At 63.0% G+C, this 57,671-nt stretch carries 43 protein-coding genes (2 of these 43 only partly in view); 16 read left to right on the forward strand and 27 right to left on the reverse strand.

Translation table 11 applies throughout. The annotated features are described in order from the left end of the window. Together ACRTG1_RS17765 and ACRTG1_RS17770 are read left to right on the forward strand one after the other, a co-directional pair. Positions 1-689 carry the 3' portion of a PA0069 family radical SAM protein gene (locus ACRTG1_RS17765; protein WP_432516751.1) on the forward strand. 466 nt of this gene lie to the left of the window's left edge, so the window shows 689 of its 1,155 coding nt (coding positions 467-1,155); the start codon falls outside the window, past its left edge; the stop codon is at positions 687-689. A 189-nt stretch (positions 690-878) separates the two neighbouring features. Then, positions 879-1,622: a ribonuclease HII gene (locus ACRTG1_RS17770; RefSeq protein WP_432516752.1), complete on the forward strand. Its 744-nt coding sequence runs from the start codon at positions 879-881 to the stop codon at positions 1,620-1,622. Here ACRTG1_RS17770 and ACRTG1_RS17775 read toward each other — a convergent pair. Next, positions 1,548-2,117, reverse strand: coding sequence for an NnrU family protein (locus ACRTG1_RS17775; RefSeq protein WP_432516753.1), 570 nt, complete (start codon positions 2,115-2,117; stop codon positions 1,548-1,550). The two genes, ACRTG1_RS17770 and ACRTG1_RS17775, sit on opposite strands and share 75 nt — an antisense overlap. A gap of 70 nt (positions 2,118-2,187) precedes the next feature. Here ACRTG1_RS17775 and ACRTG1_RS17780 point away from each other — a divergent pair, with 70 nt between their 5' ends. Beyond that, positions 2,188-2,928 carry a TetR/AcrR family transcriptional regulator gene (locus tag ACRTG1_RS17780; protein WP_113154484.1) on the forward strand — a complete coding sequence of 247 codons (741 nt, stop codon included), beginning with the start codon at positions 2,188-2,190 and terminating at the stop codon, positions 2,926-2,928. A 164-nt stretch (positions 2,929-3,092) separates the two neighbouring features. Here ACRTG1_RS17780 and ACRTG1_RS17785 read toward each other — a convergent pair whose 3' ends face one another. The 8 genes from ACRTG1_RS17785 to ACRTG1_RS17820 all read right to left on the reverse strand — a co-directional run bounded on the left by ACRTG1_RS17785 (position 3,093) and on the right by ACRTG1_RS17820 (position 9,446). Then, entirely contained in the window at positions 3,093-3,572 is a 480-nt protein-coding gene (locus ACRTG1_RS17785) for a F0F1 ATP synthase subunit B (protein WP_113154483.1), read from the reverse strand. A gap of 9 nt (positions 3,573-3,581) precedes the next feature. Continuing rightward, positions 3,582-4,163 (reverse strand): F0F1 ATP synthase subunit B, encoded by a 582-nt coding sequence (locus ACRTG1_RS17790; RefSeq protein ID WP_113154482.1) that lies wholly within the window; start codon positions 4,161-4,163, stop codon positions 3,582-3,584. A 65-nt stretch (positions 4,164-4,228) separates the two neighbouring features. After that, positions 4,229-4,453, reverse strand: a complete 225-nt coding sequence (locus ACRTG1_RS17795; RefSeq protein ID WP_009451405.1) for a F0F1 ATP synthase subunit C — start codon at positions 4,451-4,453, stop codon at positions 4,229-4,231. A 128-nt stretch (positions 4,454-4,581) separates the two neighbouring features. Beyond that, positions 4,582-5,331 carry a F0F1 ATP synthase subunit A gene (locus tag ACRTG1_RS17800; RefSeq protein ID WP_113154481.1) on the reverse strand — a complete coding sequence of 250 codons (750 nt, stop codon included), beginning with the start codon at positions 5,329-5,331 and terminating at the stop codon, positions 4,582-4,584. 39 nt (positions 5,332-5,370) lie between these two features. Next, positions 5,371-5,724: an AtpZ/AtpI family protein gene (locus tag ACRTG1_RS17805; RefSeq protein ID WP_113154480.1), complete on the reverse strand. Its 354-nt coding sequence runs from the start codon at positions 5,722-5,724 to the stop codon at positions 5,371-5,373. Between the two features lie 246 nt (positions 5,725-5,970). Beyond that, positions 5,971-7,155: a cell wall hydrolase gene (locus ACRTG1_RS17810; protein WP_113154479.1), complete on the reverse strand. Its 1,185-nt coding sequence runs from the start codon at positions 7,153-7,155 to the stop codon at positions 5,971-5,973. Between the two features lie 175 nt (positions 7,156-7,330). Then, complete coding sequence (der, locus tag ACRTG1_RS17815; protein ID WP_113154478.1) at positions 7,331-8,761, reverse strand: ribosome biogenesis GTPase Der; 1,431 nt, start codon at positions 8,759-8,761, stop codon at positions 7,331-7,333. 19 nt (positions 8,762-8,780) lie between these two features. Further along, positions 8,781-9,446, reverse strand: a complete 666-nt coding sequence (locus ACRTG1_RS17820; RefSeq protein ID WP_206545816.1) for a tetratricopeptide repeat protein — start codon at positions 9,444-9,446, stop codon at positions 8,781-8,783. Between the two features lie 217 nt (positions 9,447-9,663). Between ACRTG1_RS17820 and ACRTG1_RS17825 the strand changes: the two genes are divergently transcribed. Next, positions 9,664-10,671 (forward strand): polysaccharide deacetylase, encoded by a 1,008-nt coding sequence (locus ACRTG1_RS17825; RefSeq protein WP_432516754.1) that lies wholly within the window; start codon positions 9,664-9,666, stop codon positions 10,669-10,671. 66 nt (positions 10,672-10,737) lie between these two features. On the opposite strand, the gene ACRTG1_RS17830 is transcribed toward ACRTG1_RS17825, so the two are convergent. The 3 genes from ACRTG1_RS17830 to ACRTG1_RS17840 all read right to left on the reverse strand — a co-directional run bounded on the left by ACRTG1_RS17830 (position 10,738) and on the right by ACRTG1_RS17840 (position 13,357). Beyond that, entirely contained in the window at positions 10,738-11,097 is a 360-nt protein-coding gene (locus ACRTG1_RS17830; RefSeq protein ID WP_206547224.1) for a helix-turn-helix domain-containing protein, read from the reverse strand. Next, entirely contained in the window at positions 11,094-11,474 is a 381-nt protein-coding gene (locus ACRTG1_RS17835) for a type II toxin-antitoxin system RelE/ParE family toxin (RefSeq protein WP_206547223.1), read from the reverse strand. Before ACRTG1_RS17835 ends, ACRTG1_RS17830 begins: the two co-directional genes overlap by 4 nt. Positions 11,475-11,767: 293 nt before the next feature. Next, positions 11,768-13,357 (reverse strand): BCCT family transporter, encoded by a 1,590-nt coding sequence (locus ACRTG1_RS17840; protein WP_206554072.1) that lies wholly within the window; start codon positions 13,355-13,357, stop codon positions 11,768-11,770. Positions 13,358-13,782: 425 nt separating this feature from the next. On the opposite strand from ACRTG1_RS17840, the gene ACRTG1_RS17845 reads away from it, so the two are divergent. The 3 genes from ACRTG1_RS17845 (at position 13,783) to ACRTG1_RS17855 (ending at position 17,355) form a co-directional block, all read left to right on the forward strand. Further along, positions 13,783-14,052 carry a YMGG-like glycine zipper-containing protein gene (locus ACRTG1_RS17845; RefSeq protein ID WP_113154475.1) on the forward strand — a complete coding sequence of 90 codons (270 nt, stop codon included), beginning with the start codon at positions 13,783-13,785 and terminating at the stop codon, positions 14,050-14,052. Between the two features lie 207 nt (positions 14,053-14,259). Then, positions 14,260-15,225 carry a sugar-binding transcriptional regulator gene (locus tag ACRTG1_RS17850; protein WP_113154474.1) on the forward strand — a complete coding sequence of 322 codons (966 nt, stop codon included), beginning with the start codon at positions 14,260-14,262 and terminating at the stop codon, positions 15,223-15,225. A 75-nt stretch (positions 15,226-15,300) separates the two neighbouring features. Then, a complete protein-coding gene (locus ACRTG1_RS17855) occupies positions 15,301-17,355 on the forward strand; it encodes a bifunctional aldolase/short-chain dehydrogenase (RefSeq protein WP_432516755.1) in 2,055 nt (684 codons plus the stop codon). 1,913 nt (positions 17,356-19,268) lie between these two features. Here ACRTG1_RS17855 and ACRTG1_RS17860 read toward each other — a convergent pair. The 3 genes from ACRTG1_RS17860 to ACRTG1_RS17870 are packed head-to-tail and all read right to left on the reverse strand — an operon-like array spanning position 19,269 to position 22,953. Beyond that, entirely contained in the window at positions 19,269-20,324 is a 1,056-nt protein-coding gene (locus tag ACRTG1_RS17860; RefSeq protein WP_113154472.1) for a substrate-binding domain-containing protein, read from the reverse strand. 40 nt (positions 20,325-20,364) lie between these two features. Then, on the reverse strand, positions 20,365-21,432 hold the full coding sequence (locus tag ACRTG1_RS17865; protein ID WP_222473835.1) for an ABC transporter permease: 1,068 nt from the start codon (positions 21,430-21,432) through the stop codon (positions 20,365-20,367). A 3-nt stretch (positions 21,433-21,435) separates the two neighbouring features. Continuing rightward, entirely contained in the window at positions 21,436-22,953 is a 1,518-nt protein-coding gene (locus tag ACRTG1_RS17870; protein WP_432516756.1) for a sugar ABC transporter ATP-binding protein, read from the reverse strand. A 212-nt stretch (positions 22,954-23,165) separates the two neighbouring features. Here ACRTG1_RS17870 and mtnK point away from each other — a divergent pair, with 212 nt between their 5' ends. Together mtnK and mtnA are read left to right on the forward strand one after the other, a co-directional pair. Continuing rightward, positions 23,166-24,431 carry an S-methyl-5-thioribose kinase gene (gene mtnK / locus ACRTG1_RS17875; RefSeq protein ID WP_432516757.1) on the forward strand — a complete coding sequence of 422 codons (1,266 nt, stop codon included), beginning with the start codon at positions 23,166-23,168 and terminating at the stop codon, positions 24,429-24,431. Further along, on the forward strand, positions 24,428-25,537 hold the full coding sequence (mtnA, locus tag ACRTG1_RS17880) for an S-methyl-5-thioribose-1-phosphate isomerase (protein ID WP_283799228.1): 1,110 nt from the start codon (positions 24,428-24,430) through the stop codon (positions 25,535-25,537). The genes mtnK and mtnA overlap by 4 nt, the downstream gene beginning before the upstream one ends. Before the next feature lie 134 nt (positions 25,538-25,671). Here mtnA and ACRTG1_RS17885 read toward each other — a convergent pair whose 3' ends face one another. The 4 genes from ACRTG1_RS17885 to ACRTG1_RS17900 form a co-directional block, all read right to left on the reverse strand. After that, positions 25,672-26,430, reverse strand: coding sequence for a response regulator transcription factor (locus ACRTG1_RS17885; RefSeq protein WP_206546021.1), 759 nt, complete (start codon positions 26,428-26,430; stop codon positions 25,672-25,674). A gap of 442 nt (positions 26,431-26,872) precedes the next feature. Next, the gene (locus tag ACRTG1_RS17890) at positions 26,873-27,550 is read right to left on the reverse strand and encodes a Crp/Fnr family transcriptional regulator (RefSeq protein ID WP_224924748.1); all 678 of its coding nucleotides are present in this window, start codon (positions 27,548-27,550) and stop codon (positions 26,873-26,875) included. Positions 27,551-27,927: 377 nt separating this feature from the next. Continuing rightward, positions 27,928-29,142: a polysaccharide pyruvyl transferase family protein gene (locus ACRTG1_RS17895; protein WP_432516758.1), complete on the reverse strand. Its 1,215-nt coding sequence runs from the start codon at positions 29,140-29,142 to the stop codon at positions 27,928-27,930. Continuing rightward, on the reverse strand, positions 29,139-30,548 hold the full coding sequence (locus tag ACRTG1_RS17900; RefSeq protein ID WP_432516759.1) for a hypothetical protein: 1,410 nt from the start codon (positions 30,546-30,548) through the stop codon (positions 29,139-29,141). The genes ACRTG1_RS17895 and ACRTG1_RS17900 overlap by 4 nt, the downstream gene beginning before the upstream one ends. Before the next feature lie 274 nt (positions 30,549-30,822). On the opposite strand from ACRTG1_RS17900, the gene ACRTG1_RS17905 reads away from it, so the two are divergent. From ACRTG1_RS17905 to ACRTG1_RS17925, 5 genes are all read left to right on the forward strand, one after another. Further along, a complete protein-coding gene (locus ACRTG1_RS17905; protein WP_206546019.1) occupies positions 30,823-31,578 on the forward strand; it encodes a glycoside hydrolase family 16 protein in 756 nt (251 codons plus the stop codon). A gap of 305 nt (positions 31,579-31,883) precedes the next feature. Continuing rightward, complete coding sequence (locus ACRTG1_RS17910) at positions 31,884-33,857, forward strand: non-ribosomal peptide synthetase (RefSeq protein WP_432516760.1); 1,974 nt, start codon at positions 31,884-31,886, stop codon at positions 33,855-33,857. Then, on the forward strand, positions 33,854-41,914 hold the full coding sequence (locus ACRTG1_RS17915) for an amino acid adenylation domain-containing protein (RefSeq protein WP_432516761.1): 8,061 nt from the start codon (positions 33,854-33,856) through the stop codon (positions 41,912-41,914). Before ACRTG1_RS17910 ends, ACRTG1_RS17915 begins: the two co-directional genes overlap by 4 nt. Then, the gene (locus ACRTG1_RS17920) at positions 41,914-44,736 is read left to right on the forward strand and encodes a condensation domain-containing protein (RefSeq protein ID WP_432516762.1); all 2,823 of its coding nucleotides are present in this window, start codon (positions 41,914-41,916) and stop codon (positions 44,734-44,736) included. The genes ACRTG1_RS17915 and ACRTG1_RS17920 overlap by 1 nt, the downstream gene beginning before the upstream one ends. Then, positions 44,708-46,345: a glucosamine inositolphosphorylceramide transferase family protein gene (locus tag ACRTG1_RS17925; RefSeq protein WP_432516763.1), complete on the forward strand. Its 1,638-nt coding sequence runs from the start codon at positions 44,708-44,710 to the stop codon at positions 46,343-46,345. Before ACRTG1_RS17920 ends, ACRTG1_RS17925 begins: the two co-directional genes overlap by 29 nt. Here ACRTG1_RS17925 and ACRTG1_RS17930 read toward each other — a convergent pair. Further along, positions 46,315-47,121 carry a 4'-phosphopantetheinyl transferase family protein gene (locus ACRTG1_RS17930; protein ID WP_206545804.1) on the reverse strand — a complete coding sequence of 269 codons (807 nt, stop codon included), beginning with the start codon at positions 47,119-47,121 and terminating at the stop codon, positions 46,315-46,317. The two genes, ACRTG1_RS17925 and ACRTG1_RS17930, sit on opposite strands and share 31 nt — an antisense overlap. Further along, on the reverse strand, positions 47,111-48,289 hold the full coding sequence (locus tag ACRTG1_RS17935; protein ID WP_432516764.1) for a DegT/DnrJ/EryC1/StrS family aminotransferase: 1,179 nt from the start codon (positions 48,287-48,289) through the stop codon (positions 47,111-47,113). Before ACRTG1_RS17935 ends, ACRTG1_RS17930 begins: the two co-directional genes overlap by 11 nt. Before the next feature lie 342 nt (positions 48,290-48,631). On the opposite strand from ACRTG1_RS17935, the gene ACRTG1_RS17940 reads away from it, so the two are divergent. Next, positions 48,632-50,263: a GMC oxidoreductase gene (locus ACRTG1_RS17940; RefSeq protein WP_432516765.1), complete on the forward strand. Its 1,632-nt coding sequence runs from the start codon at positions 48,632-48,634 to the stop codon at positions 50,261-50,263. A gap of 21 nt (positions 50,264-50,284) precedes the next feature. On the opposite strand, the gene ACRTG1_RS17945 is transcribed toward ACRTG1_RS17940, so the two are convergent. After that, complete coding sequence (locus ACRTG1_RS17945; RefSeq protein WP_206547210.1) at positions 50,285-51,778, reverse strand: oligosaccharide flippase family protein; 1,494 nt, start codon at positions 51,776-51,778, stop codon at positions 50,285-50,287. 111 nt (positions 51,779-51,889) lie between these two features. On the opposite strand from ACRTG1_RS17945, the gene ACRTG1_RS17950 reads away from it, so the two are divergent. Beyond that, a complete protein-coding gene (locus ACRTG1_RS17950) occupies positions 51,890-52,156 on the forward strand; it encodes a hypothetical protein (RefSeq protein WP_206545800.1) in 267 nt (88 codons plus the stop codon). An 82-nt stretch (positions 52,157-52,238) separates the two neighbouring features. Here ACRTG1_RS17950 and ACRTG1_RS17955 read toward each other — a convergent pair whose 3' ends face one another. The 5 genes from ACRTG1_RS17955 to ACRTG1_RS17975 form a co-directional block, all read right to left on the reverse strand. Continuing rightward, positions 52,239-52,961 carry a sugar transferase gene (locus tag ACRTG1_RS17955; protein WP_432516766.1) on the reverse strand — a complete coding sequence of 241 codons (723 nt, stop codon included), beginning with the start codon at positions 52,959-52,961 and terminating at the stop codon, positions 52,239-52,241. A 154-nt stretch (positions 52,962-53,115) separates the two neighbouring features. Next, positions 53,116-54,426 carry a glycosyltransferase family 4 protein gene (locus ACRTG1_RS17960; RefSeq protein WP_432516767.1) on the reverse strand — a complete coding sequence of 437 codons (1,311 nt, stop codon included), beginning with the start codon at positions 54,424-54,426 and terminating at the stop codon, positions 53,116-53,118. Between the two features lie 9 nt (positions 54,427-54,435). Next, a complete protein-coding gene (locus tag ACRTG1_RS17965) occupies positions 54,436-55,350 on the reverse strand; it encodes a glycosyltransferase family 2 protein (protein WP_432516768.1) in 915 nt (304 codons plus the stop codon). After that, a complete protein-coding gene (locus ACRTG1_RS17970; protein ID WP_432516769.1) occupies positions 55,340-57,604 on the reverse strand; it encodes a GumC family protein in 2,265 nt (754 codons plus the stop codon). Before ACRTG1_RS17970 ends, ACRTG1_RS17965 begins: the two co-directional genes overlap by 11 nt. A 46-nt stretch (positions 57,605-57,650) precedes the next feature. Next, positions 57,651-57,671, reverse strand: partial view of a polysaccharide biosynthesis/export family protein gene (locus tag ACRTG1_RS17975; protein ID WP_432516770.1) — the 3' end only. It continues 1,320 nt past the right edge of the window; 21 of the gene's 1,341 nt are visible here — the last part of the coding sequence; its start codon lies off the right edge, out of view; the stop codon is at positions 57,651-57,653.

Consider the following 57,671-nt stretch of genomic DNA (forward strand, 5'->3'; position numbering starts at 1 on the left):
CCATCGGCACCAACACCGACCCCTACCAGCCCATCGAGAAGAAATACCGCATCATGCGCGAGATTCTCGAAGTGCTGGAGGCGCACAAACATCCGGTCGGCATCGTCACCAAGTCTGCGCTCGTCATGCGCGACATGGACATCCTCTCCCGCATGGCCGGGCAGGGGCTGGCCAAGGTCGCACTCTCCGTCACCACGCTCGACCGCAAGCTGGCGCGCACCATGGAGCCGCGCGCCGCCACCCCGTCGCGCCGGCTGGAAACGGTGCGCGCGCTGACGGAGGCAGGCATCCCCACCTCCGTGATGATGGGCCCCGTCATTCCCGGCCTCACCGATTGCGAGATCGAGCGCATTCTGGAATCGGCAGCGACCGCCGGCGCGCGTGAGGCGGGTTACATCATCCTGCGCCTGCCGCTGGAGGTGAGCCCCATCTTCAAGGAATGGCTGCTGCGCCATGCGCCTGATCGTTATCGCCATGTCGTTTCGCTGATCCGCTCCATGCGTGGCGGAAAGGATTACGACGCCCAGTGGGGCAAGCGGATGAAAGGTGCCGGCCCCTATGCCTGGCAGATCGGTCGCCGGTTCGAGATCGCCGCCAAACGGCTTGGCCTCAATCAGGAGAAGCGCCGGCTGAGGAGCGACCTCTTCACCCCGCCCACACCGGGAGGCGAGCAGCTCATGCTTCTCTAGGTTCCCTTGCGTCCATTGCAGCGCCACCGGACCCGCCTCCCCACATGAACACCGCCGCGCTCCGGCGCGGCGCAGAGATCCCGTCAGGCTTTGCATCCCCGTGGGCCGACGGAAGCTTCCCGGCTTTTCCGCCCCTTGCGCCGGGAAGACCTTGCGGAGAATCGGAACCGATGCGAGCATCGCCGCACCATGGCTCGTACGCGTTCCGATTCTCCCACTCTCTTCGACCTCCCCGTTCGTCCCGATTTCCAGATGGAAGCGGCACTCATGCGCGAAGGCATGGCGCCTGTCGCCGGTCTGGATGAGGCCGGCCGCGGCCCGCTTGCCGGTCCCGTGGTGGCCGCCGCCGTCATTCTGGATGGCAACCGGCTGCCCGAAGGGCTGGACGATTCCAAGCGTCTCTCCGCCGAGGCGCGCGACCGTCTCTATGAGAACATTCTGGACATGGCGGTCAGCGTGTCCGTCGCCTCTCTTTGCGCGACCAGCATCGACGAAACCAACATTCTGCGCGCGAGCCTTGAGGCCATGCGCCGTGCGACTGCCGGTCTCTGCGTAACGCCGCTCTTTGCCCTTGCAGACGGGCGCGATGTACCGCCTGGCCTCTGCTGCCCGGCACGCGCCGTCGTCAAGGGCGATCAGCGCAGCCAGTCCATCGCCGCAGCCTCCATCATCGCCAAGGTCACACGCGACCGCATGATGGGCCGGGCAAGCGAAATCGCCCCGCCATATGGTTTCGAGGCCCATATGGGTTATGGCACCAAACGGCACCGCACGGCGATCACCGAGCACGGTGCAGTGCTTCGCCTGCACCGCATGACCTTTGCGCCGCTGCGCGATCTAAACGCGCCCTCACCGTCCTTAGAGAGGCGAGACGCCTATCAGCCACTCATGGAGCCCGGCGACAAAAATTCCGTAGATCGCGAGCCCGCCTAAAACCGCCACTGCATCCCCGGCCCACCCGGCGGGAACCTTCGCAGACGAACTGGCGGGACGCGCAAGCGCCGAACGCCAGTCTATGACCGCCCACACCAGAAAACCGCCGAACAGGATCACATCGGCCAGCGTGCCGTTCGCCATCAGATGCGCCAGCGCCCAGAGGATGGTCGCCACCAGCATGGGATGCCCCACTGCCGCCCTGATGCGGCTCGGCACAAAGGCGGCAATCAGCAGCGGAAAGACCGGCAGAAGCACGAGCAGCGCCACATGCCGCAGCGCAAGCGGCGGCGCATAAACCAAACCCGGGTCCATGCGCGCCAGCCCATACCCCCAGACGATGAGCGCAAAGCCTGCGAGCGATACTGCCGTATAGGGCAACAGCCAGGCGTTTTTGCCCCGCTCCGCCATCACCCGGGCGCGCATCTCCGGCGCAACGATCCGCAGCGAATGCACTGCGAGGAAAAGCACCAGTCCAGCCACCAGCACGGTCATGCGTATCTCCGTTTGCGCATCTCAGTTCAGTTAGATACTATAACCAAAATTATTATCTGTAACGGACAATATGAAACCTGCCGACGATATCCCCACGCTGACCCGCAAGGAGATGCAGCGCGCCGCCACATTCCGCGAGATTCACGACATCGCCCGCGCCCTGCTGGTCGAGCAGGGCAGCGCTGCCGTCACCATCAACGCGATCGCCCGCCGCATGGGCATGAGCGGCCCTGCCCTCTACCGCTACCACCCGAGCCAGGCGGCCCTCATCGAGGCGCTCCGCAGGGAGTTCTTCAACGAGCTGGTGGCGCATATGCGTCAGGCCGCATCACTGCCACATGCCGACACGCCTGCGCGCCGTCTCGGGGCCACATGCCGCGCCCTGCGGCGCTGGGCGCTTGATCATTCGGCCGAGTTCGGTTGGCTGTTTGCAAGCCCGGTGGAGACGAAGGGCGATGCCGCCGCGCCCCTCTACGATGACGCGGCAAGCTGCGGTGCATTTGGAGAGGTGTTTCTCGAACAGGTTGCCGAGATATGGGAGACGCAGCGTTTCCCCATTCCGAACCTCGACGACATGCCCCCCGTTCAGGTGGAGCAACTCATCGCCTTCAGCGAGAAGAACGGGAACATCCTGCCGCCCGACGCGGCGCATGTTTTTCTAAAATGCTGGATCCGCCTCTATGGGCATCTGTGCATGGAAGTGTTCGGGCAGATGGCCTTCGCCTATACGGACATGGAGCCAGCCTTCGAGGAATGCCTGAGCGAGCTCTGTACGCTTCTGGACGTGCCCTATGAGCCCGCGCCCGCGTGATGCATTTACTGCCTGTAAGCCGGTGAGAGCGCACGGCTTGTGAAGGCATCCGCTTCCCGCACCTGCCCGACCGGAAAGCGCTCCACCGCCCTTCAGAATTCCGCACAAACAAAAACGCCGCCGGAAACCGGCGGCGTTTTTGAGATTTCGTCTGGAAAAGCCGATCAGTTCAGCTTCGCCTTAACGTCCTGAAGCGAAGCCTTGAAGAGATCGCCACTGGTCTTGGCGTCCACCTTGTCGGCCAGAACGGCGCGAGCTGCTTCCACGGCCAGATCGACGGCGCTTGCGCGCACTTCGTTGACCGCATCCACTTCAGCCTGCTCGATCTTCTGTTCGGCCAGAGCGGTCCGGCGGGCGACATACTCGTCCGTCTTCTGCTTGGCTTCCTTGACGATCAGCTCGGCCTCGTGCTTGGCGGCGCTGACGATGTCCTGCGCCTCCTGCTCGGCTTCCTGCCGCTTGCGCTGGTATTCGGCGAGCAGCTGCTGCGCGTCTTCACGCAGCTTGCGCGCTTCGTCCAGCTCGTTGCGGATGCGCTCGGCGCGTCCGTCGAGCGCGCCGTTGATCATCCCCGGCACCTTGAAGTAGGCAAGAACGCCCAGGAAGATGATCAGGGCAATAAACGCCCAGAATGTCGCGTCCATGGCCTTCTCCTACTGCTTGACGGCCTTGACGGCAGCTTTCGCTGCAGTCGTGTCGAGCCGGCCGCCGACCAGTTCCTGAACGATGGATGCCGCCGTGTCTTCAGCGATGGCGCCCACGTCCTTCATGGCCGTTTCCTTGATCGAAGCAATGCGCTCCTCGGCTTTGGCGAGCTTGGCATCGAGATCCTTCTCGATCTGCTGACGCTCGGCGTCCGCTTCCACCTTTGCGGCGTCGCGGGCTTCCTGACCGATGACATTGGCTTTCTTGCGAGCGTCGGCGAGTTCCTGCTCATAGGCAGCAACAGCCTGATCCGCCTCTTCCTTCATCCGCGCAGCCTGGTCGAGGTCCTGGGCAATGCGGTCACGCCGCACTTCCAGAATGCCGCCGATACGCGGCAGCACAACGCGCTTGAGGAACAGGTAGAACAGCCCGAAAGTGATCGCCAGCCACAGAATCTGCGACGGGAATGTGGACGAATCGAAGGGCGGGAAGCCAGCTTCGTGAGCGCCTTCCGACGCCACGCCGGTTTCCGAATGGGTCGCTTCCGCGGCGTCCTGCGCCGAGGCTGCGAATGCCGATGCCACAAACATTGTCTACCTCTCTTAAAACCGGCCGGACGCCCTTGAGCGGCCGGCCACGCACGCGAATGGCGCGCTTAGGTGAAGAGGAGGAGCAGAGCGATGAGCAGCGAGAAGATGCCGAGTGCTTCCGTCACGGCGAAGCCGAAGATCAGGCGGCCGAACTGACCGTCTGCTGCCGACGGGTTGCGCAGTGCGCCCGAGAGGTAGCTGCCGAAGATGTTGCCGAGGCCGAGTGCTGCACCAGCCATGCCGAGACAGGCGATACCGGCGCCAATAGCCTTTGCTGCTTCTACTTCCATTTTGAAACTCCTTGTAATCGCGGATTTGCGTGTTTTCTTCAGACTTGGCGGAAGACCGCCGGTGAAACCTGTTTTCCTCTACCCGCCCTTTCAGGGCCGGAACGAAGCCAGTCGTTGGAACCTCTTGATCAGTGGCCGGGATGGACGGCGTCGTTCAGATACATGCAGGTCAGGACGGCAAAGACGTAGGCCTGCATGAAGGCGACGAGGAACTCGAGGCCGGTAATCGCAACCGTCATGATGAGCGGCAGCACGGCACCGGCGGCTCCGGCAACGCCGAACGCACTCAACGAAGTGACGAAGCCGGCGAATACCTTGAGCGTGATGTGACCGGCCAGCATGTTGGCGAACAGACGAACCGAAAGGCTGACGGGGCGCGAAAGGAACGAGACAATCTCGATCAGCACCACCAGCGGAACGACAACAGCGGGAACCCCCTGTGGCACGAACAGCTTGAGGAAGCCGAAACCGTGTTTCAGGAAGCCGTATACGACCACGGTACCGATCACCAGAAGCGCAAGCGCAAAGGTGACGATGATGTGGCTGGTCACGGTGAAGAAATATGGGAACAGGCCAAGCAGGTTGGCCATCAGGACGAACATGAAGATGGAGAACACGAACGGGAAGAACCGCATCCCGTGCGATCCTGCCGAATCTCTCAACATGGACGCCACGAATTCGTAGGACATCTCCGAGATCGACTGCAGCCGGCCGGGCACCAGGCCGCGGCTGGAGGTCGTCAGGAAGAGAAATGCGCCGGCGGCAACCACCGTCGCAACCATGAAGGCGGAGGAGTTGGTAAAGGAGAAATCCAGTCCGCCGACCTCAATCGGAATCCATTTGGAGATCTGGAACTGATGGATCGGATCGTTGGCCACCTGGACCCCCTCGCTTCTATAATGGCGCTCTTGCGCCGTTCACTTCTTCTCGGGATCCTGCCCGCTCTGCGACGAGCGAACCCCGAATTCAGCAATTTGTCCTGACGAACGCAGGACATTAAGAACCCCTGCCCCAAAACCGAGGAGCAGGAAAATGATAAGCCCCCAGGGCGACGTTCCGGCAAAATGGTCGATGCCCCATCCAAGAGCAGCGCCGACACCAACGCCGGCAATGAACTCGCTGGATAGTCTGAGCGCCTGTCCGACGCCCGCCATATCGCCCTTCGTCTTCCCCTCGTCGCCGTCCCGCGATTCCGGCCGTTTTTCTGCGAGTGCCTTCTCCAGATCCGCGCGCCGGCGTTCCAATTCGTCCGGCTGATCCTTGTTGGCCACCGCAATCTCCGTACCGGGTTTGCTGGTCAGCGGCTATCCGCTTGAAAGTCGCGCGCAACATAGTGAGCGCCCTCGCCCCAGTCAAGCCGCTGTTGCAGCCATTCACAAAGGCGAAAAGGCATTCAAAAACAATGCGATGATTTGCTGCGACAATGCGCGCAGCGCCAAATGGCGCGCTGAGAACGGGAATCGCGGCGGGTCATCGGTAAATTCCGCCCGCCGCGCGCCCCCGTTTGAAAGGCCGGATCAGTTCCAGCCGCCGCCATAAGTGCGGTAGAAAATGTGCTGCCCGATCTTTTTCATGCGCTGCATCGCGCCCGCCCAGCGGGGGTGCACATAGGTCGCGTGGTAATGGGTGGAGGAGCCAACCTCCGGCAGCCAGATCTTGCCGGCCGTCGTCGCCATCGCCACGTCCTGCGCGGTCTTGAAGTGGCCCGGGCTCTTCACCCGGTCACGAATGCCGTCGCAGGCGAAGGAAAACTGGCAGCGATTGCGCCATTTCTCGTTCTGATAGACCACGCCACAAATGCTGTTCGGATAGGTGGGATTGCGCACGCGGTTCAAGATGACCTGCGCAACGGCGGCCTGTCCCTCGACCGATTCTCCGCGCGCCTCGAAATAGATGCCGGCAGCCAGACACTGCTGCTCGCGGTCCGAAAACACTTCGGCAGGCAGCGGGCTGCGCGCCCATGGATGATCCTTGGCGCTGACCGGCGGAATGAAGCGGCCACCCTGCGGCTCTTCCTCACGCAGAATGCTGGCGAAGGGCGAGGCCTTCGCATAGTCCGGCTCCGGCGGCGCGTAGGCGGTCGCCAGAATGTCGGCGCGGTCATTGTTGACCAGCGCCGCAATCGCCCGCGGCATGTCCGGATCGGCCCTCTTGTCACGCTTCATGTAAAAGGCGGAGGCGATGCGCACCTCTTCGCCCTGAATGTCCGGCTTCACGAAAGCCATCAGCTTCTGGTCGGCCTTCGGTTTCTCGAGAAGGAAGCTGGTTTTCTCAAAAATCGTGCCCGCCTCGAACAGGCGCGGCGGCTGAACCGGCATCACCTGCACCAGACGGCCGGTCTTGTCGGCGCGGTTGATGCGCGCCTCGTCCGGCGTCGTGCCGGTGAAACCCTTCTTGCCGCGAAACGCCACCGCGCCAATGCCAGGTGCAGCGATGCCCGAGCCGGAAATGCTGCCCGTCTTCAGATCGCCGTCAATGAAAGGCATCTCGGCCTGATGAATGGAACCGGCTACCGATTTCTCCAGATAGGCGGCCCAGCGCGGCGCCGCACTCTCCTCTCCAGAAACCAGCCCGGCTATGTCCTGATGTGCGACCACGCCCGGAAAGCCGATCCAGAACCCCAGCGCCACCACTGCCGGCGCGAGAAGCGAACGTGATTCTCCATCCGCTTTACGCGGTACATTTCCTGTCCGACGAAGCACCCACACTCTCCGCTACGCAACTCGACCCAATTGCAAAAACCATAATTGGTTAACCTTGATCACTGGTTAACGCGGTCGAATGCGTGCCCGCAGGCAGGCACAGGCAGCCAAGAAAAAACGGGCCCTGCCATGCAGAGCCCGTTCAAAAACCTTGTGATGTGGCGTCACACCACTCTTAACGACGCTTCTTCGCCCGCCCCGCATAGGGGTTGTCGGAGGTGCGCAGCGCCATGCGGATCGGCACGCCATGGAGGTTGAAGGTCTCGCGCAGACCATTCACCAGATAGCGCACATAGGATTGCGGCATCGCCTCTGGACGCGAGCACGAGACCACAAAGCCCGGCGGACGCGTCTTGATCTGCGTGATGTACTTCACCTTCAGGCGGCGGCCTGCAACGGCCGGCGGCGGGTGCTGCGTGGTCGCGCCTTCGAGCCAGCGGTTGAGCCGGCCGGTGGAGATGCGGCTGTTCCAGGTGCGGTGCGTCTTCTCGACGGCTTCCATCAGCTTGTCGAAGCCACGCCCCGTCTCTGCCGAGATCGGCACGGCCTGAAGCCCGCGCACCTGCGGCAACAGCCGCTCGGTCTTTTCGCGCAGTTCGGCCAGCGTTTCCTGCCGGTCCTCGATCAGGTCCCACTTGTTGAACGCGATGACCGGCGCACGGCCCTCACGCATGATCAGATCGGCGATCTGCAGATCCTGCTTCTCGAAGGGAATGGTCGCGTCGAACACCACGATCACCACTTCGGCGAAGCGCACGGCCCTCAGGCCATCAGCGACGGAAAGCTTTTCCAGCTTTTCCTGCACGCGCGCCTTGCGGCGCATGCCTGCCGTATCGAACAGCTTGATCTTGCGGTCGCGCCACTGCCAGTCGACAGAGATCGAATCGCGCGTGATGCCGGCTTCCGGCCCCGTCAGCATGCGATCTTCGCCCAGAAGTGCGTTGATGAGCGTCGACTTGCCCACATTGGGTCGCCCGACAATGGCGATCCGCAGCGGCTTGGAGGTGTCGTAATGCGCCTCCTCTTCCGAATCGGGCTCGATGTCCTCGCCGACCGCAATTTCGTCCGTCGTGACGATGATGTCTTCCGGCTCTTCAGCCAGCGCCACGTCTTCGCCAAGGCCCTCAACGATGGCGTCGCGCAGGTCGGACATGCCCAGACCATGCTCCGCCGAAATCTCGACCGGATCGCCAAGCCCGAGTTCCCAGGAATCGAGAACGCCGCTGCGGGCGGCATTCACGTCCATCTTGTTGGCGACCAGCACCACCGGTTTGCCGCGGCGGCGCAGAAGATTGGCGAAGGTCGCATCGTCCGGCATCACGCCGACGCGCGCATCGATCATGAACAGCGCAATGTCTGCTTCCTCGATCGCCTGCTCCGTCTGAACGCGCATGCGCCCTTCCAGCGTCGGCGCAGCGGCGCTCTCCAGCCCCGCCGTATCGATCACCTCGAAACGAAGATCCTGCAGGCGCGCAGGATGCGAACGCCGGTCGCGCGTGACGCCGGGCGTGTCATCGACAATGGCCAGACGACGCCCGGCGAGCCGGTTGAACAGCGTCGACTTGCCGACATTGGGTCGGCCGATGATTGCAAGCTTGAAAGCCATAGAGTTACACCGGTTACGGCTATTCAGCCGGGCCTGAGCCGAGAATCAGTTCCACCATCATTTCGGCGCGCTGACGCGTGTTGCGCGGCGCGGCTGCATCGCCCGAAATCTGCTGGAAAAGCGTCAGCGCATCGTCGCGCTTGCCTTCCTTCCAGGCTGCCAGACCGAGCGCCTCGCGCGCCGTGTGGCGCAGCGCGTTGCCGTCGGCCGTCAGCGTCTCGACGCGGGCTGCAACATCCGCATAGGAACCATGGTCAACCAGAATCAGGCCGGCCCGCAGCCTTGCCGTATCGGCAATGACGTCGGTCACCGACTTGTCGGCGGCAATCTCGTCGAATGCGGCGACCGCACCATCGGCGTCGCCGTCAGCCGCCAGAACCGTGGCTGCACGCATGCGCGCCAGAAGCGGATAGGAGCCATAGCCGCTTCCCTCGAGTTCTTCGAATGCGGCCAGCGCCTCTGCGGTTTCACCCTGACGCGCCAGATCGAGCGCCTGCGAGAACGCGTCACCCGATGCATTGGCCTGCGAAGAGGTCCAGCGCTCATAGCCCACATAGCCGGCGGTAGCGACCACGAGCAACACGGCCGCACCAATGGCGACCGGGCCAAATCGACGCCAAAGCGACTTGAACTGATCCTGGCGGAGCTCTTCGTTGACTTCGCGAATAAAACTGTCGTCGGACATATGCGACCCATGTTTAGCGGGATGTCCCGCAATGTTCCCGGTTTCGGGCTTTTTAGACTAAATTTGTCGCCATGGAAGGGGGCGAGCGCGATTCCACCTCATTCTGTTGATTTCCGGCCTTTTCATGGCGTCTTGTTTCAACAGGTCTTTGCCTTCCAAACTCGGCCATATTTGTTCGCTACCGCTGCGTCGACTTTGCATTCTGGATATTGAGATCATGCTCAAATTACTCTGCGCCGGGGCGTCCGCGCTGGCGCTGACAAGCTCTTGTTTCGCCAACGATGCCGCACCGACTGACAAGTCTCAGACCGTCAGGCCGCAATATGTGATCATTTCGTTCGATGGCGCGCTCCATCTGGAGCAGTGGCAGCGCAGCCGCGCAATCGCCGAAAAGACCGGTGCGCGCTTTACCTATTTCCTCTCCTGCGTCTACCTGCTCTCGCCGGAGACCCGCAAAACCTATCAGGCGCCGGGCATGTCACGCGGGCGCTCGAATGTGGGCAGCGGTTACAGCCGTGAGGATGTCGAGGGCCGGCTCGGCCAGATCTGGACCGCCCGCTCCGAGGGTCATGAAATCGCCAGCCATGGCTGCGGGCATTTCGACGGCAAGGACTGGAACGCGGCCGACTGGGGCCAGGAGTTCGACGAATTCAGCAATATCGTCGCCAATGCCTGGAAGCTCAACGAGATCGAAGGCGAGCCGAAAGAGTGGCAGGATTTCGCCCGCAACGAAATCCACGGCTTCCGCGCGCCCTACCTCTCCACCAACAAGGGCCTGTTCCAGACTCTCGCTCAAAAGGGTTTTGCCTATGACGCCAGCACCGTGTCGCGCGGGCCTGCCCTGCCGAAAGCGCGTGGCGGCGTCGTGCGCTTTTCGCTTCCGCTGATCCCGGAGGGGCCACGCGAGAGGCAGGTCATCGCCATGGACTACAATCTTTATGTCCGCCATTCCGGCGGCAAGGAGAAGCCCGAGGCGGCCCCGGCCTTCGAGAAGCGCACCCATGATGCATTCATGGCGTCCTTCAAGAAGGAGTATGATGGCCGCCGCACACCCCTCCAGCTCGGCTTCCACTTCACCCTCATGAATGACGGCGCGTACTGGGATGCACTTGAGCGTTTCGCCGGCGACGTTTGCGGCATGGATGACGTGAAATGCGTGAGCTACCGCGATTATCTGGCGGCCACCCAAAAGACCGAAGCCCCGCCCGCACAGGGCGGCACCTGATTGAACCAGAAAGGCCCCGGCGCTTCGCACCGGGGCCTTTTCGTGTCCTTCAGATGCTTTACCAAATCAGGCGGCGACGGGCGTTCTGACCTTTTCGTTGCGGATGAAATATCGCGAACCCTCCTTCTTGGAAGACTTGCTAAAGCCAATTTCAACGTCTCGATCGAGTTTCACCATGATCTCCAAAAGCTTCTCCAGGGAGAAGCCTCGCAGCTTTCCGTTCTTGAGTGCTGAGATCTTCGGTTGTGGCAGCCCCAGGAGCTCGGAGGCCTGGACTTGAGTCAGATGGCGATGGAGCAGGATCGAATTGATCTGGCCAACAATGGCTGCTTTCAGCTTCAGCTCGGGTGCATCTTCAAGGCCGAGATCGGCGAAGACGTTGCCACTTCCGACCTCAACCTCCAATGGGGACTGATCTTCGATCATCTCTTTTTCCTTTCCACTTTCTCTGCCGCAGCGAGTTCCTGCTTCACCCTGCTCAGTCTGGCTTTGATCAAATCGATGTCGGGCTTCGGTGTCTTGATCCCGGTCTTCGATTTCTTCTGAAACGAGTGCAGGACATAGATGTCCTCTCCAAGCTTCACGGCGTATACGGAACGATAGGTGTCGCCATCATGGTCCGCTACAATCTCGAAAACACCTGCACCCAGTCCGCTCATGGACTTGGTGTAGTCTGCCTTCCGGCCCATCTGCGCCTCGCTCAATGCGTATCCAACCTGCGTTCGGACATCCGTAGGGAAATCGAGCAGGCGCTTCTTCGAGTCGTAGAGCCACTTGATGGATCGTTCCTGCTTCCGCGCCAATCTCCCACCCCTCCATTTATACCAAAATAGGTATATCTTTTTTGTCTGTCAAAACCTTTCTGCGCAACCGCATCCCTTGGATAGAAAACACGTCGACCTGTTTAGCGAGATCATTGGCCACTTCGCCCCAAAAACGAAACCCGGAGTGCTCCTTGTTGCCTCAGCATAAACTGCGGGAAGTTCGAACTTCCTACAGAACGGGGACCCAAATGGATGACCGGACGCGCGCACTACGTCACAAAAAGGCCCCGGCGCTTCGCACCGGGGCCTTCTCTTAAGGCGAAGACCGAAATTTAGTTCCCGGCCGCCCGCTCGCTCATCAGCGCCTTGTAGGTCGCATAAAGCATGACCACGAGCAGGATCGCGAACGGGAAGCCGGTCGCAATCGCACCGGCCTGAAGCGCGGCCAGCCCGCCGCCGAGCAACAGCACGATCGCCACCAGCCCTTCAAACAGCGCCCAGAAGACACGCTGCGCGACCGGAGCATCGATCTTGCCACCGGCAGTGATCGTGTCGATCACCAGCGAGCCCGAATCCGAAGACGTTACGAAGAAGACGATCACCAGAATGATGCCGATCAGCGAGCTGATGCTGGCCAGCGGCAGATCAGCCAGCATCGCGAACAGCGAAAGCTCCGGCACATAGTCCACCACCGTCTGCTGAACGCCCGTATAGCCTTCTGCAAGAAACTGGTTCATGGCCGTGCCGCCGAACGTGGTCATCCAGAGGATGGAAACCAGTGTCGGAATGATCAGCACGCAGACGATGAACTCACGCACCGTGCGCCCCTTCGAGACGCGGGCGATGAACATGCCCACAAAAGGCGACCAGGAAATCCACCACGCCCAGTAGAACGTGGTCCAGCCATGCATGAAGCCGGTGTCTTCACGGCCGATCCAGTTCGAAAGCTGCGGCAGCTCCTTCACATAGGACCATGTGTTGGAGAAGAAGCCGGTGATGATCGCCAGCGTCGGGCCGAAGATGATGACGAAGCCCAGAAGAAGGATGGCGAGCACCATGTTGATCTCGGAGAGGCGCTTCACGCCCGCATCGAGCCCCGCCACCACGGACACCAGCGCCACGCCGGTAATGCACATTATGAGCAGAACCTTGACCGTGTCGGTGTTGGGAACGCCGTAAAGCTCGTTGAGGCCGGCCAGCGCCTGCGACGCACCGAACCCCAGCGATGTGGCCAGACCGAACAGCGTGGCGAACACCGCCATGATGTCGATCAGATGCCCCGCCCAGCCGCGCACGCGTTCTCCCAGAATGGGAAAGAAGGCGGAGCGAATGGAGAGCGGCAGACCCTTGTTGTAGGCCGCAAGCGAAAGCGAAAGCGCCAGAACCGCGTAGATCGCCCAGGGGTGAAGCCCCCAGTGGAAGATGGTCGCCGCCATGCCCATTTCGCGGGCGGCCGGAACCGCTTCCGCAACCAGCTGTCCGTCGACAACCGGCGGGGTGAGGCCGAGCGGCGGATTGTTGAAATGATACATCGGCTCAAGCACGCCGAAGAACATCAGGCCAATGCCCATGCCAGCGGCAAACAGCATCGCGAACCAGCCGGAATAGGAATATTCGGGCACGGCGTCCTTGCCGCCCAGCCTGACCTTTCCGAGTGGCGTCAACGCCACCACAATGCAGAACAGAACAAACAGATTGGCCGAAAGCATGAAGACCCAGTCAAAGGTCGAGGTCAGCCAGACCCTGAGACCGCCAAGCGCGTCGCCGGCGATATCGCGAAAAATCAGCGTGACGATCACAAATGCGACGATCAGCACGGCGGAAATGAAGAATACGGGATTGTGAACATCAAGACCAAGCAGACGGACATTGTCTTGCCCCGGCTCGAGTCCGTGGTCCTCCTCAATGACTTGATTTGACATGTTTCACTCCATCTCTGTCCGAGGGCTGGAAGCAAACGACAGTATGGCCGCCCACCACCGGAGCGCTCCTCCACAGGAGAAAACTTGGCCCAAAAGCGCCATCGCACATGGTCTGTATGCGACCTCAACGGTGTGGATTGAGACCAGAATCAGTCAAATAGTCGGCTAGCGGAACACGGCAAGTTCAACAAAAGGGGTGATTCTCGCCCAAATGCCTGCTTCGCCTTCGGAACCACCTCCGTTTGAACGGGGGAATTCACAGAATTAGGATTTAAATCGTCACAAACTATGCTTGTGATACCGAGTTTTGCCGGATTTCATGTGCATGGTATACGGCGATAGGGACATTGTTATATCAGACAGCTTCAAGCGGAACCAAATTGGCTTTCGAAGCTTATGATCAAGAAAAGAGTTGGAGAGGTTTTATGAAAAAGTCACTGCTTATCGTTCCGGCGCTGCTTCTGGGCGTTGCGGCCTGCACCCCCACCCAGCAGGGCGCAGCCTTCGGTGGCGCCAGCGGCGCAGCCATCGGCGCGCTCGCTTCCGGCAACAAGGTTGAAGGCGCACTCATCGGCGGCGCAGTCGGCACCGTGGCCGGCGCTCTGGTCGGTCGTTCGCAGGAAAACAGAAACGTCTGCGTCTACCGCGACGAGTATGGCCGCCGCTACGAAGCGCGCTGCCCGCAGGGTTACTGATCTGACTGGCAGCGCCCCGCGCTGCCCCTTAAAATCTGCAAAGGCCGGGATGCACACGCATCCCGGCCTTTCTCTTGTCCGGATCACCCGATCCGTCATGCCTGCCCGTCATGACTACAAGACCCGCTTCCCCATGGTTCGCGCTTCTTCGCGGCGATGAATTGACTTTTGTCAATCACCATGAATAATGTCGAAAGGAGGCGCGGAATGGCTTATCGTCCGGCAGAACAGATCATACACAAGGCCGCCTGGCTTTATTACACGCACGGCCTGCGTCAGGACGAGGTTGCGCAGCGGCTGAACATTTCGCGCGCGTCCGTGGCGCTTTATCTGCGCAAGGCGCGCGAAGCCGGCATCGTCAACATCTCCACCTCCACGCATCTCTTCAGCGGCGAGCGTCTTGCCCGCCAGATGGAAGACGCGTTCGGGCTTGAGACCGTCTGGCTCGTCGGCGAAGATGCGCTTTCGCCCTCTCCTCCTTCAGAGATCCCCACGCTTGCCGCCAATGTGTTTCTGGAGATGGTCGAGAATGGTAACCAGGTCTGCGTTGCCTGGGGCCGCACCGTGTACGACATCGCCGATGCAATGAGCTACGCCGACCGTGAGGGCGTCACGGTGGTGGAGATGTGCGGCAATCTCGGCTCGCCCTATGCCTACCGTCCCGACCAGTGCACCATGGAGATTGCCCGCCGGCTGAACGCCAAGGGTCTGAATTTCTACGCCCCGCTGGTGCTCAGCACCGAAGAGCTGGCGCGCGCCCTGCGCGAGGAGCCGGTCATCCGCGAACAGCTCGACGGGATCAGCGCCTGCGACATGGCGCTCTTCACGGTCGGCGCGCTGGACGCCGACAGCCATGTCATCAAATGCGGCGCGCTCAGCCTTGAAGAGCTTGAACGGCTGAAAACAATGGGCGCGACCGGCGTCATTGCCGGGCAGATCATCACCGCCGACGGCACCCTGCTCGACTGCGATTACAACCGGCGCATGATCTCTGCCGATTTCGACGCCATCCGCGCCATTCCCCGGCGGCTCATGGTGGTGCAGGAGGACGAGAAGTTCGAGCCCCTGCAGGCCGCCATCGCCGGCCGTTTCTTCACCCATCTGGTGACCACGTCATCCATGGCGACGAAGCTTCTGAAGCACCACACCGCCAGTGAACCCACGCTGGCCTGATCAACGCCAACCTGACCCACCCCGGCCTGATTGACGCCGGCAAGCGCAAACCTTCAAGACACGTACAGGACAGACATGCAGAACCTCTGGAAAGACAGCGAAGCCGAAAAGCTTGTCGAGCACTATGCGCAGAAGGGCGTCGCACGCGACCTGGCGCTGCGCGTCTACACGACCCGTCTTCTGGGCGGCGAGCCACGCCTCGTGCTGCATGGCGGCGGCAACACCTCGCTGAAAAGCCGCGCCACCGACATTCTGGGCCGCGAATATGATGTTCTGTGCGTCAAGGGCAGCGGCTGGGACATGGGCGTGATCGAGCCACAGGGCCTGCCTGCCGTGAAGATGGACGCGCTTCTGGCCGCCCGCGAACTGCCCTCCCTGTCGGATGAAGACATGGTGGCGATGCAGCGTGCAAACCTCATCGATCCGGGTTCTCCCAACCCGTCCATCGAAACGCTTCTGCACGCCTTCCTGCCGCACAAATTCGTCGACCACACCCATTCCACCGCGATCCTCGCACTGGTTGACCAGGAAGATTCCGAAGCGCTCTGCAAGAAGGTCTTCGGCGACCGGCTCGGCTTCGTGTCCTACATCAAGCCGGGCTTCGACCTCGCCAAGGAAGCCGCCGACATCTATGACGCAAACCCGTCCGTCGAGGGCCTGATCCTCGACAAGCACGGCATCTTCACCTTCGCCGAGGACGCAAAGACGGCCTACGATCTCATGATCGAGTTCGTCACCATGGCCGAGGATTATGTCGCCGGGCACGGCAAGACGCCGTTCAACCCGGTGGCGCTGCCGAAGGAACTCGCCACCCCGTCGCAGATCATGCCCTATCTGCGTGGCGCAATCGCCATCGATGAGGGCGAAGGCAAATATGGCCGCATGGTCTGCGACTTCCGCACCTCGCCAAAGATCCTCGACTATGTGAACGCCGACACCGCCGAAGAGCTCGCCACCCGCGGCGTCTCCACGCCGGATCTTTCGATCCGCATCAAGACCGGCCCCATGGTTCTGCCCGCCCCCGAGGCCGGCAAGCTCGACGCCTATGGCAAGATCATCCGCGAAAAGGTTGCCGCGTTCTCGGACCGCTACAAGGACTATTTCGAGACCAACAACGCCACCGACGATGTCGAACGCACCATGCTCGACACCATGCCACGCCTGACGCTGGTGCGCGGTCTCGGTCTCATCGGCCATGGCCGCAGCATGAAGGAAGCGAAGATCGCCGCCGATGTGGGCGAAATGCTGGTGGAAGCCGTCACCGGCGCCGAGGCCATCGGCTCTTTCCATCCGCTGGCGCTCTCCGACCTCTTCGAGCTTGAATACTGGTCTCTCGAACAGGCCAAGCTCGCGTCCAACAAGCCCAAGCCGTTGTCCGGCCAGGTCACGCTGGTAACCGGCGGCGCCGGTGCAATCGGCGCAGCCACGGCGAAGCTGTTTGCCTCGCAGGGCGCGCATGTGGTCGTCGTCGACATGCATGCCGACAAGGCCGGGGATGTGGCCAAATCCATTGGCAATGGCGCAATCGGCATCGGCGCGGACGTGACCGACGCGACCGCCGTGCGCGCCGCCTTCGACAGGGCGCGTGATGTGTTCGGCGGCGTCGACATCGTGGTCTCCAACGCGGGTGCTGCCTGGGAAGGCAAGATCGGTGAGCTGGAAGACGCCACGCTGCGCCAGAGCTTTGAGCTCAATTTCTTCGCCCATCAGAGCGTGGCGCAGAACGCGGTGCGCCTCTTCAAACAGCAGGGCACCGGCGGCGTGCTGCTCTTCAACGCCTCCAAACAGGCGGTCAATCCGGGAGCGAATTTCGGCGCTTACGGGCTGCCCAAGGCGGCAACGCTGTTCCTTTCGCGGCAATATGCGCTGGATTACGGCTCCATCGGCGTGCGTTCCAACGCGGTCAACGCCGACCGCATCCGTTCCGGCCTCCTCACCAACGAGATGATCGCCAACCGCTCCACCGCGCGCGGCGTCTCGGAGAGGGACTATATGGGCGGCAATCTTCTCGGCCTTGAAGTGCGCGCCGAAGACGTGGCGCAGGCTTTCCTGAACCACGCCCTTGCCGAACGCACCACCGCCGACGTCACCACCGTCGACGGCGGCAACATCGCAGCCGCCCTGCGGTAAGGACGCCGACATACGGGCATTGGCCGTTCCGGCATGGCCCCTCGGGTCAAAGCCCGAGGGTGACGAATGGCAGGAGTGGTGGCGTCAATCCCGGATGCCGACGATCTGCATCCTCCCGCCCCACCTATTCGTCATGCCCGGCCCCCGAGCCGGGTATCCATGCCTGAACGGCAGAACAAGAAGGCAGCCCAAGAGCCGCGCTTTCCTTCTCCCCGCCAGCGGGGAGAAGGTGCCGGCAAGCGGATGAGGGGCGAGCGCCAACGCTCACAGCATCGCACCCGCCATCCCGCCCTCGCCCTTCGACGCGCTCAGGATGAGGGCTTTCGTCGCGGCGTCACCCCAAAACACGCCCGCACCCTTCAAGCCGCCATACGTCCCCCTGCCCTTTCCCTCATCCTGAGCTTGTCGAAGGACGAGGGAAAGGGCACGCACATCATCTTCGCGCAACATCGCACCCGCCCTGCAGTAAGGACGCCGGCATACGGGCATTGGCCGTTCCGACATGGACCCTCGGGTCAAAGCCCGAGGGTGACGAATGGCAGGAGTGGTGGCGTCAACCGCGGATGCCGACGAGCTGCATCCTCCCTCCCCCGTTCGTCATGCCCGCCCCCCGAGCCGGGTATCCATGCCTGAACGACAAAACAAAAAGGGCAGCCCAAGAGCCGCGCTTTCCTTCTCCCCGCCAGCGGGGAGAAGGTGCCGGCAGGCGGATGAGGGGCGCACGCCAACGCTCACAAGATCGCACCCGCCATCCCGCCCTCGCCCTTCGATGCGCTCAGGATGAGGGCTTGCGTTGCAGCGTCATCACAAAACACACCCGCTACCCTTCAAGCCGCCATACGTCCCCCCTGCCCTTTCCCTCATCCTGAGCTTGTCGAAGGGCGGAGGAAAAGGCACGCACATCATCTCCGCGCAATATCCCACCCGCCCTGCGGTAAGGACGCCGGCATACGGGCATTGGCCATTCCGGCATGGCCCCTCGGGTCAGAGCCCGAGGGTGACGAATGGCAGGAGTGGTGGCGTCAATCTCGGATGCCGAAGATTTGCATCCTCCCTCCCCCCGTTCGTCATGCCCGCCCCCCGAGCCCGGCATCCATGCCTGAACGGCAGAACAAGAAGGGCAGCCCAAGAGCCGCGCTTTCCTTCTCCCCGCCAGCGGGGAGAAGGTGCCGGCAGGCGGATGAGGGGCGCACGCCAACGCGCACAGCATCGCACCCGCCATCCCGCCCTCGCCCTTCGACGCGCTCAGGATGAGGGCTTTCGTCGCGGTGTCATCACAAAACACGCCCGCACCCTTCAAGCCGCCCCCCCCCCCTCTCCCTGCCCTTTCCCTCATCCTGAGCCTGTCGAAGGGCGGAGGGAAAAGGCACGCACATCATCTCCGCGCGACATCGCACCCACCCTGCGATAAGGACGCCGGCATACGGGCATTGGCCGTTCCGGCATGGACCCTCGGGTCAGAGCCCGAGGGTGACGAATGGCAGGAGTGGTGGCGTCAATCGCGGATACCGAAGATTTGCATCCTCCCTCCCCCCCCCGTTCGTCATGCCCGGCCCCCGAGCCGGGTATCCATGCCTGAAAGGCAAATCAAAAAGGGCAGCCCAACAGCCGCGCTTTCCTTCTCCCCGCCAGCGGGGAGAAGGTGCCGGCAGGCGGATGAGGGGCGCACGCCAACGCTCACAAGATCGCACCCGCCATCCCGCCCTCGCCCTTCGACGCGCTCAGGATGAGGGCTTGCGTTGTCATATCATCGCGAAACATGCCTCCCGGCTTCCAGCCGCACCCCGTATCCCTGCCCTTTCCCTCATCCTGAGCTTGTCGAAGGGCGGAGGAAAGGGCACGCACCACCATCTCCGCGCGAACAAAAAGGGCGGCCCGCAAGCCGCCCTTTCCATTCCACCCCACGCACTGCCTCAGTCGCGCGCAGGCAGCGGCATCCAGTCCGGCACCGCCACATCGGCATGCGCGAACTGCGGCATCTTTGCCGAGAGATCGTCCATGTTCTTGATGTCGCCGTCGTTGAGCGCCTGCTGCGTGATCAGCGTCGGCGGAACGATGACGCTCTTGCCCGGCTCCTCGCCGGCCAGAAGCATGGCGAGCGCGCGCACCGAGACCTCGCCCACAACGGCAGGGTTCGTGGCGGCGGTGGCAACCCAGGCGCTGCCCGGCTCACGCATGGCCGAAATATCGGCCGTCGAAACGTCAGCCGAATAGATCTTGATGCCATCGGAAAGGCCGGCCTCGTCCACGGCGATCTTCACGCCCTTGGCGAACTCGTCATAGGGCGCGAACATGACCTGGATGTCCGGATTTGCCGTCACCACCGAGCGCGCCTGATTGGCGACCGAGTTGGCGATCGGATTGTCGAGCGTGCCGAACTGCGCCACTTCCTCGATGCCCGGATATTTTTCCTTGAATTCGCGCCAGGTCTCGTCGCGGCGGTCGAGCGGTGCAATGCCGGCCACATAAACATAGCCGGCCTTCCACGCTTCGCCATTGTCGGCAACGGCCTGCTCCAGCGCCAGACGCGCCAGATCCCGGTCGGACTGCTCGATCTGCGGGATCGCATCATTTTCAACATTCACGTCGAAGGCCACGACCTTGATGCCCGCATCGACGGCGCGCTGGGCGGCCTCCTTCATGGATTCGGTCAGGCCGTGCTGGATGATGATGCCATCAACGCCAAGCGCAATCGCCTGATCCACCATGTCGGCCTGAAGCGCGGCGTCCTGGCGGCTGTCGAGCACGCGCAGGTTCACACCCAGCGCCTCGGACTGCTTTTCCACGCCCGAAAGATAAGCCTGAAAGAAGTCGCCCGTGGAAAGATAGCGCACCAGCGCAATCTCCACATCACCCGGATTGTCGAACGGCGCGGGCTTGTCCTGTGCGCCGGCGGCTGCCGGCAGAAGCATGGTCGCCCCGGCCAGCGCCACGGCCATCTTGCCCAGAAGTCTGCGTGAAATTTCCATACTCTTTCTCCTCCACTGCCTGTTTGCTTTTGAACGGGCGCTACCGGGCATTCCTCCCAAGCAGCGCAAAGGTGAAGATCAGAGCGATGACGAGCACCGCGCCCTTGACGAAATCCTGCGTGTAATACGGCACGTTCATCATGGTGAGCCCCTGCAGGAGCACGCCCACGAACAGCGCCCCGATGGCCGTTCCGAACGCGTTCGGCTTGGCTGCACCCAGCACCGCAAAACCGATCAGCGCCGCCGCCACCGCATCCAGAAGCAGATTGTTGCCCGATGCGATGTCGCCGCGCCCAAGGCGCGCGGCCAGAAGAATGCCGCCGATGGAGGCGAAGACGCCCGAGATCACATAGGCCCAGATGCGGTAGGCCTTGACCGGCGCGCCGGCAAACTCCGCAGCGCGCGCATTCGATCCCACCGCATACATCATGCGGCCAAACCGCGTGTATTCGAGGAAGAACCAGATCAGGATCGCCAGCACGATCAGCACCACCACCGAGGCCGGCACGAGGTTCTCCATGAAGAGATCGAACCGGTGCCGCCCGAGCGCCAGAAAGGCCTGGCTGAACGTGCCCTCGGCGGTCGAGCCGTCGGGCAGCGTCATGCCGGTTGCGATGGAGCGCCCTTCGGTCGGAATGCGCTGCAGACCGATCAGCAGGAACATCATGCCGAGCGTCGCCAGAAGATCGGGCACGCGCATGTAGCAGATGATCAAACCGTTGATCAGCCCGACCAGCGCGCCGATGGCGAGACACACCAGAACCGCCACCAGTGCGTTCTGCTCCAGCACCACCATCACATAGGCCGCCGCCATCATGGAGCTTGTGGCGATGGAGCCGATGGAAAGGTCGAAACCGCCCACCACCAGCGTCGCCGTCACGCCGAGCGCCAGAATGCCGGTGATCGAAACGGATTGCAGGATGAAGACCGCCGCCTGCGGCGAGGTGAAGCCACGCGTCGCAAGCGAGAAGAAAATGATCAGCCCCACAAGCAGGCTCAAAAAGCCATAGCGGATTGCCAGCTCGCGCAGCGAGCGGCCGTCCTTCGGCTGCGCCAGCGCCTCAGCCGGGGTTTCAACCGGGGTCTTGTCCGCCGTACGGCTGTCCATTCTTTAAACGCTCCCTGCGGGTTCCAGACGCTGGCCGGCAACTTCGGCCAGCAGCCGGTCCATATCCACGTCGGCATTGCGATGCTCGCCGACAATCGTGTTTTCGGACATGACGAGGATACGGTCCGCCGTCTCCAGCGCCTCGTCCAGTTCGGTCAAAAAGACCAGTGTTGCGCGGTCGCGGGCGCTTTCGCGCAGCTTGGCCGCAATGTCATGACGCGCGGCAATGTCCACGCCCTGAAACGGCTCGTCCAGGATCAGAAGCCGCGAGGGCTGTGTCAGCCAGCGCGCCACCGTGACCTTCTGCTGGTTGCCGCCCGAAAGGGTCGCAAGATCGTCGCGCTCGGAGCGGCACACGATCTTGAGGTCCGCAATCTGCTCCCGCGCGGTCTGCCGTTCGGCCCGCCGCCGCGTCACGCTCATGTTCGAGAAGCGCGGCAGAAACGGCAGGCTCATATTCTCGTAGATGTTGAATTCCGGCACGATGCCGGTGGAGGCGCGGTCCTTGGCGACAAGAAACACGCCGTCCCTGATAGCGCTGGCCGGCGTCCTGGGCGCATAGGCCCGGCCATCGAGCTGCATGGAGCCGGCAAGCGGTGGATGAATGCCGAACAGCGTTTCGGCAAGCCGCGTCTTGCCGACGCCCACAAGCCCCGTTACCGCCACCACCTCGCCCGCGCCCAGTTCCATGGAAAGCGGCTTTGCGCCCGGTGCGATGCGCAGATCGCGGGCCGAGAAAACCGGCGCCCCGGCAGCGCGCGCATCAATGCTGTGCAGGCCGAGATTCTGGCCCAGCATCGCGTTGACCGCGCCCTCATAATCGAGCGGCTTTTCATCGAACTGCCCGACAATGGCCCCGTCGCGCAGGCTGACAATACGGTCGGCCAGACGCCGGATATCCGACATGCGGTGTGAAATGTAGAGAATGGCGACGCCGCGCGCCCTGAGCCGGTCGATCAGCGCAAAGAGCCGTTCTGCCTCATTGCTGGAAAGCGAAGAGGTGGGCTCGTCGAGGATCATCACCTGCGGTTCATGCGCCATGGCGCGCGCAATGGCCACCATCTGGCGGTCGGCGAGCGGCAGGTCGGTCACCTCGGCGCTGAGGTCGATCCCCAGCCCCATGCGCTCGGCCACCTCACGCGCCTCGCGCCGCACCTTTCGCGGGTTGAAGAAGAAGCCGCTGCCCGCGCCATTCAGCCGGTCGAGTACCAGATTGCTGGCCACGTCGAGCGCACCCACCACACCGTCATTGATGTTTTGATGCACCGTCACCACGCCGGCGCGCATCGCTTCTGCCGGGGTGGCAGGAGAGAAGGGCCTGTCGCCCAGCATCATCACGCCACGGTCGGCGCGGTGAACGCCGCTCATGACCTTCACGAGCGTCGACTTGCCGGCGCCGTTGGCGCCCATCAGAACCGTTACCTCGCCGGCGCGCAGGTCGAGCCCCACTCCACGCAACACGGCGTTGGGTCCGAACGCCTTGGTCAGGCCGGCTATGCGAAAAATCGCGGTGTCGCCCATGCTCTCCTCCCAAGGTGACGCTAACAGGTAACAAGCATTTGTCAACATGATTGACAAATGACAGAGCCTTGGTAGCGTGACGCAAGAACCGGTGGTGCAAACATGAAGACCATCGCCCTTCTCGCCCGCGTGCGGGAGAAGGCGATGGCGGGCGGATGAGGAGCGAACGCCATGATTTGCGCGCACCGGCGCGAACGGGAGGAGACAGAGACATGAAAGAGAACGCCTTTGAGGCCCTGACGGTGGCAACCCTGCCGGCGCGCCTGGGCAGCATCCCGGAAATCGCCGACCGGCTTGGCGGCGCGCCCACGGACTGGGATGTCCGCGAAGTGGGCGACGGAAATCTCAATCTCGTCTTCATCGTCGAGGGCGGCAGCGAAACGCTCATCATCAAGCAGGCGCTCCCCTATGTGCGGCTCGTCGGCGACAGCTGGCCCCTGCCGCTGAAGCGCTCCTTCTTCGAATATCACGCGCTCACCCGCCAGGAGCAGCGCGCGCCCGGCACCGTGCCCGCCATCCATTATTTCGATGAGACGCAGGCGCTGATCGCCATGGAGTTCCTGTCGCCGCACATCATCCTGCGCCGCGCCCTCATCGAAGGCCAGGAGCTGCCGAAGATCGGCCGGGATCTCGGCCTGTTCATGGCCCGCACCCTGTTCCGCGGCTCCGACCTTTCCATGAAGGCATCGGAACGCAAGGCCGACCTCGCGCTCTTCTCCGACAATGTCGAACTCTGCGACATCACCGAAAACCTCGTTTTCTCCGATCCCTATTTCGAAGCGCCGATGAACCGGCACACGCCGGGTCTCGACGCGGTGGTGAAAGAGCTTCGCGCCGACCGCGACCTGAAAGTCGAGGCCCAGCGCATGAAGCACGCCTTCGCCTCGCGGGCGGAAACCATGGTGCATGGCGACCTGCATTCCGGCTCCGTCATGGTGACGCCCGACGACACGCGCATCATCGATCCGGAATTCGCCTTCTACGGTCCCATGGCCTTCGACGTGGGCATGCTGATCGCCAATTACTGGATGGCCTATTTCTCGCAGCGCGGGCACGAGCAGAATGGCAGCCGCGCCTCCATGCGCACCTATCTCCTGCGCGTCATCGACGAGACATGGAACACGTTCCGCGACGAGTTCGCCCATCTCTGGCGCACGGAACGCGGCGGCATGCTTTATCAGGCCGCCCTCTATGAAGATCAGGAGGATGGGCTCGCCGCCGAACAGGCGCTCAACCATGTCATCCACGATCTGTGGACCGACATGCTGGGCTTTGCCGGCATCGAGATGCACCGCCGCATTCTGGGCCTTGCGCACAATGCCGATTTCGAGGACATCGCCGACGAAGATCTGCGCGCCTCCTGCGAAACGACAGCGCTCAAATTCGGCCGGCACATCGTCGTCAACCGCAACAGAATTCAATCGCTGGCCGAACTTGATCGGCTGGCCGAGGCACTGGACCAGGGGAAACTGTCATGAAGGTCGCAGACAAGCACTACCGCACCATCTGGGTGAACGAGGATGGCTGGTCCGTCGATCTCATCGACCAGCGCTGGCTGCCCCATGAGCTGCGCGTGGAAACCGTCAGCACCGTTGACGGCATCGCCACCGCGATCCGCGACATGTGGGTGCGCGGCGCACCACTGATCGGCGTCACCGCCGCCTATGGCGTCGCCCTGCGCATGCGCGAGGACGCATCCGACGCGGCCCTTGATGCGGTCTGGGAAACGCTGCACGAAACGCGGCCCACGGCCATCAACCTGCGCTGGGCGCTGGACGAGATGCGCGGCCTTCTGGGCAAACTGCCCGAGAGCGAACGCGCCGAGGCCGCCTACAAACGCGCAGCCGAGATCGCCAACGAGGATGTCGAGCTCAACCGCAGCATCGGCCGTCACGGACTGGAAATCATTCGCGAAATCGCCGCGCGCAAGAAGCCCGGCGAAACGGTCAACATCCTCACCCACTGCAACGCCGGCTGGCTCGCCACCGTCGATTTCGGCACCGCCACCTCGCCCATCTACCACGCGGTGGAAGAAGGCATTCCGGTGCATGTCTATGTGGACGAAACACGCCCGCGCAATCAGGGCGCACAGCTCACCGCCTGGGAGATGGCCGGCCACGGCGTTCCGCACACGCTGGTGGTGGACAATGCCGGCGGACATCTGATGCAGCATGGCATGGTCGACATGGTGATCGTCGGCACCGACCGCACCACCGCCGATGGCGATGTGTGCAACAAGATCGGCACTTATCTGAAGGCGCTGGCGGCAAGCGACAATGGCGTCCCCTTCTATGTCGCTCTGCCCTCGCCCACCATCGACTGGACCGTGCGCGACGGGGTGAAGGAGATCCCCATCGAGGAACGCTCGGGCGACGAAGTCTCGCTTGTCTGGGGCAAGGACGAGAGCGGCCAGGTGCGCCAGGTGCGCATTTCGCCGGACGCGACGCCCGCCGGCAACCCGGCCTTCGACGTGACGCCGGCGCGGCTTGTCACCGGCCTGATAACCGAGCGCGGCATTGCCGACGCCTCACCCGAAGGGCTCGCCAAACTCTTCCCTGAACGGGCGAATGCAGACGCTGCGTGAATTTCAGAAAACGATTCAGAAATGGCCTGAAATGCGCTGATTTTGAATCGTTTTCCGCCAAACCGGACCAAAACAAACAAAAAGGCTGACCTCACGGTCAGCCCCAGTCTGGCATCAAACGAGCGTACACTCCGTCAGGCCTGCATCTCGCGAATTTTGTAAGCGACCTCGGTTCTGTTGGTCGCGTTCAGCTTCTTCATGATGTTGCGAATGTGCACCTTCACGGTGCTCTCGCAGAGCTGAAGTTCATAGGCGATGATCTTGTTTGCCTTGCCGCGCCGGAGCGCTTCCGCCACTTCGGCTTCGCGGGCAGTGAACAGATTGCCAAGCCCGACAACACGACTGCTGTTCGAGTTGATGACATCTCGCATGGCAAGCACACCGCTTGCCGGCACGAACACACCGCCTGCCCGGGCCAGAAGGATCGCCTCGGCGGCGACATCGACCCCGACATTGCTCGGAATATAGCCTTTCGCGCCGGCTTCCAGCGCCTTGAGGATCTGTCCCAGATCATCCGTATCGGCGATCACGATCACCGGCTGTTCTTCGAATTCCTCGGCCAGGTCATGAATTTCCGCGCAGATCCCCTGTTCGGAAATCTTGCGGCTCCCGACAATCAGGAGAACGGCCTCTGGATGACGTCCTCCGGAGGCCTTGTGCCATTCTTCCGAAGAACCGACTGCAACAATTTCAAGAGAAGGATTTTGAGTTTCCAGGCTGCGGGCCAGGCATTCCCGGTCCAGCACCCGGGGATCGATCAAAAGAACAAGTTCGCGATCAGCGTCCTTGTCCACTGCGTCCCAGTCCTTTCGTGACGATGCCGCAAGTGCACCGCCGGACGCATTCATGATCCCGTGTAAATCACTGCTATGTCCTACCTTTGCCTGTTCCATTTCAAATGCTCCCCAACACTCACTCAAACCAAGCCCCAGTGACATCGGAAAAGCGCTATATTTATTGTTTGCACACCCCGCCCGCCCCGCCGATGAACTATCGGCAGAATGAAACCTCCCCAAGAGGCTTCCATCAGGACTATCACTTGGAGATTTATTATCCTCACAATTGGGGATAATTTGCATTAACATGGATCAATGCATTTAAAGAATCATTCAAAATGATTATGCTTGCAAAATAGATACTTAAAGTTGCAATCAGATGATAAATTCGCGCCATTCGCGAATTTGGTTCTCTTCATTTCATAACCACTGCGCTCCGCACAGGGCATATGGCGCATACATCTGAAGTCTAATACTGATTATATCAAATGCGCTTCGCATTGCGGCAATCACGATTATGGGAGCCGCGCGAATACCCCTTCCGTGAGTGCCCGAGGGGTCAATTATCCACAGGCGCGGCATCCGCATCGGAAAGAGCCAGATAGGCATCGTCGAAGCCGGTGGCCGTGATCAGGCCGGCGCGGTTCTGAAACGTCACCACCCCGCCCCGGAAGGAGACATACCCGCCCTCGCGCAATTTGCGCAGAACGCGATTGACGTGAACCACCGAAAGGCCGAGCGCATCGCCCAGATCGACCTGGGTAAGCGGACAGGCGAAGGAACTGGCTCCCTGCCCCTCATAGAGGCCGACACGGAAGGACAGTTCGAGCAGAAGATGCGCAACCCGCTCGAATGCGCCACGGCGGCTGATATTCACGAAATGCTCGGCCGCACGGGCGTACCGCCGGGCCATTCCCTTGAGAACGAACTCGCGCACATGCCGGGGATAGGTGGAAAGGTTTTCGTAGATCGCACCGGGAAATTCGAACAGCGTCACCGATGTCAGCGCCCGCACCTCCTCACGCGACCACTCGGTTGATCCCACGGTGATCACGTCACCGGTCAGCGAGAAATCGACCACGGTTCTGGAGCCGTCTTCCAGCTCCTTTCCGTTTGCCACCCAGCCCGAAACGACCAGAAGAACGGCGCGCTTTTGCCCATCCATGTCGGCAATCGTGTCGCCACTCGCGTAAAGACGCTTTCGCAGAGCCGAGCCGTTTGCCTTGCCAGCGCCCATTCCAAACAGGCCCCGCGCCGTCTCAGCCTCCAGGTAGTGCAGTATTTCTCTATAATTATCGGAGCCCCGAGCCCGCATACTTCCCCGCTCTTTGCGCCACTTCTGGCCACCAGGCTGACCGGTATGTCGACCAGAGGCAGTCATGTGGCTTCTAACCACGAACTAAACGCCCTGTTCGCAAACCCGGTTCCATAAAACTGCTTTCGCAGTCGCAGACCCCGCCCCACGATCAGGAGACACGCGGATAAGTCTCTAATTAACATGGTATTCTGCCCTAATCACAAATATGTCAGCCAGCCCCAATTTCACCGAATAATGATTATTTCTTCGATTGAGAGCCGGATTGACCAATTCGCACGCCGATTTACAGCGAAGCATCACGCTGAAGCGCGATCCGCGGCGGGCGCCGGCATCTTCATGTCGCGCGTGAGTCTGAGGATCGCTCCCCGTGCTCCGGCAACGCAAAGACGGTGTGTTTCTGGGTCGATCCCCTGTTCCAGCGCCGCCAGCACGCGCTTCGCGATGGCTGCTTCATCTTCTTGGTGCGCTGAAACGAAGAAGGGTTCACGGGCGGTGAGCCGGAAGAAGCCCTTCACCTTCTGGTCCCATCCAAGCCCCACGGCAGGAATGCCGAGTGCATAGGCCGTGATGCAGGCATGCAGCCGATGGGCCACGAGCCCGTCGAGACTGCCGATAAGGGCAATCAGTTCGTCGGGAGTTGATGGCCGCGCGACAACACCGCACCGCCCCGTCATGCGCCCGTCGGTCTCGGGAAGGTCAATCCGGATCCGCTCCAGAAAAGCCTGATCCTCCAGCGCGCCATTGGTGAAGAGCACCACATCGCAGCCCGCGTTCAAAAGTTGCCCGGACAGCGCCCGGTAGCTGGCGACCGAAGCAAGGGGAATGGCCTGCGCATCGCCGCTTGCATGCCGGTGCAGAACGACCGGATGGGTGACGCACAGGCCGACCAGCGGGCGCACCCGGTGGCCGTGTCCATGGGATTGTTCCGTCCGCTCCAGCGTCAATGCGGGATCGGGCGCGAGGCTCGCATCCCGCCAGTCGGAAAAATGCGCCTGCCAGTTCTGCAAAGCGCCCGCATCGCGCACCGATGCATGAAAGACCCGGCACTCCCGCAGGCGACCGAACAGCGTCGCCGCGCGCGGCGACCAGTGGCTGCTGACGCCCACGGCAAAGACGCCCACCGGCGTGTCCGTCTCCCGGCAGAGGTCCAGCACCTGCCCGACCTTCAGCGGAAAATTGAGATCGTCGTCCTGAAAGAGATTGCCGCCGCCGATGACAACGAAATCGGCGTTCTCGATCCTGCGTTTCCAGACCGGGCGCAGCGCCACGAGACGGCGGCCAAGCACGCGCTCCACGACCATGCGACGCACCGGCCCGGGCATCGCCCCCAACAGGCGCAGAACACCGAAGCGCCGGCTGTCCGCAGCGCCATAAGCGTCGCGCCCGGCAAGATCCACCGTCTCGACCCCAGCGCCAGGCAGGGCCTTTGCAAGCTCGCGCTCAAGGCATTCGGCCAGAATGCCGTCCCCCAGATTGGGGCTGTAGCGCACATTGAAGACCACGACCCTCACGAGACCGTCTCCAGACGGGTCCTGCTGCCGGCGCCGGCCGCCACCGGCTCGCTGCGCAGGGCGGCGGCAGATCCGGCAAGGATGAAGAATAAAAGCCCCAGATCGTAGACGGTGCCTGAAATCATGGCCTCGCAGAGACCGGCAAACACGCCGGCCTTTGCCGCCCGCGTGGCGGCCCGCTCATCGCGCCCGGCATCGCTGCGCAGCATCAGCGTATTGCCGACGAACAGCGCAAACAGGATCGCGCCGATGAGACCGACATTGGACAGGAGAACCAGCGCATAGCTGGAAGCGCGCGCGCTTCCGAGCCCCGCACCCCAGCCCCAGGTATCAAGGAAGACCTGAAACGCGACCGCATTCCACTGCATGCGCTCCCGCGCCGACTGGCTGCTGAGCTTGGAATAGAGTGTCTCGTCGAGGAACGACTGAACGCCATCGGCAAATCCCGGCGCGAAGACCAGAACAAGCATGGAGCAGAGTGGGACGCTGAGGAGAGCGAGCGCTATCGCCGCCGGTCGACCGGTGACGCCATGAGGACCGGTTGCCGGCAGCGCGCGCCATGACAGGAAGACCATGACGGCGGCAAGGCTTACCAGCGCCGTGGTCGAGGTCGATAGAAGAAGCGCCAGGAGGAGAAGGCCCGCAATGACGCCTGTTGTCATGGAGCGCATGCGGTCGAGCCACAGGCTGGCGGTGAAGGCGAAGAGAACGATGGTGTAGCCCGCAAAGGCCGATGCTTCGGGAAAGGTGCCCGAAATCCGCTTGAAGCCCGCTTTTTCCGAGCCGGTCAGGAGCGCGTAATTCGCCGTGCGGATGAAATCGAAGAGATGGGCCGTGCCCGTGCGATAGGTGACGACGTCGAGCAGCGCAAAGACGAGATTGGCAACCGCCAGAACCAGCATCGCATTCACCACATCCCGCGCCGTACCGCCGCGTTTCAGATAGGCATAGGTGAAGGCGAAGCAGAAAAGCCCGCCCAGCGCATAGACCGTTTGGGTGATGTTGTTGCTGGAGAACGACAATGGCGTGAGATCGATGATCCGGTGCCCTGCGGAGGAGCGCAGCACGATCATCGTTTCTGTGACGCCTTGAAGAATGCGCGGGAAGAAAAGCGCGGAAAAGACACCATAGACCGTGAGCAGAAGCAGCCAGATGCCGGGCGAAGATGAGGAGACGGCTGCGAAGACCGGTCGCTCGCCATGCGCCATGAAGAGACGCAGGCAGAAAAAGGCCAGAAGCAGGCTCGGCACGAGCACCGAAGCGCCGCCCAGACCCGGCACGCCAAAGGCTGCCGCAGCGCCAAAAAGCGTGGAAAGGACGATGACGTAGAATGCCATGCGCGGCGGCGCCAGAAGGACCACCCCACCGAGAACAAGCGACAATAAACCCAGTAATTCGATGCGCATGGCGCGCCTCGCCCTTTAGCCGCACAAGCGGCGTAAACCCGGTTGAGGATACCACGCATGCAATGGAGCGTCCCTGTTTCAGGGATACCTCTTATGGACAGTGGGACCGCGATTGGCTGAATTCCGGGATTGGCAGATGCAGTGATAATCTGCCGCCCGGGAGGTTACCGCATTGCCGTTTTCCTCAGATACATCACGCGCTTCTGGCGCATCACGGATCTCGGCGAAACGCCGGTTCCTTGTGTTCGGGTTTGCCACGGTCCTCACGCTCGGCATGCTCAAGGCCAGCGCCAATGACGAACCGGGCACAGAAGCCGACCGGCTGGACATTAACGCGATGCGCCTGTCGTTCGACGAGGATTTCACAAGTCTCGACGTTTCGGCCTGGGGACCGGGCACACGCTGGATCGCGCATACGCCCTGGTCGGGCGATTTCGGCGGTGCGCGCTTTGCCGATCCCGGTCAACGCACGCCTTTCAGCATCGAAGACGGGATGCTGAAGATCGAGGCAAAACGCGACCCCGAGGGCGACTGGCAATCCGGCCTGCTCGCCTCGATGGACCCCAGGGGAAACGGCTTTGCCCAGCAATACGGCTATTTCGAAATGCGCGCGCAACTGCCCGACGGCCCCGGCGTGTGGCCGGCCTTCTGGCTGATCGGCAAGGACCGCTCGCAATCCACCGCAGAGATCGACGTGATCGAATTCTACGGCGACAAGCCGGATGGCTATTCATCGGTCGTGCATGTCTGGCACCGCGACGGACGCCATTATTCGCGCTTTCACCGCAACAATGTCTTCGAGGATGCGCGACCGGGCGACTTCCACACCTATGGCGTCAAGATCGACCGCGACTGGATTCGCTTCTATTTCGACCGGACATTCGTCTGGAAGACCGAAACGCAGGAAGAGCATCGCCAACCACTCTACATCCTGCTCAATCTGGCTCTGGTCGACGGACCGACGAAGGACGAGGCCCCCGACCCCTCGCACATGATCGTCGACTATGTGCGGGCCTACCGCCTTGATTGACGGGCGGCCAATGCCCTTCCGGAGCCGCAAATGCCCCCTCAGAGCCCCGGGGCTTAATGCTTTGGGATAGGCCTTCACCCCCTCCCGCAGGACCCATCGCCGAATGACCTAGATGGGTAAAAACCTAAGACCTCCGGTCGGCGCGGGGCTCATCCAGATGGCCATCTGTTTCTTTGGCCGCCCACGTGGAAGTCTTGGCGTTGAAGGCATGAGAACCAATTTTTCTCCCGCGCCACAACTATAAACAGTGAGCATTTGCAGATGCTTGAAATATAGGCGCGGGCTTTTTCGGGCGGGGCGTCTACATGCATCGAAACCAGAACGACACCGAGCTGTCCATTTCCGGAACGGCCGTTTCTTCCAGTCATCATTCACAGCACAGCGCGGAGCGCGGCTACGACCGCGACGCAACGGTTCACGAAACCGTGGCGGCGCTGGCGCGCCAGCGCCCCGATGCGATTGCGGTCGGCTTCGACGACGAGCGCCTGACCTATGCGGAACTCGACCGGCTGGCCGCAAAACTTGCCGCCCGCCTCACCGCGATGGGCGTGCGCAGGGGCGACATAGTGGGCCTGCTTCTGCCACGCGCGCTGAAGACGCTGGTTGCCAAGCTGGCGATCCTCAAGGCGGGCGCTGCCTATGCGCCGTTCGACCCGGCCTATCCTCTGGAACACCTTTCCTACATGACGCAGGATTGCGCGCCGCGCGCCCTGATGATCGACGCCGAAAGCGCAGATCTCGCAGCCAGACTTCCCATAAGTGCAGAGCGCCTCATCGACATTGACGCGGCCATGGCCGGGCTGGCTGAGGACAATGCGCCGACCGGCAGCGCCGTGGCCGTCTCGGGCGGTGACGCTGCCTATGTCATGTACACGTCGGGCTCGACCGGGCGGCCCAAGGGCGTGGTCATTCCGCATCGTGGCATTGTGCGGCTGGTGCGCGCGCAGAACTATGTCGACTTCCGCCCGGACGATGTGGTGCTGCACACGGCGACAATCTCTTTCGACGCCGCCACATTCGAGATCTGGGGCGCGCTGCTCAACGGGGCGCGGCTCGCCGGCATTGGCGACCGCACGCTTTCCATGCAGCGCATCGCGAAAACGATTGATGACGAGCGCGTCTCGGTGATGCTGCTCACCACGGGGCTGTTCAACCTTCTGGTCGATCATCCGGGCGGCAGGCTCACCTCGCTTCGGCATGTGTTTTTCGGCGGTGAAGTGGCGTCAGCGGATCATGCGCGGCGGTTTCTCGCCGCTCACCCCACATGCCGCCTGACCAACGCCTATGGGCCGACCGAGGTGACCGTCATCGCCTCGACTTTTGAGGTTCCGGCCGAGTTCCGGGACGACGCGATGCCGATCGGCCACTCCATCGCGCATAGCGGCGTTCACATTCTTGATGATGATCTTCGCGCGCTGCCGCCCGGCCAGGAAGGACAGCTTGCGGTTTCCGGCGACGGGCTCGCCATCGGCTATCTGAACCGGCCGGAGCTGACGCAGGAGCGTTTCGTGACGATCCGCACCGCAGACGGCGAAAGCCTGCGCGTCTATCTGACCGGCGACATGGCGGTGATGGAGGCGGACGGGCTCCTGCATTTTCGCGGTCGCCGCGACCGGCAGGTCAAGATCGACGGCAAGCGCATCGAGCTGGACGAGATCGAGACGGCGCTGCGCCGTGACGCGCATCTGGCAGACGCCGTGGTGCAGTGTCATCAGGCTGGAACGGCCAAACGGCTGGTCGCTTATCTGCGCCCGCGCCCGGAGGGCGGAGCCATAAACGGTTATGACGAGTTGGGCTTTGCGGCTGCGGTTCTCGGGCGGCTGAAGGGCGTCCTGCCGGCCCATATGGTGCCGGGCCGGGCCATTGTTCTGAACGAATTCCCCATGAACCGCGCCGGCAAGGTGGACCGTGCGCGCCTGCCGAACCCGGCTGATGCGCCGGCTTCCGCACCGACTGCGGCAACGCCCCCTGAAGAGGGCATGGAGGCCGTCGTCGCGCGGCACTGGCGCAGCGTTCTTGGAACCGACGCCATCGGCCCGGACCAGAACTTCTTCGACCTCGGAGGCACGTCGATGCAGCTGATGCGCATTCACGCAGCACTCGAACAGGAACTTGGCCGCAGCATCGATGTGGTGACCCTCTTTGAGCACCCGAAAATCCGCATCCTCGCGTGCTTTCTCGAGAAGCAGGCGGCGGACGGCCCGCAGACCGCCGCCGCCCAGAGCCGCGCCGCGAGGCAGAGACAGGTCATGTCGCAATTCCGCCGGAGCAGAGCATGAACGGGCAGAGCACGAAAGAGCACACGACGCCAAACGAACACGCACCGATGGCGGAAGACGATGCGGGCATTGGCAGCATCGCCATCATCGGCATGGCCGGGCGTTTTCCCGGCGCGCCCTCGGTCGATGCGCTGTGGCAGATGGCGCGCGAAGGGCGGCATGCCTTCCGCACCTTTGCGCCCGACGAGATCGAAGACGCCTATGACGACGCCACCCGCGCGTCGCCCGACTATGTGCCCTCGCGGCCCTGTCTGGACGATGTGGGCATGTTCGATGCGGAGTTCTTCGGCATGTATCCGCGCGAAGCGGCGGTGCTCGACCCGCAGTTCCGTCTGTTTCTGGAGCTTTGCTGGGAAGCGCTGGAGAGTGCGGGCTGCGATCCCTTCGCAGCGAAGGACGCCATCGGCGTTTTCGCCGGATCGTCGCTGAGCACCTATCTCATCAACAACATCCTGTCCGACCGGAAGAAGGCGGAGGCCTTCACCTCCGGCTATCAGGTGGACATGTTCAACGAGCTGGTGGGCGCGATCAACGACACGCTGGCAACGCGCGTGGCCTACAAGCTCGACCTGAAAGGGCCTGCTTTCACCATCCAGTCGGCCTGCTCCACATCGCTTCTGGCGGTGACGCAGGCCTGTCAGAATCTCCTGACCTATGGCTGCGACATGGCGCTGGCCGGTGGTGTTTCGATCTCGGTGCCGCAGAAGCGCGGCTACATCCACATGGAAGGCGGCATGGTTTCGCCGGACGGGTTCTGCCGCCCCTTCGATGCGCAGGCGGGCGGCACGGTGTTCGGCAATGGCGGCGGGGTGGTGCTTCTGAAACGGCTGGAAGACGCCATCGCGGATGGCGACACGATCCACGCCGTCATTCGTGGCTATGGCGTCAACAATGATGGCGCGGACAAGGTGGGCTACACCGCGCCCAGCGTGTCCGGTCAGGCCGAAGCCATTGCGATGGCGCTTGCAAGTGCGGGCGTCGATCCGGCGAGCGTTGGTTATATGGAGTGCCACGGCACCGCCACGCCACTCGGCGATCCCATCGAGTTCAACGGCCTGATGAACGCCTTTGGCAGCGCCGGCCCCGAAGGGCACTGCGCGCTGGGCTCCGTCAAAGGCAATATCGGCCATCTGGATGCGGGCGCTGGCGTGACCGGGCTCATCAAGGCGGCGCTCGTGGTGCGCGATGGTGAAATCCCGCCGGTGGCGAATTTCGTGTCGCCCAACCCGCACATGGCGCTCAAAGGCAGCCCCTTCCGCATCCCGACAGGGCTAACGCCATGGAAGGCGCAAGGCGCGACACGCCGCGCCGGCGTCAGTTCCTTCGGGGTTGGCGGCACCAATGCGCATGTGGTTCTGGAACAGGCTCCAGAAACCAGCACGCTGGAAGACCACACCGCCCGGCCGCTCATCCTGCCCCTTTCGGCGCGCAATGAAGCAGCGCTCGCCGCCATGCGTCAGAACCTGGCCGATGCGCTGCGCAAAGGCGCACAGCCGCTCGCCGCCGTGGCGCACACGCTTCAGGAAGGAAGGCACGCTTTTGCCCATCGCTCAGCGGTCGTCGCACGCACGCGCGACGAGGCGATCGCCGGGCTGGAGGCCGAACGCCCGATCAGTGGCGAAGCAGCACCGGAAGCCCCGCCCGTGGTCTTCATGTTTCCGGGCCAGGGCGCACAGCATGTGGGCATGGGCGGCGCGCTTTATGAAAGTGAGCCTGCCTTTGCCGAATGGATCGACCGGGGCGCTGCACTTCTGGAACCGCTGATCGGCCGCGACATCCGCGATTTCATCCGCCTGCCCCAGAACTGCGCGGCAGAAGAGCTTGCCGAAGCGCTGCGCGACACGCAGATCGCGCAGCCTGCGCTGTTCCTCGTTGAATATGCGACGGCGAAACTCTGGATGAGCCGTGGGCTGATGCCCGACGCCATGATCGGCCATAGCGTTGGCGAATTCGTCGCCGCGACGCTTTCAGGCACGATGCGGTTTGAGGACGCGCTGCGTCTGGTGGCTGCGCGCGGAAGGCTGATGCAGGACCAGCCCAGGGGGGCCATGGTTTCGGTGCGCGCCGATGCCGAAACGGCTGCCGCACATTTGACCGACGGGGTGGAGATCGCCGCCGTCAACGCGCCGAAGCTCAGCGTCATCTCCGGCACGTTCGAGGCCATGGACACGACATGCGCCGCGCTCGACGTCGCGGGCATTGCCTATAGCCGGCTGCACACCTCGCACGCCTTCCACTCGGCCATGATGGACGAGGCGGCGCAAGCGCTGGAAGAAGAAACGGCGAAGGTTGAATATGGTCCGGCGACCATCCCTTACATTTCCTGCGTCAGTGGCGACTGGCAGACCGATGCGCAGGGCGCGTCACCCGCCTACTGGGCGCGCCACTGCCGCGACGCCGTGCGCTTTGCCGATGGCATTCAGGCCATCGCGCGCGACCGCCAGCCGGTGTTCATCGAAGTTGGCCCCGGCCGCACGCTTTCGGTCTTCACCGCGCAGACGCTGAAGCGCGACGCCATTGCCGCCATCATCCAGTCCCTGCCCGAACACGACCGCGCGTCCTTCGGTGAAGAAGCCTTCGCCGGGGCGCATGCGCGGTCGTGGATCGCCGGCTGCGCGCTGGACTGGCCGGCCCTGCCGGAAACGGCGCGGCGGAAGATCCCGCTGCCAACCTATCCATTCCAGCGCCAGATGCACTGGATCGACGCACCGAAGCCGGAAAACCGGGCGAGCGCCGCGACCGATGCGCCGCAGGCAGCCCCTCAGCCCGTGGCCCAGACCCAGGCCCCGGCCCAGAGCCAGACAACCATGACAGACGGAACGAGCCCAATGACCGCTGCACCTTCGACAACCGACCGGCCAGCCATGCTGGAAAGCGCCCTGATTGCCCTTCTCGCCGACCTTTCGGGCGAGGAGATGCCTGACGACGCGGCCGGCGCGACCTTCCTCGAGCTTGGCTTCGATTCACTCTTCATCGGCCAGTTCGCGCAGAAGGTGGAGAAGGAATATCGGATCAAGCTCTCCTTCCGCGAATTGCTCGGCAACATTCCGACCATTCATGACTTGGCGCGACACCTGGATGCCGAACTGCCGGCAGATGCCTTGCAGACGGCGTCTCCCCCTCCGGTGAAACAGGTCCCCCCCACGCCGGACGTCGCGCCCGCTGCGCCATCTACCTCGGTGAATGGAACCCCACAGCCGCCTCTCGGGCTCGAGGCGCTGTTCCAGTCTCAGTTGCAGATGGCGCAGCAACTTTTTGCGCAGCAGATGCAGACCATCCAGTCGCTGGGCGGCACGGCGGCAGCGGCAATGCCGCCCCCCGCCGCACAGGAGGCCGCGCCCCCTGCGCCAGCGCCGTCCCCTGCCCCGACACCCGAAACAACCGGTGATGAAAGCGAAATCGGCGGCAGCCGCATCCGTGTCTACAAGCCCGGCGCACAGGCCGGCGATCAGACGCTTTCGCCCGAAAAACGCGCCTTCATCGACGATCTGGTGACGCGTTATTGTGCGAAGAACGCAGGCTCCAGGGCGTTCACGCAAAAGCACCGGCCGCATCTGGCCGATCCGCGCGCAGCCTCGGGCTTCCGCTCCGACTGGAAAGAAATGGTGTTTCCCGTCGTCTCCGACCGGTCAAAGGGATCGCGCATCTGGGACATAGACGGCAATGAGTATATCGACCTCGTGAACGGCATGGGCCAGACGGCCTTCGGCCATGCCCCCGATTTCGTGACCGAGGCGATCCGCGCGCAGGTGGACAAAGGCTTCGCCATCGGGCCGCAGACGCCGCTTGCCGGCGAGGTGGCCGATCTTATCAGCGAGCTGACCGGACACCAGCGCGTGACCTTCTGCAACACCGGTTCCGAAGCGGTGATGGCCGCCATGCGGGTTGCCCGCACGGTGACGGGCCGCGACCGCATCGTCGTATTCGGCAATGATTATCACGGCCAGTTCGACGAGGTTCTGGTGAAGGGGCGCAGCCGCGCGGGACAGCACCGGACGCTGCCGATTGCGGCAGGCATTCCCTCGGATTCGCTCTCGAACATGACCGTTCTGCCCTATGGCGCAGCGGAGAGCCTCGACTGGATCCGCGCCAATGCGGAGGACATCGCCGCCGTCATCATCGAGCCGGTGCAGAGCCGGCATCCCGAATTGCAGCCCGTCGAGTTCGTGCGCGCGCTGCGCGCGGTGGCGACGGAACGCGATTTCGCGCTGGTCTTCGACGAGGTGGTAACCGGCTTCCGCGTCGACCCCGGCGGCATTCAGGCCGTGTGGGGCATTCGCGGAGACCTGGCGACCTATGGCAAGGTGCTGGGCGGCGGCATGCCCATCGGCGTTCTGGCCGGCGACAGCCGCTACATGGATGCGCTGGACGGCGGCAGCTGGGACTATGGCGATGACAGCGTGCCCATGGTCGCGCCGACCTTTTTCGCCGGCACCTTTGTGCGGCATCCGGTGGTGCTGGCCGCAACCCGCGCCGTGCTGCAACACATCAAGGGCGAAGGCCGCGCGCTTTATGACCGGGTGGCCGGTCGCACGGAGCAGCTGGTCACACAGCTCAACACCCAGCTTTCCGAGCGTGGCATCGCCATGCCGATCCACGGCTACAAGAGCTGGTTCGTGACCGATTTCGGCAATGCCGATCCGCTCGGCTCACTGTTCTCCCCCCATGCGCGCCTTCAGGGCCTGCATGTGCAGGACGGCTATCCCTGTTTCCTGACGACCGCGCATTCGGAGGAGGATTTTCAGCGCATTGCCGCCGTGTTCGCAAACACGCTTGATGCCTTGCAGGGGGCCGGCATTCTTCGTGGTGAAGATGCGCAGAGCGCCCCTCTTTCAAAGCCCGCGCCGGAAGTGACGAAAACGGAAACCCCGCCCGCTCCCGCGCAGGCCCCGCTGACCGAAGCGCAGAAGGAAATCTGGCTTGCCGCGCAGGCGGGCGATGAAGCCTCGTGCTCGTTCAACGAATCCTTCAATCTCACGCTCGATGGCGCGCTGGACGAAGCCGCTTTCCGTCGGGCGCTCGATCTGGTGGTGGCGCGGCACAATGCGCTCCACATCAGATTTGCGCGCACCGGCGAACATTTCGAGGTGATGCCCGATTTCCGCATCGACATGCCTCTGACCGGGCTTCCCGATGAAGCGGCGCTGGCCGCGATCATGGACCGCGAGGCCCGCACTGCCTTCGATCTGGTCAATGGACCGCTGGCGCGCGCGGAACTCGTGAAGCTTTCGGCAGACCGGCACGTGCTTGTGTTCACCGCGCACCACATCGTCTGCGATGGCTGGTCGGTGAATGTGCTGGTGGAAGAACTGGCCGAAGCCTATTCGGCGCTCGTGAAGGGCGCGACGCCCGACCTGCCTCCGGCGCTGGCCTTCTCGGCCTATGCGCAGGACCGGGCGAACCGGCCCGGGGCGAGCAGCGAGACGGAACAGTTCTGGCTTTCGCAGTTTGAGACCGTGCCGGATCTGCCAGACATGCCCACCGACCGGCCACGGCCGGAACGGCGCAGCTTTGCCGGCGGCACCTGCACCGCGCATATCGGTGAGGACACCTGCAAGCGGCTGAAGAAGGCCGGCGCAAAGAGCGGCGCGACGCTGTTCTCGACCCTGCTGTCAGCGCTGCAGGTGATGGTGTCGCGCCTTTCCGGCAGCAACGACATCGTGATCGCCGTGCCTTCTGCGGGCCAGAGCCTTGTCGGCGAAGAAACGCTGGTCGGCCATTGCGTGAACCTCTTGCCGCTGCGCCAGACGCTTGACGAGGACCGCGCCTTCTCCGCCCATCTGAAGGACACACAGACGCTCGTTCTGCAGGCCTTCGAGCATCAGGACTACACCTATGGAACGCTGGTGCGGAAACTCGGGCTGAAGCGTGACCCGAGCCGCCTGCCGCTCACCGAAATCCAGTTCAACCTGGAGCGCATGAGCAAGGGGCTCGACTTTGGCGGACTGTCGGCGAACGTGACGCCCAATCCCAAGGCGTTTTCCAATTTCGACATGTTCCTCAACATGATCGAGAGCAGCGACGGTATCCGCATTGATGTCGATTACAATGGCGATGTGTTCGACCCGGAGACCATTGAGCGCTGGCTCGGTCACTTCGCCACGCTGGCGGCGGCGCTGGCCGACGACATCGATGCGCGGATCGAACGCCTGCCGCTTCTCTCGAATGATGAGGCGGCATGGCTGACCCATGGTCTGAACCAGACCGAGACGCCCTGTGAAAGCGAGCGCTTCGCCTTCGAACTTTTCGGCGACCGGGCTGCTGAGACACCTGACGCCATCGCAGCCATGCATGGCGATGAAACGATCACCTATGGCGAACTGGATGCGCGAAGCTGGCAGCTTGCCCGCCTGCTTCAGGAAAAGCTCTTCATCCCCGGCCGTCGCATCGCGGTGGCGCTGGACCGGTCCATCGACATGCTGGTCACGCTGCTGGCGATCATGAAGGCAGATCACATCTATGTGCCGCTCGACCCGGATCATCCCGAAGCGCGTCTCAGCCAGACCATGGACGCAGCCCACATCGCCGCCTTGATCTGCCGGGATCAACGCATTGCCGCGCTTGCAAGCCACGATGTGCTGCCGATCCGGCTGGATCAAGAACGTGCGGCCATTGCCGCACAGGATGCCGCACCGCTTCAGATCCGCGCACATGGCACATCGCAGGCGGCCTATATCATCTTCACATCCGGCTCGACCGGTGTGCCCAAAGGGGTGGAAGTGCCCCACAGCGCGCTGGTAAACTTCCTCACCTCCATGGCGAAGGAACCCGGCTTCACGGCGCAGGACACGCTTCTGGCCGTCACCACCATCTCCTTCGACATTGCTGCACTCGAACTGTATCTGCCGCTCATCTGCGGCGGGCGGGTGGTGATCGCCGACCGGCTGCAGGTGCAGGACGGGTTCCAGCTCGTGCACCTTCTGAACGCGTGCGGGGCGAGCGTGCTCCAGGCGACGCCGACGCTCTGGCAGATGCTGATCGAGGCGGGGCTTGGCGAACGTCCGGCGCTCAAAATGCTGTGCGGCGGTGAGCCCCTGCCACCGGCGCTGGCGCGCAGCCTGATCGAAACCGGCGGCGAATTGTGGAACATGTACGGGCCGACGGAAACGACGATCTGGTCGTCCGTGGCGCGCATCGATGATGCGGATGCGCCCATCACCATCGGCCATCCGATCGCCAACACGCAGCTTCACATACTCGATGCGCGGGGCCGGATCGCGCCGGTTGGCGTGACGGGCGAGCTGAACATTGGCGGCGACGGCCTCGCCATCGGCTATTTCGAGAATGGCGAACAGACCCATGCGGCCTTCCGCAACGTCTCCATTGGCGGCGTTCCGCAACGGCTCTATAAGACGGGCGATGTGGGGCGGCGCATGCCTGACGGCTCGCTCCAGCTTCTGGGCCGCCGCGACAACCAGATCAAGCTGCGCGGCTTCCGCATCGAACTTGGCGACATCGAGGCGGTGGTTTCGGCGGCGGAGGGCGTGCGGCAGTGCGCCGTGGCCGCACCCGTGAACCGAAATGGCGATCGGCAGCTTGTCTGTCATTTGGTGCCCGATGATCCAGCGAACCCGCCACGCCCGGATGCGCTGAGCGCGCATGCAAAGGCGCATCTTCCGGGCCACATGGTCCCCGCCTTCTGGGTCGAGGCCGAAGCGCTTCCGCAGACGGCCAATGGCAAACTCGACCGCAAGACGCTGGAACAAAAGGGCATTCCGCGTCAGGAAGCGGCCATCATCCGAACCGCGCCGCGCACACCGATGGAGGAGAAGCTCTCGGCCATCTGGCGCGACGTGCTGAACATTCCCGAGATCGGCGTCGAGGAAAACCTCTACGCGCTGGGCGCGGATTCGCTCAGCATCTTCCGCATCGCCGCAAGGATGATCGACGCCGGCCTGCCGCTGGAGGCGCGGCATCTTCTTCAGCACCCGACCATCGGCGAACTGGCGCTGATCGCCGAGGAAGCGGGCGATGAGCCGGTCAATGGCGTGCAGCCGCACGTGCCCTCGCTCAAGGATTTCCGGCATGGCGCACGCCGCCGCATGGAGGCGCACTGATGACCGACACGGAGCACCGCCCGCTTGCCGAGGGGGCAGACGAGATCATCGGCGAATTCCCCTGCACGCAGACGCAATTGCGCTGCTGGTTTCTGGACCGCTTGAGCCCGGGAAACCCGGCGCTCAACGTGGCCGTGCGTTGGGAAATCCGGGGTGATTTCAAGACCGAGAGCATCGAAACGGCCTTTCGGCAGATCATCGACAGGCACGAGATCCTGAGAACGCGCTTTATCGAAATGGGCGGGCAGCCCGTGCAGCAGGTGGTGCGGGCGGTCTCGTTTCGCATGCCGGTGATCGATCTGCGCCATGTGCCGGCCGACCAGCGCGAGGCGCGCGTCCAGTCGATCAGCAAGGAGACGGCGGCGGCACCCTTCGATCTTGGCCAGGCGGGGCTCTTCCGCGTCACGCTCCTGATGGTGGAGAACCGGCGCGGCTTCATCCTGATCACCGCGCATCAGTCCTGCTTCGATGGCTGGTCGATCCGGGTTCTGGGGCGCGAGCTTGGCGAACTGGCTGCCGCCATCGACGCCGAACGCCCGGCGCAGCTGCCGGAACTTGCGCTGCAATATGGCGACTTCGCGCTCTGGCAGGACGAGTACCGCAACAGCTATGGTTTCGAGACCGAGAAGACCTATTGGCGCGAACAGCTGCGCGATGCGCCCTATTTCGAGATCCCGCCCGACCGGCCGCGCGGACGCGTGAAGACCAGCCGTGGCGAAATCCTCTCCGCCGTGCTTCCGATGGAGCTCGGCGAGCGGATCGAGGCGGCGGCGCGGGCGCAGCATGTTTCGCTGTTCAGCTATGGCGCGGCGGTGATCAGCGCAGCGCTGCATCACTATTCCGGCAGCCGCGAAATCCTGTTCGGAACGCAGATCGCCGGGCGCGAGGATGTGGATCTGGAAAGCCTGATCGGCGTCTTCATCAACAATCTTGTGCTGCGCTTCGACATTGCCGACGATCTGAGCTTCGCCGATCACCTGGCGCGGGTGAGCGCCACGGTGGGGGCCGCGCTCAATCATCAGAAAATGCCGTTCAACAATCTGGTGGAGCTGGTCAATCCGGCACGCGATCCCTCGCGCAATCCGCTGGTTTCGCTGAACTTCAACCAGCAGAAGGCGTTTCTGGAAGACACGCGCTATGGCGATTTCGAGCTGATCAGCGCGCCCTCGCAGTCGCCGGGCGTCATCTACGATCTGAACTTCATCATGATTGGCCGCCCGACCGGCTGGCGCATGTCGGTGGAATACAACACCGATCTGTTCGATGAGGCGACGGCGCAGGAACTGCTCGACCTCTGGCGGAAGGCCTATGCCTTCGCGCTGGCCGACCCGCAGGCGAAGATCGGCGACATGAAAGGCCCCGTGCGCGCACCCGCTTCACCGCAGGAGACGCGCGCAGAACCGGCTTCGCGCGTGGAAGCCCTGCTTCTTGCGCATCGTGACGTGGCCGATGCGGCGGTCAGGCGCGATGCCTCCGGTGCGTCTCACGCCTATGCGGCGCCGGCTGCCGGCCTTGCCACACCGCTTGAAACGCTGCCGGCGCATCTCACCGCCTATCTGGCAGAACGGCTGCCTGACGACGAGATGCCGGCGGGCATAAGCATTCTGCTTGCCCTGCCGCGTCGGGCTGACGGCGCGCTTGATGATGCAGCACTTCCCATGCCCGACCCCATGCCTGCGCCCGTCGCTCCGCCAGCAGCACGCAAGGTATCGCCACCAGCGGATCGGGAGGCGGAGCTTGGCCGGGTGTGGGCGCGCGTTCTCGCTGTGCCGCAGGTGCAGGGAAGTGATGATTTCTTTGCGCTCGGCGGCCATTCGCTTCTGGCGCTGCGCATGTTCTCGGCAATGCGCGAGACCTTCGGCGTGCAGCCGGACCTGGCGGTGCTTTTCAAGGAGCCGACGCTTTCAGGCTTTGCCCGCGCGGTCTTCGGTGAGGCGGAAGCGCCTGTCTCGGACCCGACACCCGCTGCGCCGCCTGATGTGGAAACGGCGGAGCAGAACCCGGCGATCATCGACTGGGAAACCACCATCTACCGGCAGGGCAGTGGCGATTGCGCGATCTACACGCTCAATCACCCCTTCCTCTATTACCGGATGGCCAAAACGCTTCCCGGCCACGCCTCGGTCGTGAACCTGCACATGTTCAACGCCCGGATCGATGCGGAAACGGAAAACCTGTCGCTGGAGCAGATCGCCGGCGATGCGGTGGACGCCATGCAGCTTGGCGACCGGCCCAAAACGGTGGCGCTGGTGGGCCTTTGCGTGAACGGCATTCTGGCGGCGGAGATGACGCGGCAGATCCGCCTCAAGGGCCATGATGTGAGCTTTGTGGCGCTGATCGACAGCTGGGCTCCGGGCTATGTACGCTCGCAGCCACGCTTCACCCGCTGGCGCTGGAACACCGAGAAACGCGCCAAGCGCCTGCTCTACTTCACCGGCAAGCTGATCCGCGGCCGCATTTCGATGATGACCTATCTGAAAGAGTTCAGCTTTTCGCTGAAGCTGGTGGAGCGCTATGCGCCGGACCGGGCGCTGAACCCCGAGGAAGAGGCAAACGAGGCGGTGACGCAGTTTCTGGTGCGGGCAGCGCGGCGCTACACCCCGCGCGCGCTCACAGGCGAAACGGTGCTCCTGTTCCGCAGCCAGGCGAACCATCCGCGCGCCAAGCCGCTCCTGTTTGGCTGGCGCGGTTTCGTGCCGGATGATTCACCCGTGTTCGACCTGCGTGGCTGGCATGAGGATTCGCTCAGCGACAGCGGCATCGACAAGCTCTCGACCGTGCTCGGCGAGCGCCTTGAACTGGGAGGCGGCTCTGAACGCTAAGGGAAAACCGGCCAGCAACAGGAAGCCGCAGGCGCGTCCCCTGCGGATCGGGATTGTGCGCGCCATCGGGCAGACCTTCGAAAACTGGGAACTGCTTTTGATCGAGCGCCTGCTCTCGGACCGGCGCTTCAGGCTGGTCGCGTTCCTCACCGATCCCGCTCCACACCATGCGGCCCGACCCGGCCTTCTGGCCGGAACGGTGGCGCGGATCGACAATTCGCTTTTCGCGCGCCAGCCCGCCTATCGCGCACGCCGCTTCGAGCGCGCGCGCAGTTCCATCGTGAGCATTCCGCTGGACGAAACCGGAGAGAACAGCGACCGCCACAGGCTGGAGCTCGATCTGGTGCTGCGCCATTGCGAGGGCGCGCTGCCGGAAACGCTGACCGAAAGCCTTCGTTTCGGCATTTGGTCGCTCAGCCATGTCTTCACCCAGTCCGGACCCGTGAACTGGGAGGGCATGGGCGATGTGGCCGAAGGCGCGCCGACGAGCCATCTCTCGCTGTTCGTCGAGACTGCGCGCCAGCCGGATCGGCGCGCGATTGCGGAGGCGGAGTTCAATGTGAAGTTCAGCGCCGCGCGCAACAACGCCTTCATGAAGGAGAAATCGGTTCTGCTTCTGGTTCGGGAACTGCGGCGGCTGGCCGAGACCCGGAAACTGCCGAAACCACTGAAAGCGGCTGACAGTGTTCAACCTGCTGCACCGCCCGGCCTTCTGACGACCGGTCGCTATGCGGCAGCACTTGCGAAGAACGTGACGCAGCGGGCGCTGAAATCCGTGCGCCGCTCCTCCCATCAGGACACGGCGGTGTGGACGCTCTACAGCGGGCGCGGGTCCATTGACGATTTCGATCCGAGCGAGGCTACGGAAATCCCGCCAACGGACACGGCCATCAAGGCCGATCCCTTTCTCTTTCACCATCAGGGAAAGACCTATCTGTTCTACGAGAATTACGGGCGCGGCGACACAAGAGCGCATATCGCGGTTGGCGAGATCACGCGGCGCGGCTTCGAGCCCATCGGCATTGCGCTTGGCGGTGAGGAACACCTCTCGTTTCCCTTCGTTTTCAAGCATGGGGACGAGATTTTCATGATGCCGGAAACGCATCAGCGAAAGCGCATCGAAATCTGGCGCGCGGTTAGCTTTCCGCTGATCTGGGAGCCCTATTCGCGGGCGCTCGAAGGCTGGTCGGCCGCTGACAGCACGCTGTTCCACCATCGCGGCCAGTGGTGGCTTTTCACCAATCTGTCAGAGCATCACGCTTTCGAAGATCATTGCTCGGCGCTCTACGCTTTCCAGGTCGATGGCCCGGAACTCAACCGGCTTGTGTCGCACCGGCGCAACCCGGTGGTGATCGGCAGCGCCACGGCGCGCAATGGTGGCCGCATCTTCTCGCGCCATCGCCGCCTCTACCGGCCCGCGCAATACAATGCCCATGGCATTTACGGATACGGTCTCAACATCATGGAGATCGAGCATCTGGACATGGAAGACTATCGGGAAACCTGCGTGCGGCGCATCCTGCCCGACTTCAAGCCGGGCCTGAGCGGCTGCCACCATTTCGATGCCAGCGGCTCCCGCTACATTCTGGATGCACGCCTCAACGCCTGAGAGCGCTCAAGGCGAGCGCCCGGATGCCAGGCGCCGCGCGTTTCGCGCCCCGGAGCCGGTTGCCGGCGACCGCGATAGTTGAGCGCAACGGCGTTGCCGGCCGTCATCGCGGCCACCGCACCGATATAGCCGCGCGGCAGCGCAAGGTTGGCAAGCCGCCACTGGGCCGGTGCATCGGCAACGCCATCCAGCCTCAGAAGCCGCGGCTGACCTTCCGGGTCGATGGTGACATCGAAGGATTCAAGCGGCAGCGAAAGCCCTGCCCCGTGCGCTTTCACGAAGGCTTCCTTGCGGGTCCAGCAGCGGAAGAACGCTCCCAGATAATCCTGCGAGGGAACCGCGGCGAGCGCCTCGTTCTCTGCCGGCGAAAAGAAATGCGCGGCCAGGTTTTCCCGAAACGGCAGAACCCGCTCGATGTCGATGCCCAGCCGGTAGCGGTCCGATACGGCGAGCACCGCCATGCCCCCGCTATGGCTCAGGTTGAAGTGAAGCGGTGGTTCGCCGCGTCCGGCCAGCCGTGGTTTGCCAAAGGCATTGTAACTGAAGGAAAGACGCCTTGCGGGAACACCGAGATACGCCCCCAGAATGGCCCGCAGCCGGCCCCGCCCGGCGATGAAGCGCAGGCGGTGCCTCTCATGCACGAAGCGTCCTGCGCGTGCGAATTCCGCCTCATCGAGAGCGGAGACGAGCTGCGGCAGCGCATCTAGGGGAACATCAAGCGACCATTGCCAGACATCAATCGTGCTGGCGCCAATACCGATCGGTTTAAGATGCATAGGACAACCGCCTTTCCTGTGAACTCTGGCCGGCCATGCGGCGGGCAAGATAGGCCATGAGCGCCGTCGGATAGTTCTCGCCAAGGCTGATGCGGCAGGTGCGCTTGAGAATGTCGAGCGAGCGGGCGCACATGTCCGGCCCGTAATCCACGCTGGCCTTTGCCCAGCCATAGGGGTTCATGGCCGGATGGAAGGCGCGCTTTTCAAGGATCGGCGTCCAGTGGGTGCAGACATGACGGCTGGAATCGAAGACCCGATACACGCCGCGCCTGTGTTTTGCGGCAAACGTCTTCGCCTCCTCTTCGGTCTCGAAAAGAAGGTGAAGGCCAACCGCATTCTGCGGATCATTGTGCGGCCCCAGCCGGAAGGCGTCGCAGCCCGACAGGATGCGCGCCATGACCTGATGCCGCCGGCGCATGCGCTTCAGCATCGGGTCGAGTTTCGCGAGCTGCACATTCAGCATCGCGCCCTGGATCTGGCTTGCCTTGAAGTTCACGCCGAAGAAACTGGGCTCGTTGTAATTGTCGAGATGGCCGCGAAAGAGCTCGCCCACGTCATGATACATGCGCGCGCGGGCAAAGAAGCGGTCGCTCTGCGAGGCTACCGCCCCGCCCTCGCCGATATTGATGTTCTTGAACTGGTTGAAGCTGAACGCGCCAATGTCGCCAATGGTGCCCACACGCCGGTCACGATAGGTGAGACCGACCGCCTGGCACGCATCCTCGATGACAAGCAGGCCATGCTTTCGCGCCAGCGCCATGATCGCTTCCATGTCGCAGACCATGTTGGCCATGTGCACGGGCAGGATCGCGCGGGTGCGCGGCGTGATCCGGCGCTCGATGTCGTCGGGGTCCATGGTCAGCGTTTCGTCGATGTCGACAATCACCGGCACGGCCCCAACCGCAAGCACGGCGGCGGCGGTGGCGATCCACGTATAGGCGGGCACCAGAACCTCATCGCCCGGCCCCACGCCTGAAGCTGCAAGGCCGCAGATCAGCGCCCCGGTGCCGCTGCTGACGGTGAGCACATGCCTGATGTCGAACTGTTGCGAAAACGCCTTCTCGAACCGGTCGAGCGGCCCTTCGCCCGGTCCCCCATAACGCGCCAGACGACCAGAGGCGATGACCCTTCCGATGGCCAGCCACTCACGCAAACCAACCTTTGCCATAGTGTTTTCCCGCTTTGCCGGCGGGCGGCTTCATGCCCGGTCTGCGCGGTGCGCAGAAGGGGCACGTCGCTTGCGCCGCGGCGCCCCATTTACGCTTCGAGCCTATGCCGCGCCCAAGGGGTTTTCAAATAATCCAATCATCCGAAACAGGGGCGCTGCGGCCCTACCCGGCCATGGCCAAAACCCTTAGCAAGTAGCCCCTTCTATGCAATTTGGATGAATTCGGCCTGGGCCGTGTTTTTGCTAGCCTTGCTGCGGGGTTTTCACGGCGCGGCAAGCCGTTTTGTCCATGGCTGAGCCGCCCTCTCAGGTGGCAATGTGTCCGATATAGACTTGCGAACCATGCCTTCCGGCACTCAGTTCGAAGCCGATCTCGCCCTTGTGGGCGCGGGACCGGCAGGGCTGGCGATTGCCCGCGAGTTTGCCGACACGCCCGTAAAGGTTCTGCTGATCGAAAGCGGCGGCACGGATTTCGAACCGGACGCGCAGACACTGAACCGGGTGGAAAATGTCGGCGACCCGAATGCGCGGGACGCCATGCCGCTCCAGCGCGGCTATACGGGCGATCTCGCCTGGCTCAACGATATTCCCGCCTTCGAACTGCGCAACCGTCTGGTCGGCGGCAGCACCCACACCTGGGTGGGCAAATGCGCCGCCTTCGATGACATCGATTTCGACATGCGCAAATGGGTTCCCGGCTCCGGCTGGCCCTTTCCGCGCCGCGATCTCGCCGGCGAGCTGGACCGTGCGGCGGAACTGCTCAATCTCGGCCCCAACATCTATGACAGGGCGCTTTATCACCGGCTGGTCTCGCCGCCGGCAGAAATAGATCTGAACGACGATCTGGTGCGCACCTTCTTCTGGCAGTTCAGCCACAGGACGGGCAGCAGCGAGCCGCTGCGTTTTGCCGACATCGCGGCCAGGCTGACGGCGAAGAACATTGACATTCTCACCCATGCGACCGTCACCCGCATCGGCCTTTCCGAAAATGGACGGCGGATCGAGACGCTCGACCTGAAGAGCCTTTCGGGCGTCGAGGCGAGCGTGCGGGCGCGCAAGGTGGTTCTGTGCTGCGGCGGCATCGAGAATGCGCGGCTTCTGCTTGCCTCGAACGACGTGGCGAAAGAGGGCATCGGCAATGAACGCGACTGCGTGGGTCGGTATCTTGCCGATCATCCGCGCACCGTGATCGCCCGGTTCGGCAGGGACACGCTGCAGGACGTGGCCGAGCATTTCGGCTTTTACGGCCTGACGCACAATCACCGCACGCATTTCTATCTGCGCGGACTGGCGCTGAGCCCGCGTCTTCAGGCCCGCGAAGGGCTGCTCAACTGCGCCACCTATCCGGTGCAGATGCTTGCACCGACCGACCCGTGGGTGGCGCTCAAGCGCTTTTATGCCGGCAGGCAGCGGTTTCGGCTCAGCGATCTGCGCACGGCCCTTGCCGCGCCCGGCGGGCTGGCGGCTGGCCTGCACCGCCGGCTCATCATGAAACGCGGCCTGCCGCGCCAGATGACGGAACTGCGCTTCGACGCAATGGTCGAGCAGCGTCCCAACCGCGAAAGCCGGGTGGCGCTTTCATCGCGGCGCGATCCGCTTGGCATCCCCATGCCGCGCGTCAACTGGAAGATAGGCTGGGCGGAAACGGCCAGCGTGGCGCGGCTTGCCGAGTTGATCTCGGCGGAGTTCTGGCGGGTGGGCCTGCCGCAGCCAGGTCTTGAACAATGGGTTCTGGACGAAGACTTCAAACACGCGCCCTTTGCCGACATGGCGCATCCCGCCTGCACCACCCGCATGGGCGAAGACCCGTCGTCCAGCGTGGTCGACCGCAATGCGCAAATTCATGGCGTCGAAGGGCTTTATGTGGCAGGAAGCTCCGTCTTTCCAACGCCCGGCCATGCGAACCCGACGCTGATGATCCTCGCGCTGACCCTGCGGCTGGCAGACCACCTGAAAGCACGGCTCTTGCGCTGAAGGCCCCTGCCGGGGTTTCCTCTAGCCTTCGGACTTCAGCCAGCCGGTCCATTTCCAGCTTGCATAGAGAACGCTCAGATAGATCAGTGCGCCGACGAGCACCTGAACGGCCATCTGCGAATAACTGGGCAGATGCGCTTCGGCGGGCCAGTGCGCAAGCGACGAGACACCCACGAACATGACCGCAGCAGCGAGCCCGATCAGACCGCTATTGGCCGCGATGCGGGACCAGTCGAGCCGGCCATAGCGCGCCTGATACCAGATCGAGAGCCCGCCGGCGAAGACAGCCGCCACGCATTGACCGAGCGCCGCATAGACAAGCCCGAAAGGCGCAAGCGCAACCATCATGCCGATGGAGGTGACACTGATCATCAGCGAGAGCGGCCAGAGCCGGCTCACCTCGCCACGCACCGAAAGCAGCGGTTCGGTCACATAACCCTGGAACATGAGCAATTGCCGAACGGCGAGGATCTTCACCACCAGCGCCACCGGCGCCCAGCCGCTGCCAAGCGCGATATCCACCAGATTGGTCGCCACCAGAAGAAGGCCGACATAGACAGGGGCAGCCACGGCGAAAAGCACCGGCAGGAAGACGTTGCCCGCCCGCGTGATCGCATCGTCACCCGTCCCTGCATCCTGATTGCCGGCACGGCGGAAGATCACCCAGGCGAGAAGACGCGCCGGCTCGCCGACGAGTTCGGAAAAGGCAGCGACGATGCGCTCGGCCGCCCGGTAATAGCCCGCATCGGCAAGGCCAAGCAGGCTGCCCACAAGCAGCGTTCCCGAATAGGCGCGGCCGAAAACGATGAGCCGCACGCTCACAATGTAGCGCGCGAAGTGGATCACTTCGGCCAGCACGCTGCGGTCCGGCAAGCGCGGGGCGATCCAGCCCAGCACCCAGATGCCGCCAAGGACATTGAGGAGGTTCGTGACAAGACGACCGATTACCAGCGCGACGATGTTCCAGCCCGCCCAGAGGCCGAACAGCGCCACCACCAGACCGCCCGCCTCGCTGATCATGCGGATGATCGCCTGACGGTTGAGCATATGGCGATGAACGAGCGTGCCGTCATAGACCGTGTTAAGCGCGGCGGGCACGAACCACAGTGTGAAGAGCGCGAACAGCCAGGATTGCCACACCGGGAACCACAGCCCGCCAACGATCAGAACGCTCCAGAGGCCAAGCAGCGTGAAGCCGCTGCCGCTCAGGAGTGCGATTGCCGCAAGCTCGGGAAGCCTTTGCTCGCCATGTTCGGAGCGCATGATGAACTCGGCCCACCCGCCTTCGCTGACCACGACCAGCAGAAACGCGATGGCCGAGACGAAGGCGAAGAGGCCGAATTCGGCCGGTTCCAGCACATGGGCGGCAGCCACGAAAACGGCAAGCTGCGCCACCTGCGCGAACAGCCGGGCCACCATGACCCAGACCCCGCCGCCCAGCAATGTGGAGAGCGGCAGACCGAGAAAGCCGGCGGGCTGTGTGTCATCCTGCCGAGGTTTGTGATCCGGTTTCACCTGCCGTTCCCCCCGCCGCTATTCACCTGCGCGGGCGCATCAGCTACGCTTTCCTTGAAATGACCGATGATTCGCCGTCTCTGGCGGTGCATAAATCGGAAGTGCGGTTGCATGGATTTCGATGCCCGATCTCGGTGCGGCCCGGCGTTGAGACAGGGGCTGCAGATGGTTGCGGTTCCTCGTGAGCGGTTACAGCTTTGGTGCTTTTCGGCGAACAACGAGCAGACAGTGCGAGACGCGAGTAAAGAAGACCAGATGAACCAGGGTTTCCTGGCCCGGCCCTTCAAGGCGATCAGCGCAAAGATCGCCACGCGTTGGATTGTTATTGCCTTCTGTCTTGTCGTCTGGCTGGCCGTTGTCTTTCTCTACCTCCTCTAGAATTCCCGTGTGCGCTCTGCGCTAGAGCAATTCCAGGAAAAGCGGGAACCGGTTTTCCGTCCGGAATTGCGCAGGAAACGCCCTAACAACCATTGTGATCGAACAGGAACACGCCGACCGTGCGCCAGACGATCTTGAGATCGAGCCAGGTCGTGCGGTTCTGGAAATAGTGGACATCAAGCCCGACGCGCTGGTCGTAAGACGTGTCGTTGCGCCCTGAAACCTGCCACAGCCCGGTGATGCCCGGCTTCATCAGCAGATAATCATTGATGCGTTCGCCATAGCGCACCATCTCGTCTTCCACGATCGGGCGCGGCCCGACGACGCTCATCTCGCCTTTCAGCACGTTGACGAACTGCGGCAGCTCATCGAGGCTCGAAACCCGAAGGAAACGGCCAATGGGATGGATGCGCGGGTCGTCGCGCAGTTTCTGGCAGGCGCGCCATTCCTGAAGAAGCACCGGATTTCTGTCCAGAAGCTCCTTGAGCAGCCGGTCGGCGTCGCGCCGCATCGTGCGGAACTTGAGACAGTCGAAAACGCGCCCGTCGCGACCGATGCGCTTCTGCCGATAGAAGACCGGCCTTCCGTCGCTGATAAGGATGCACAGGGAGATCGCGGCGAAAGCCGGCAAAAGAAAAAAGAGAACAAGAATACTGAAGACGATGTCGAATGTTCTCTTGAAAACAAAATAGGAGCGGAAATGTCTTACTTTCCGCAGCTCCAATTCCTGTTTTACGGAACTATCGTATGCGTACAGCATGAACCCGCCCCTGGGTGTTGTTCTGTGTGCCTCGCCGTCGATCATTATAAAGCCGCGCAAACCGCGTGATATAACTCCATCGGGGTAGTGGACGGCGCTATTTAGGTGCAATCCACCGAACAATCGGACCATCCCTACTCCCGCAAAGCCGCCGGTCTAATCGGCATCATTTGAGTTGCTGGGCGGCTGGCCAAAAGCATTAGCGCTCCAGACTTGTGCGATGGAGGGAGCGCCCTGTTTCGGTTGCGGCGGCCTTTGCACACGTGGCCCGCAGAATGCGGCGTCCGTGCTCTGCACTGGCGCGCTCCAGCACGCTTCCATAAAGCGCAAGCAGCGCAGAAAGCCATGTCTGCGCCGTGTTGGCGATGAGCGGCGCAACGGCAAGCGCATCGTCGCTCATCGCCGCGACCAGCCCGTCATCATCGGCGAGCCGGCGCAGCGTGGCGGCCAGCGCCTCGATGCCGCCGGTCGGAAAAGTGAAGGCTGCGCCCGCCTGCGTCAGCTCCCGCCCCAGAAGCGCGTGGCCGGGCAGCACGACCGGAATGCCGCTGCCCACCGCTTCGAGCGCCGCCAGCCCGAACGGCTCGGGCACACGCGAGGAAATGACCACGCAGCGCGCAGTGCGCATCAGCTCCGCGATGCGGGCGCGGTTGCACCAGCCGTGCAGCGTGACTTCCGGATAGCGGCTTTCAAGAACGGTGCGCCCTGCCCCTTCGCCGATGACGTGAAGCGGGACGCCGGCCAGACGGGCAGCCTGTGCCGCGTCTTCAAAGCCCTTTTCCGGTTCCAGCCGCCCGACGAAGAAGAAATCACGCATCGCTTGCGGCCGCGCGCCCGACCGCAGGAAGGGCTCGACCGGGTTGCGGATGGTCACCATGCGGCTGTCATCGATGCCCGAACGGGCGAAGTAATCCCGCATCGCCTCATGCACGAGAACGATATTGGCCGGCTGGCTGTGAAGCGCGAAGAAGCGTTGCATCATCATATGCCGTGCCGAGCGCCAGGCCTTTTGATGAAAGCCGCGCTTGTCGCATTGCGTGGTCAGGCAGCGCAGCGACATGGGCGCAAGCTTGCACACCGACGCCATCGGGTAGTTGATGAAGCCGCCATTCGGGCAGGCCAGAAAATAGTCATGCGCGTGCAGCACGACACGCCCGCGCACCGCCATCAGCGCGCGGAAAATGGAGGGTGACAGGATCTTCGACCACCCATGCACGTGATAGATGGTCGAGGGTCGGTCGTGCGCCTCGATCCAGCCTCTGAGTGCGGCATGGGCGTTGCGATTGTAGAGCCCGCCGGCAAAGGCCGCGATCCGCCCGCGCTCCACGAGCGGCCTGTCGCCCAGATGCACCGCGTCTGGCTGGCCTGCCTGCGCAGGACTGTCGCCGGCAAAGAAGGTGACCGGCACGCCGGCCTCGCGCAACAGGCGCGCGGACAGGCACGAAAGGTTGGATGCGCCACCGATCTCGGCTGACCTGTCATTGATGATGACGACACGTCCCGGACGCATGGCTGGCTCCTATTCCAGAACGGTGACGTTTTGCGGCGCAAGCCGGCCACGCACGAGATCCGCCAGCGCGCGCATATTGCCCGAGAGCCGGCCACGCCGGTCCACCCAGGGTTCTGGCCGGAAGATCTTCACCGTGTTGGCGACAAGATTGCGCATGATCTGCGGCGCGGCATGGCGCGGGCTCATGGTCTTCTTGCGCATCAGATAGACAGGGTTGGCGATCTGCGAATAGCCAAGCCGGATGCCCGATGTGCGCCCCGTCTTGGTGCCCAGATGCACCCCGCGCAGCCTTTGTGAGCGCACGATGCGTCCATGGCGCGCAAGCTGCCGGCTGAAATCCACATCCTCCAGCCAGCCATAGAGCGGCAGGTTTTCATCAAACCTCAGCCCATAACCACGCACCGTCGACATGCGAACGGCCATGTTGCAGCCATAGCCGTTATAGACCGGCTGTTCGCCACCGCGCGGCGGCGCGTCCGACCGGGTGCGGATGATCCGCAGCCCGTCTTCCAGCGGGATTCCCGGCCCCAGAATGCCGTCGGCATCCACCGTTCCCGTGCTCATGACCACATCCGGATACTCCCGGAAGATGCGCACAGTCTCTTCCAAATAGGAGGGGGCGACGAGAAAATCGTCATCCAGAAAGAGCAGGACATCGGCCTTGCCGACGCATTCGAGAATGCGGTTTCGCTGTCGGCAGAGCCCGCGCTCCGAGAAGACCACGCGGGTTCGCCCGGAAAGTGCGCCAAGTGCGGCGGGATCGACGTCATCATCGGCAGCCGCGCAAATGACGATCTCGTCGACCGGCTGCGACTGGTGCAGAAGATGCGGCAGGACAGAATGAAGGATCGGCCGTCGGCCAGTGGTCGCGATGCCCACGGCCACCCGATAGTGCATGTGTCGATGAAACCGTTCAAACGCCATGACGCTCTCCCGCTCCAACCGTGTTTCTGCTGGAAGGTCGCCACCACTGCCCCGATTTGCGCTTGTTGAAGACCACGCCCAGAATGCCGACGCGCGACTTGCCGAAGGTGGAAAGCGCATTCGCCAGCCACTCCACAGTCATGTTGCGGCGGTTTCCGAGCACGAGAAGAATGCCGTCGACATAGGCGCTCGCCGCGCGCGCATCGGCGGACGTCGCGAAGGTGGAGAGGTCGACGATGATCACGTCATAGTCGTGCCGGAGCTCTTCCAGCTTCTTCTTCAGCGCCGGCAGATGGCCGAAGCGGTGCCCCGGATGCGCGGCCTTTCGTATCTGGTCGACGGTCAGGACGGGAAGGATCGGCGCTTCATCGTGACGGACCTGCTTGTCGCCCTTGCGCTTGCCGTCGACAGGCTCGTCCAATTCCAGATCGTCGCGATAGATCGCAAGCCCTGCTTTCGGGCCTGCACTGGCGGCCTGAATGCTGAGATAGGGCTTTTTGAAATTGGCATCGACCAGCACCACCCGCAGCCCTTCATTGGCGTAGAGCTGGCCGAGATTGGCCGCAATGGTGCTCTTGCCCTCGCCGCCACCGACCGAAGTGAGGCCGACGACGATCGGCCCACCTGCAGGAAAGGCCGCGTCAATGGAGCTTTTCACGCCGCGCAGCGCCTCGGAGAAACCCGAATAGGGCGCATCCAGAACGAAGCGCAGCGCGCCCTTGCTGCCGGGGGCCTGGAAACGCGTGAAGGGCACATAGCCAAGCGTGGGCAGGCCCAGTTCGCGCCCCAGCCGCTCCCCGGAGCTGATGCGCCGGTCGAGCACGTCGCGCAGACCCGCAAGCCCTAGCCCGCCGGCAAAGCCAAGCATCAGCGCCATCGGCATGATGAGGGTCGTCTTCGGCCAGTTCTTCGCGAGCGGCGGCGTGGCCGCCGTCACCATGCGCGCATCACCAATCGGGAAAGACTGTTTCTGCAATGTGCTGATGAGCTGCTGGAGAACGCTTTCATACATGCGGCGATAGGTGGTCGCGCGGCTTTCAAGCTCCGTCAGTTCGACCCGTGCGAGGTTCTTTTCCGACACATTGCCCTTGATCGCATCGAGCTGCTTCTGAAGAAGCTGTTCGCGCGCCTCAGCCGTGTCGAGATTGGATTTGTAGACCCCCTGAATGCGCACCAGCTCGGTGGTGATGAGACCTTCAAGACGCGCGATCTCGGCCTTCGCCGCAAGCGTCGGCTCACTTTCTGCGCCATAGCGCGTCTGCTGCGCCTCAAGCCGGGTGCGGGCGGCGCCTAATTCGCTGCGCAGCCGGTTGATCTCGGTGTTGTTCAATGCCTCGCCGACATAGCTGTCCGGCAGTTCACCGGCGAGCATGCGGTTGATCGTGGCAAGCCGCGCGGCCTCACCCGCTTTTGCAGCCTGCGCGGACAGCAACTGACTGCTGATCTCGGTAAGCTGCTGCTGGTCGAGACCGGACGCGCCCACCTGGGCGATGTCGTTGCGGTTTCTGTATTCCTCGGCGCTGAGGGCGGCCTCATGCGCCTGCTGGCCGACCTCGACCAGCCGGTCCTCAATCCATTGCGCGCCCCGCGCGATGATCTGCGATTTGGCGTCGAGGCTCGACTGCATATAGGTGTTGGCAATGGCGTTGGCCGCCCGCGCCGCCTTGTCCGGATCGGTGGAGGTGTAGCCGATCTCAAGCACATAGGACTGGCCCACGCGCCGAACCGAAACGCGCCCCAGAAAACCCGCCATGGTGCGGCGCATGATGTCTTCTTCATCGGGTTCGCCTGCGGCCGCAGCGCCTTCATCCCCCTGATCGAACACCGACAACAGGGCGGAGATCGCACCGCGCACCGCAGACCGCCATGAAGAGCTGGTCTGTATCTCCGGATCTTCGGTCAGGTTGAGCTGCTTGATCACCGAACGGGCGATGGCCTCAGACTTGACGATTTCCACCTCGCTGGCGATTTCCGCCGTCTCGATGATGATGGTGCCGGTGGAAGCATCCTGCGACGCGATGCGGGCCTGTTCGCGGTCGATCACGATGCGCGCGATGGAGGTGTAGGTGGGCTGGGTCTTGGCGATGTAGAGCGCACCAAGCGCAAGCCCCGCCGCCGAGGCCAGCGCGAGGATGAAGAAATGCCGGCGCAGAAACGCCCATATGTCGCGGAATGAAATGTAGTCCTGTTGCTGCCGGCTTTCCCTGGACGCCATGTCCGTCCCGGTCAGCTTTCTGATTTCCTGCACCACCATGTCCTGTCCCGCCCCGTCTTGTAGCGCCGCCTGAAGGCACGGCGATCTAGCGCGACTGCGCCTGCAT

This window comes from Nitratireductor sp. PBL-C9 (assembly GCF_050877045.1).
In the GTDB taxonomy this organism is placed as follows: domain Bacteria; phylum Pseudomonadota; class Alphaproteobacteria; order Rhizobiales; family Rhizobiaceae; genus Nitratireductor; species Nitratireductor aquimarinus.

Coding starts and splice junctions, on each gene's coding strand:
- ACRTG1_RS17770 (WP_432516752.1), top strand. CDS start 879: ATGGCTCGTACGCGTTCCGATTCTCCCACTCTCTTCGACCTCCCCGTT.
- ACRTG1_RS17775 (WP_432516753.1), bottom strand. CDS start 2,117: ATGACCGTGCTGGTGGCTGGACTGGTGCTTTTCCTCGCAGTGCATTCG.
- ACRTG1_RS17780 (WP_113154484.1), top strand. CDS start 2,188: ATGAAACCTGCCGACGATATCCCCACGCTGACCCGCAAGGAGATGCAG.
- ACRTG1_RS17785 (WP_113154483.1), bottom strand. CDS start 3,572: ATGGACGCGACATTCTGGGCGTTTATTGCCCTGATCATCTTCCTGGGC.
- ACRTG1_RS17790 (WP_113154482.1), bottom strand. CDS start 4,163: ATGTTTGTGGCATCGGCATTCGCAGCCTCGGCGCAGGACGCCGCGGAA.
- ACRTG1_RS17795 (WP_009451405.1), bottom strand. CDS start 4,453: ATGGAAGTAGAAGCAGCAAAGGCTATTGGCGCCGGTATCGCCTGTCTC.
- der (WP_113154478.1), bottom strand. CDS start 8,761: ATGGCTTTCAAGCTTGCAATCATCGGCCGACCCAATGTCGGCAAGTCG.
- ACRTG1_RS17820 (WP_206545816.1), bottom strand. CDS start 9,446: ATGTCCGACGACAGTTTTATTCGCGAAGTCAACGAAGAGCTCCGCCAG.
- ACRTG1_RS17825 (WP_432516754.1), top strand. CDS start 9,664: ATGCTCAAATTACTCTGCGCCGGGGCGTCCGCGCTGGCGCTGACAAGC.
- ACRTG1_RS17830 (WP_206547224.1), bottom strand. CDS start 11,097: ATGATCGAAGATCAGTCCCCATTGGAGGTTGAGGTCGGAAGTGGCAAC.
- ACRTG1_RS17840 (WP_206554072.1), bottom strand. CDS start 13,357: ATGTCAAATCAAGTCATTGAGGAGGACCACGGACTCGAGCCGGGGCAA.
- ACRTG1_RS17845 (WP_113154475.1), top strand. CDS start 13,783: ATGAAAAAGTCACTGCTTATCGTTCCGGCGCTGCTTCTGGGCGTTGCG.
- ACRTG1_RS17850 (WP_113154474.1), top strand. CDS start 14,260: ATGGCTTATCGTCCGGCAGAACAGATCATACACAAGGCCGCCTGGCTT.
- ACRTG1_RS17855 (WP_432516755.1), top strand. CDS start 15,301: ATGCAGAACCTCTGGAAAGACAGCGAAGCCGAAAAGCTTGTCGAGCAC.
- ACRTG1_RS17860 (WP_113154472.1), bottom strand. CDS start 20,324: ATGGAAATTTCACGCAGACTTCTGGGCAAGATGGCCGTGGCGCTGGCC.
- ACRTG1_RS17865 (WP_222473835.1), bottom strand. CDS start 21,432: ATGGACAGCCGTACGGCGGACAAGACCCCGGTTGAAACCCCGGCTGAG.
- ACRTG1_RS17870 (WP_432516756.1), bottom strand. CDS start 22,953: ATGGGCGACACCGCGATTTTTCGCATAGCCGGCCTGACCAAGGCGTTC.
- mtnK (WP_432516757.1), top strand. CDS start 23,166: ATGAAAGAGAACGCCTTTGAGGCCCTGACGGTGGCAACCCTGCCGGCG.
- mtnA (WP_283799228.1), top strand. CDS start 24,428: ATGAAGGTCGCAGACAAGCACTACCGCACCATCTGGGTGAACGAGGAT.
- ACRTG1_RS17885 (WP_206546021.1), bottom strand. CDS start 26,430: ATGGAACAGGCAAAGGTAGGACATAGCAGTGATTTACACGGGATCATG.
- ACRTG1_RS17890 (WP_224924748.1), bottom strand. CDS start 27,550: ATGGGCGCTGGCAAGGCAAACGGCTCGGCTCTGCGAAAGCGTCTTTAC.
- ACRTG1_RS17900 (WP_432516759.1), bottom strand. CDS start 30,548: ATGCGCATCGAATTACTGGGTTTATTGTCGCTTGTTCTCGGTGGGGTG.
- ACRTG1_RS17905 (WP_206546019.1), top strand. CDS start 30,823: ATGCTCAAGGCCAGCGCCAATGACGAACCGGGCACAGAAGCCGACCGG.
- ACRTG1_RS17910 (WP_432516760.1), top strand. CDS start 31,884: ATGCATCGAAACCAGAACGACACCGAGCTGTCCATTTCCGGAACGGCC.
- ACRTG1_RS17915 (WP_432516761.1), top strand. CDS start 33,854: ATGAACGGGCAGAGCACGAAAGAGCACACGACGCCAAACGAACACGCA.
- ACRTG1_RS17920 (WP_432516762.1), top strand. CDS start 41,914: ATGACCGACACGGAGCACCGCCCGCTTGCCGAGGGGGCAGACGAGATC.
- ACRTG1_RS17930 (WP_206545804.1), bottom strand. CDS start 47,121: ATGCATCTTAAACCGATCGGTATTGGCGCCAGCACGATTGATGTCTGG.
- ACRTG1_RS17935 (WP_432516764.1), bottom strand. CDS start 48,289: ATGGCAAAGGTTGGTTTGCGTGAGTGGCTGGCCATCGGAAGGGTCATC.
- ACRTG1_RS17940 (WP_432516765.1), top strand. CDS start 48,632: ATGCCTTCCGGCACTCAGTTCGAAGCCGATCTCGCCCTTGTGGGCGCG.
- ACRTG1_RS17950 (WP_206545800.1), top strand. CDS start 51,890: ATGGATTTCGATGCCCGATCTCGGTGCGGCCCGGCGTTGAGACAGGGG.
- ACRTG1_RS17955 (WP_432516766.1), bottom strand. CDS start 52,961: ATGATCGACGGCGAGGCACACAGAACAACACCCAGGGGCGGGTTCATG.
- ACRTG1_RS17960 (WP_432516767.1), bottom strand. CDS start 54,426: ATGCGTCCGGGACGTGTCGTCATCATCAATGACAGGTCAGCCGAGATC.
- ACRTG1_RS17965 (WP_432516768.1), bottom strand. CDS start 55,350: ATGGCGTTTGAACGGTTTCATCGACACATGCACTATCGGGTGGCCGTG.
- ACRTG1_RS17970 (WP_432516769.1), bottom strand. CDS start 57,604: ATGGTGGTGCAGGAAATCAGAAAGCTGACCGGGACGGACATGGCGTCC.